We start from the raw sequence: 57284 nt of genomic DNA on the forward strand, positions 1-57284 counted from the left end.
TTTCGAACCTCGTGGCGTCCAACATGCCCGCGTGGCTGATGGCCGCGGCCACCCCGGTGTACGCCATGTCTTCAATCATTGGAATGGCCGCGAGCGGTCAGGGCTTGGCGAGTGGGGCGGCGTCCGCGGCGGCCGCGGCGGGTGCCGCGGCCGCTCAAGGGGCAGCGGCGGGGGCCAGCGCCGCCGCGGCCGGGGCGGGCGCGCTCGGCTCACTCGGGCCTGGTGCGTTGGGCAGCCTCGGCACCGCGGCCTCGCTGGGCCCGCTGTCGGTGCCGGCGAGTTGGACCAGCGTGATCCCGGCGGCGCACATGAGCACCGCCGCGGCGCTGCCCGCCGGCCTCGGTGCCCCGCCCGTCCCGCCCAGCATCTTGGGCTCGCTACCGCGCGCGGCCGCGTCGGGCAAATCGCTCGGGCCGCGGTACGGGGTGATCCCCACCGTCATGACCCGCCCGCCGGCCGCCGGATACGTATAGGCGCCCACATGAACGCAGAGCAGCAGCAGACAGGGCCGAGGGCTTTCCGGAAGGAGTCGTCAGTGAAATACACGCCCACGAAGGTCGCCGGCGTGACGATCATCGACTTCGAACCGCAACGCGACCACCGTGGCTACTCGACGCGGTCGTTCTGCTCACGCGAATTCGCTAATCATGGCCTGCCTTTCGATGCCATGCAGACGGATGTCGTGTTCAGCTACACCCGCGGCACCGTACGCGGTCTGCACCGCCGGGTGCCCCCACACGCCGAGGCCAAGCTGGTCCGGTGCACCCGCGGCGCCGTTGCCACCGCCACGGTGGACGTCCGCCCCGACTCGCGGACCTACGGCGACCACGTGATGGTGGAGTTGAGCGCCGACGACCACCGAGCGCTGTTCTTGCCACCGTATGTCGCACACGGCTTCCAGACCCTGATCGACGATACCGAGGTCAGCTACCAGGTCAGCGGCCAGCCCGCGCCGAACGGCGAGGAGGGGTTCCGCTGGGACGATCCCCAGTTCGGAATCGAATGGCCCCTGCCGGTCACCGTCATCTCCGAGCAAGACGCCAGCTGGCCCTTCCGCGCGTCCGGGCCGGCGCTAGCCGAGAACGCGGCCCGAGCAGGCGGCCTCCACGCGGCCGGACGGGTGGACGATCAACCCCGCGAGACCCAGCGCCATTTGCCCGCCGGCATTCGATCCGGCCTCTCGGCGAGAGCGTAGGTGTGTGATGGCCCTGGACGCGGTAAATCTCGTGCAGCCCGAGCAGCGACGCCAGAGGCGCAAGCCGACCGGCATGATGCCGTTGCCTCCCGACCCGACCGATGTTTCGCCACTACCCGTGCCTGCCGTGTCGTCCACCGTCGGCAATGCCGTGCGTCGCTGGCAGGATCACTATGCGCAAAGCCTGCGCATCAGCGACTCGGTGATCGTCGTCGCCTCGGTATTCCTTGCGCAGTACGTCCGGTTCGGGGAGATCGCGAACACGTCGGGCTACTCGGACCCGGTGATGACGCTGTTCTCCGTTCTCTTCGCGGGGCTGTGGCTGTCGTCCCTTGCGATATTCCAAACGAGATCGACGCGAGTCATCGGCGCCGGGATCGACGAGTACCGGCGCATCGCCAGCGCGTCATTCTGGACGTTCGGGATCATCGCGATGGTGACGTTGCTCGCCAAAGTCGACCTGGCGCGCGGCTATCTCGCGATCGCGCTTCCGGTCGGCACCTTGGGATTGCTGACCAGCCGCAGCCTATGGCGCCAGCATATCCGCCGCGAGCGGGCGCACGGCCATTGCCAGACAACGGTTTTGGCGATCGGGGATAGGCAGGCCGTCGCTCACCTCGTTACCGAACTTTCCCGCAATCCGAGTGACGGCTGCGTCGTGGCGGGTGTGTGCATTTCCGGATATGGGCCGCCGCGCGGCGAAACCCTGATCGTCGGGAGCCGTGAAGTCGAGATCCTCGGCGACGAAACCCACGCGGTGGCCGCGGTGCAACGCTGCGGCGCCGACACCGTGGCGGTGACGCGCACGGAGCATTTCGGCGTGCACGGCATCAGGGAGTTGCTGTGGCAGCTGGAGACGATGGACGTCGACCTCGTCGTATCGCCCGGGGTGGTGGACGTCGCGGAAGCGCGATTGACCCTGCGCCTCACCGCGGGATTGCCGTTGCTGCACGTCGAAAAGCCGCAATACGAAGGGAGCCAACGCTTCGAGAAGCAGGTCTTCGACGTCTGCTTCTCGCTGATGGCCCTCATCGCGACAGCGCCGCTTCTCATCGCGGCGGCCATCGCCATCAAGCTGACCAGCAGGGGCCCCGTCTTCTACCCGTCGGAACGGATCGGCATCGAGGGCAAGCCCTTCACGATGTTCAAGTTCCGAACGATGACCGACGGCGCCGACCGGCAGATCGCAGATCTGTTGGCGCTGAACGACAGCGACGGCGGCATGCTGTTCAAAATGCGCGAAGATCCCCGGGTCACGCCGGTCGGCAGAGTCCTGCGCAGGTTCAGCATCGACGAGCTGCCGCAATTCCTCAACGTGGTCAAGGGGGATATGAGCGTCGTCGGGCCGCGGCCCCCCCTGCGCCGAGAAGTCGAGAACTACGACGGCGACGTCAAGCGGCGACTGCTGGTCAAGCCGGGCGTCAGCGGGCTGTGGCAGGTGAGCGGCCGCTCGAACCTCTCGTGGGAAGAGTCGGTCCGGTTGGACCTGTCCTATGTCGACAACTGGTCGATGGCCGGTGACCTGATGATCATCGCCAAGACGGTGAAAGCCGTATTAACGAGCCACGGCGCCTACTAGGCTCGCCAGCCATGAGCGAGCCGACGGCACCGGGTGCGGTCGTGGGATCGGTGCCGCTCGCGCGGATGGCCCACGCGTTCTCGATCCAGCTGATCTGCCGCGTGCTGGGGATGCTGGCGTCGGTGGTTTCGGTGGCGATGACCGCGCGCTATCTGGGGCCCGGGCGCTACGGCCAGCTTTCCATCGCGCTTCTGTTCATCGCGATGTGGACGAGCCTGGCCGACCTCGGAATCGCCACCGTGATCGTGCGCCGCGTGACCTCCGGCCGCGGCGACCTCGAGCGCCTGGTGCGCATCAACAGCGGCCTGGCCCTGGTCTATTGCGTTCCGCTCGCGGCGCTGGCGGCGGTGTCCGGGTTGCTGGTCTATCGCGACCCAGAAGTACGGGTGATGCTCGTCGTACTATCCGGCGCGCTGCTGATGCAGACCATGGTGACCCGATTCGAGCCGGTATTCCTTGCCACCGTGCGGTTCTCGGCGGTGGCCATCTCCGACGTCGTCGGCCGGCTGGCCGCGCTGGCCATGGTCGCCTGCCTGGTGGCGACGCGGTCGGACGTCATCTGGTTCGCCGTCGCGCAGCTCATCCCGCCCGCCCTGCAGCTGCTGATCCAGGGCGCTGCCGCGATGCGGCATATCTCGGTGCGCCCGATCTTCGCGGTGCGGGAGTCCGCCGATCTGCTGCGGGAAAGCCTGCCGCTCATCGGGTTTCTGGTGGTCGGGTTGCTGTACTGCAGGGCCGACGGCGTGATCCTGTCGCTGCTGAGCACCCACTCCGAGGTCGGCGTATACGGGCTGGCGTTCACGATCGCCTTCAACACGATTGTGGTGTCGCTGATTTTCCTCAAATCGACGCTGTCGACGGGCACCGAGTTGTTCGCGCGTGACGTCGCCGCCTTCGCCGGCTTCCTGCGCCGCAGCGTCGAGCTGATGTACTTCGTGGCCGTCCCGGTCGCGGTCGTCGGCGCGCTGCTGGCCGGACCGTTGATCGGGCTCTTCGGCGATAAGGCGTTCATCGCACGCGGCACGCCGACGCTGGCCCTGTTGTTCGTCGCGGCGGCCCTGCGATTCGTCAGCGGCACCCTTGGCCAGGGCTTGGTCGCCAGCCATCACCAGAGGGTCTTGTTCTGGTTGACGATGGCGACCCTGGTGCTCAACGTCGGGCTCAATCTCGCCCTCGCCGGGCGGCTGGGCGCCGTCGGCCCCGGCATCGCGTTGGTGTGCACCGAGTTCTTCAACATGGTGATCAGCACCTGGTGGCTGCGCCGGCGCTGCGGTTACCGTACGCCGGTGATGTTCTTGCTGCGGTTGCTGATACCGACGGGAGCGAGTGTTGCGGTGACGCTGCTGCTCTCGGGCCAGCACGTCGTGCTCATCCTCGCCGCGGCCGCCGCCGCCTACCTGGCCACCAGCGCGGCCGTCGGCCCGCTCAGCTGGTCGGACCTGTCCTCCTTGCGGGCCTCGTCGCAGCGGGACCAGCTGGTGGCATGACGCGCGAAATGGACCGGGCATATCTGAAGCGCCCGGTCGGTGCCCCGGCCGCCCTACCATCCGAGCGCCCACTTGCCGTGCTGATCGTCAGCGACGTGAGCGACGCGCCGCTCGAGACGTGCCTGCGCAGCATCGCCGAACATCTTCCGCGACTGCCGGTCTACGTCTACCGGGAAGACGGCGACGGAACGCCCGGTCAAGCGGACCTGCCCGCACGGTACCCGGGCGTGCACTGGGTGCCGGGCCCGCCGAACCGTGGCTTCGCGGTGGCTTTCAACGCGCTTGCGGAGCACGCACCGGGCGACGCCGACCTGTTGTTGCTCAAGTCCCACGCCCGCCTGCTGGGACCGTTGACTCGCACCCGAGAGTTGCTTCGCCAACCGGGCGTGGCGGCGGTCTCGCCGATGGGGACCGCGCCGGGCCGCCGGCCGTGGGACATCGCGACCCGCAACCCAACATTGATCCGAGCGCTGACCGCTAGCACCGGCCGCTCCGGCTCGCTGCGCGGCACCCCGATCTCCCATCCCTATCGCCGCCAACCTCCCGAATCACGAGGCATCAAAGGGTATTTGGGCGGCGCCTGCCTGGCCGTCAACCGCGCGGCCTGGAACACCATCGGCGGCTTCGACGAAGAATTCTTCCGGCACGGCGCGGAGGCCGACTGGCAGACGCGTGCCCGCGCGGCGGGCTGGCGAATGCTGCTGGCCGACGAAGTCGGTGTCGACGAGGGCAATCCGGTGGCCAGCGACCGCGATCGCGACCTGGCGCGCGCCAGCGCCGCCTTACTGCTCGAACACCGGAACAGCGTTCACCACGCCGACGCGTATTTGGCCGGGACCACCCTGCTGGACCGGTTGCGGCGGCCGAAACGCGCGGCGGCCAGAACCGCGGACCTGCCGACGATAGTGATCAGCACCAACCGCCTGGTGTACGGGGGCGCCGAGCGGCAAAAGGCGTTGCTGGCAACGGAATTGGACCGGCGTGGCTACCCGGTCACCATCGTCTGCATGCAACGGTTCGGCCCGTTGATCTCCGAGATTCCGCCTACCGTGCGAGTGGTGCGCCAGCCTTGGTGGGCACCAACGGTCGACCTCCCCGCGGGCCCGGCGGTACTCATCACGGCCGACACCAACACCGAGGCGGGGTTCGCCACGTTGTGGCGCGCCGCCGATCGGGGCCGGCGCTGGCTGGTCGCCCCGCACGTTCCTCCCGAGGAAGACCGGCCCATCTACTCGCGGCCCCTGACCGCCGCGATGCGCCGCGCGGACGGCTTCATCGTGCTGGCGCAACGGCATTGGGACATGCTCGCCGCGCAGCATCGGCTTTGGGGACGGCGCTTCGTGGCGCCGAACGGCGTCACACCGCCCGCCGACCCGGCCCCCCGGATCCGCCGCGCGGACGAACCGCTGCACCTGGTGATGCTTTCGCGCATCCTCGAGCACAAAAACCCCCACGTGCTGATCGACGCGCTCGGCGACCTCGCCGACATGCCTTGGCAGCTATCGATTTTCGGTGACGGTCCGGATCGGGAGCGGCTGCAGGCGCGCACGCCCGCCGGCTTGCGCGATCGGGTGCACTGGCGCGGATGGTCGGCCGGTCCAGGCCCCGCGCTGGCCGACGCCGACCTGCTGTGCGTCCCCAGCCGCTCCGAGGCCTTTCCCCTGGTGATCCTCGAGGCGATGGCCCGGGCGGTGCCCGTCGCGGCGTCGGCGATTTGCGCCGTCCCGGAAATGCTGGATTTCGGGCGCGCGGGATTCCTCGTCGAGCCCGTGTCGGTGCCGGGATGGCGGGAAAACCTGGCGCGCATCCTGGCCGACCCCGCCGCGCTGCCGTCGGTGGGGCGACGCGGATTCGAGCGCATGCACCGGCACTACACGGTGGAGGCGATGACCGACGCCTACGTCGACGCCATCAACGGCGTGCTGTGAATTCAGTTCGGCTGCTTGGGTTTTGCACCCAGGATCTTCGCAACCGTGCGGGGTGAGGTCTTGTGCTGGCCGAATCCGCCGTAGAGAAAATACCGGGGCTCCACGTAGATCTGGTCGATGTCCGTCGGGACGTCCGCGAAATGGTCGGACAGGGCGGTGTCGATGAAGAACGCGTCGGAACCCGAGTGGGAATTGCAGCACACCAGGCGGTAGTCGAAGCGCGCGAACAGCGCCGCGAAGCTGCTCAGCGATGCCCCGAAGTAGTCGTCGGACTCCCAGACATGATCGGGGTCGTAGGCGATCTGGAACTTCACTGGAGGCGGAAACTTGCCGTTGTATTCGACGATGAACAGCTTGGGACGGATGCCGCCCGCCAAGAGCTTTTCGACGAGATAGATGTCGTTGCCGTCGAGGTCCAGCGAGATCACGTCGACCTGCGTGGCGTCGATTCTCTGCAGGCACGACCGGCTCAGGTCGAGGATGTTCTCCGCGGTGATCCACGCCTTTTCGTACGTAAAGCTCGGGCCGGGCTGGAATGCGACCGCCAGATCCTGGCCTCCGACCCAGAAGCCCTTCCAGCCCAGCGCCGCGAGGATAAGTGTGTTGTTCTCCGTCCCGTCGCCGACACCGAATTCGGCGAAGACCCCGTCGTCGAGCCGGCCGATCCGGCGCAGGACCTCCAGCGTTATCCCGTCCTCGTCGGTCGCGGAAAAGCACTTCTTCCCGGCCCGGTTCAGCGGATTGGGATGGCTTGCCTTCACCGACTGGGAATGGTCGAAAAGGATCAGATCCTTGAGCTGGTCCCGCGTTTCACTGCCGAGAATGCGCCGGATCCTTTGCCTCAGCGTCTTTCCCGGCGGGGGTGTCGCGCTTCTGGACATTTGGAGGTTAAAGCTACCACGCCGAGGGTAAATCACTTGCGCACAATCAATTCCGGACGGTTTTTGCTTGCTCATCGCGCCGAGCGTGCCGTAGGTTCACCAGTGTTCTTCTTCCGCTCTGATGTCGCGGAAGATGTGCAGGAGGCTGGATAACCGTGCTGTGCCGCATCTGCAATTCCAGCACCAATCCGGCGTTCACCCGTAAGATCCTGGGCAAATACGACTGCAAGTATTACTTCTGCGACAGCTGCGGCGGGCTGCAGACCGAAGAGCCTTATTGGCTGGACGAAGCGTATGCGAGCCCGGTGGCGGCAGCCGACACCACCATGCTGTGGCGCAACCAATATCTGGCGCGCGCGATGTCGGTGCTGCTGTTCTTTCTCTTCGATCGCAACGGGCGGTATCTCGACGCGGCCGGGGGCTACGGCGTTTTCACCCGCCTGATGCGCGACGTCGGCTTCGACTACTACTGGACGGACAAGTACTCCCCCAACCTGACCGCACAGGGCTTCGAGGCGGACGCCGGTCCGGGTGCGCCGTACACGGCGGTCACCGCCTTCGAAGTGATGGAGCATCTCACCGACCCGGTCGCGTTCGTGGCCGAGCTGCTGGAGACGACGGGCACCGACACCATCGTCTTCACGACGGAGCTTTTCGACGGCGGGCCCCCGCCGACGGAGGAATGGATGTACTACGCCTTCGCCACCGGGCAGCACATCACCTTCTATCAAAAGCGGACGCTGGAGCTGATCGGAGAGCGCTTCGGCATGCACTTCCACACCTCCAAGACCCGGTGGTGGTGGCTCGGGGGGATGGGCCTGCACATCTGGACGCGGGCGAAGATCAATCCGCTGGCCTGGCGCCTCCTGGCCTCCCCGCGGGTCACCAACCTCCTCCAAGGCGTGCCGCGACGCGCGCTGGAGACCCGGATGTGGACCGACGCTGACATGTTCCTGCAGGCCGACGGAGAAGCGTGAATTCGCCTCGGGTGCTGTGGCTTTCGCCGTGGACGCGGCCCGCGGTACGCGTGCAGTCCGAGGCGCTGATCCGGCGGGGGGCCGACGTGCTCCTGGTGACCTCCGACCGGCACCCGGAGTCGGACGCCGCGCGGGACTACGAGTTGGTGCTCGATCCGCGATTCAAGACCGCCGCGACGTGGCCCCCGACCGTCAAGGCGTGGCGCCGCGTCCGCCGGTTCCGGCCCGACGTCGTGATCGCCGAGATCGTCCGCGATCCACGCTGGATCGCGCTGGCCGGCCGCACCCCGCGGATCCAGGTGGTGCACGACGACAATCCGCACGACCCCGACGAGGAGCGGCCGTCCTACGAGCGGGCCGTATTCGACCGCTGGGGCGCCCGCTCGGCGGCCACCATCACCTACTGCAACTACGTCGCGGCCGCCGTCGCGCAGCGCCGCGATGTCGCCGGCACGCCGGTGCATGTCGTGCCGCTCGCCAGCGACATCGACCCGCCCCGGGTGCCGCCGTTCGTGGGGGCCGAAGGGCGCCATGACTTCGTCATGTTCGGCCGGCTCAACCCCTACAAGAATGTCGACGTGGTGCTCGAGGCGTGGCGGCGACATGTCGTCGGCGGCGGCTGGCGCGGCGACAACCTGGTGCTCATCGGCGACGGAACGCTGGACGCCGGGGCGCTGCCCAAACACACCCACTGGCGCAACGGCAGTTACCGCTACGCCGATGTGATCCCGACGCTGGCCGCCGCGAAAGGTTCGGTCTCGCACTACCGGCGCGCGTCACAAAGCGGCGTGCAGGTGCTCTCCATGCAGCTCGGCGTCATGCCGATCGTGTCCGACGTCGGCGGTCTGCCCGAATACCAGCCGCCGGGCTGCGCCCCGGTCGGGGTCGACGACGTCGCCGGGCTCGCCGCCGCGTTCGATCTGCTGGCCGACCCGTCCGTCGCGGCACAACTGGGAGCGGGGGCGGCACACCACTACGCGCGCCGATGCGCCGTCGAGCACGTCGCGGATCGTTTTCTGGAAGTTATCGCCGAGGTGTTGTCCGCTCGGCGTTGACCCGCTCAGGCTGTCCTGGAATCCGGTGGCCCGCAGGCGATTCGGGCGCTAGCAACGTGCTCGGCGAGCCGGACCCCGAGGGCGATGCCAAGCAGCGTCGGGTTGGCCTGGCTCGATGTCGGCAGGACGGACGTGCTCGCGATGTACAGCCCGCGCACCCCGTGCACCGCGAGATTCGGATCCACCACCCCGTCCTGCGCAGTCTCCGACATCCGAGTGGTTCCGACCTGGTGGAAGCCGGCATACCCCTTCATGAACGTATGCACCGACCGCTCGACGTCGTCGGTCAGCCACTCCACGCGGCCGACACCGTGACTGCGCAGCTGCTCGTCGATCAGGGCGATGGCCTTGCGCACACTCTCGTAGTCGGCGTCCGAGAAGTGCATATGGGTCCGGATCCTGCGCATGCCAAGCGAATCCCGCTCGTCGGTGAGCTCGACGCAGCTCTCCCAGTGCGGAAGATGCTCGCCGTGGTAGTGCAGCAGATACCGATTGTCGGCGCTCTTGACGAAGAAGCCGGGCGCCTTGCGGCCCCTGCGGAGGAACCGGGCGTAAGGGAATACGATCGCGAATCGAATCGAACCGAACAGGTCTCGCACGATGTTGCGCAGATGCGCGCGGATCCGCGGTGATCCGTCCGTCTTGGTGTGCGCCTCACGAATCGCCCGGGCGAGCAGGAACCGGCCGAGCGGGGAGATCAACGTGAGGTACACGCCGGACAGGATCCCACTTCCGTGAGCCGGGTCGCTGATCGGCGGATTCACCAGCCAGACAGCGGCATTCGGCATCCCGGTATCGCGGAGCAGCTGTGGGTCGAAGGTAAAACGCCGCCGCACGTACACGCCCTCGTTGTCTCGCTCGTAGGCATGGATCACCTTGTCGGTGGCGAAGTGCACGCGCGCCACGCGGGCCTCGACGTGGGACATGTACCAGCGTCCGAGGTGCCCGCCGGCGTTGCCCAGGCCGGCCGGATGGTGGCGATCCGACGCGAGCAGCAGGCGAGTCGCTTCGAGTCCGCCGGTCGCGATGATGTAGTCGGTTGCGACGACCCTGCCCGCCCGGCCGTCGAGCGTCTTGACGACGAGGTGGTCGACCGAATCCCCGGCTTCGGTCGTCACGATTTCGGTGCACGTCAGGCCGGTCCACAACGTAAGGCGGGAGGCGTCACGCAGCGCGGCCCGGTACTCGCGGCCGAAACGTGTTGGGGCCCAGCGTTCGAGATCCGTCGTGCGCACCGCGCCGTCGGGCAGCCCGGCGACCAGGTCGTCGTTCGCGATCTCGGGGATTTCGCGCGCATTGAATATGGCCTGACCGCATCCCACCCAATCGCAGGCCCGTTGCCGGTAGGGCTCAATCTCTTTGTCCGCGATCGGCCAGGGCGCCTGCGCGGTGATCGGCCGGTCCTCGAAATCGATGGGATCGAACTTGACGCAGCGGCCACCCCAGAGCGCACTGGTCCCGCCGACCTGTCGGCGGACCGTCAGCTCACTGCGCGAATGGAAGTAGTCGTCTTGGCGCGAGTCCAGGGTCGCCAGCTCCTGCGCCGCGCGGTCTGTACGCGCGAGACCGCTTTCGATGAGCGCCACTTGCACGCCCGATCCGGCAAGCTCGAGCGCTGTCACAATGCCGATCGGCCCGGCCCCCACGACGACCACATCGGTCTCGATCGCCGTGCCGGCGACGAATTGCTTTGGGCCGCGGATCATGCCGCGAACCCCGCTCGAAACTCCTCGACCAGGGTGTGGAACCGATTCGAGGTCTCCGCGTCCGGCGGCGACGAGACGGCGGCCGCGGCTTCGGCGACCCGGTGTGGCTTGGTGGTGCTGAAAAGTATTGCGGGGCAACCCGTTGCGGCGGCGGAGGACCCGAGGATCAGTTTTGGGAGCACGCCGGGGGCCAGCGGATCCATCTGGAGCGCATCGCGCCACCGCTGCGCCAGCAGTGCGTCCGCTCGCAACGCCGCCGAGAGTGCCGCGTACGGCCGGTTCAGCACGCCGAACGCGAGATCGGCCGGACGCGGCGGCGGATTGAGCAGATCGGCGCGAAGCTGGTTCACGCCCTCGGGCGCGAATGCGCCGGCGAAATCCACGTCGAGCCCCTCGTCTTGGGAGACGCCCCACGCGCGAATCTTGCCCTGCCGGCGGGCGCGCTCGAAGAACCGGCGAAGTTCATCGCCGACGATGGTGTCTCCCGGTCGCGGGCCGTGGACGAACAGGATGTCGACGTAGTCGACGCCCAGCGCCGCGAGGCTCTGATCGAGGCTGCGTTCGGCCATGTCCGCGTCGTATAGCCGGGCGGTCGCGGGCCTGTTCGCGCGTTGCTTGACGGCGCGCCGGAGTCCCGGGGCTTTTCGCAGCAGCGCGCGCGCCGGAGCCTGATAGCGGCCGAGACGGCGGGCCGCGCCGCCGACGTCGATGCCGAATTTGGTTGCGACGGTGACGCTGTCACGCTTGACCGTACGCAGGAACAGCCCCAGCTCCGCCTCCGCCATGCCAAGCCCGTACATCCGCGCGGTGTCGAAATGGGTGATCCCGCAGTCGACCGCGTTGCCGAGCACGGCCATGCGGTCCTTCCGGGACGGCGACTGCATCAGCCCGCCGCATCCGAAGCCGACCGCACTCAGTGTCAGCTGCGGTCCCCGAAGTTCAATCTGCTCCAACACCACAGCCCTCGTAGATCCGGCGGAGCTCCGCGTCGATCACTTCGGGGCTGCGGGTCGCCGCGATGTGCGCCTGCCCCCGCGACCCGTCGCGCTCGGCCAAGTCCGCGTCGCGGAGGTACCGGCCGATGGCCGCGGCCAGGGCGGGCACATCGCCCGCGGGCACGAGCATGCTTGGGTCCGAAGCGATTTCGGCCGTCCCGCCGACCGGGGTCGCCACGAAAGGACGCGCACCGGCGAGGGCCTCGGTCAGGATCATCGGCATTCCCTCGGCGAACGACGGCAGGGTGACCACTCGCACCGACCGGATCAAGTCACGCACCCCGTCCGGATGTACCGGGGCCTCAACGGACATCCGCTCGGTGGGCGGGGGAACGTAATCATCGACGCGGCCGACTATCCGGCAGCGACCCTCGATGCCCTCGGCGAGCAGCAGCCGCCACGCCTCGACGAGCCGATCGACGCCCTTGCGCCGGCCGATGGTGCCCGCGAAGAGCACCACGGGCGGCGTCGTGCTGGCGCCGGGCGAATCCCGATCGATCACAATCGGATTCGCCACCACAGAGGTTGGCACCGTCGGCGCCACCTCCATCGTCGCGGCGCGCGCTTCCTCCGACAACAGGATCACGTGGTCCGCGCGGTTCAGCGTGGCGCCGACGAAGCGAGGGTGCGAGAGGGCGAAATCGGGAAAATCGGAGCCGTGGATGGTGATGATCACCCGGAAACCCCGGGCCCTGGCCAACCGGATCAACGATCCTTCGCGCAACCACGCTCCGCCGTTGGAGATGTGGAAGTGCACGATGGCCGCGCGGGGGGCCCTGGCCAGTGCCAGCCCGGCACGGGCCGTGAGAACGAGGCTCTTCGAGTGGCGCCGTCCGTTCCATGTCGACAGGACGCGGATGTCGTCCGCGCCGATGTTGTTGTCGCGGATGACCCGAATGACCGACTGCGTCCCGCCGAAGCTGTACATGTCCGGCCCGACGTGAATGACGGCGATCATCGTCGCTCGGCTAGGTCCCACAGCAAATCGACCACACGGTCAACATAGATCAGCTTGTCAGCCGTGGCCGGCCGAAACGGTGGCAAACTCACCGCTTTTAACCGGCCCATGACCGAAATCCGGCTGGCCGTCGTCCTGGCCCCTTTCTCGCAGGCCGGCAAAGGCCATCGCCGCGCCCAGGGCAAGACCGAGGGCCAGGGCGTCCATCGGCATCTCGGGCAACGGCCACACCGCCGAGATCGCGAGCAGGCCGGCGGCGACCGCCGCGCTGATCTTCGCCGGCGGCGAGGCGCAGCGGAACGCCCGGACGACCGGCGTGAGCGCGAACCAGGCGAACACCGCCATGCCCACCGCTCCGGCTTTGGCGAGCCACCACTGGTAGAAGAGGTGGGAGTAGGTGGGGCCCAGCTTCCATGCGAAGGCATTGGGGTCGTTCCCGGACGGCAGTTGGTATGCGTAGCCCAGGCCGTGGCCGAATACCGGCGCCTGGGCGATAGCCTGGTTGAGCCGGGCGACTTCCCTCAGCCTGTCCAGCGTCGACTCGTCCACGGCGAGAGCACTTTTCGTAACCCCGCCGAGCACCCGCTGGTTGAACGCGGTGAACTGATCGCTGAGCCATGCGCCGGCCTCCGAATGCTGCAGCAGGAACAGGGATCCGGGCACTGTTACCGCGAAGATCGCCGCGCTGACCGCGGCGACGGTCGCCGTCCGGCGCAGTGCCGACCAGCCGAAGCTGGCGAGGAAGGCGACGGCGGCGGCCACCGCGACGGCGATCAGGGTGTTGCGGGCGAAGGACAGCAGCGAAATCACCAGCGCGGGAGGGCCGAGCGCGAAGAACATGGCGGGCCGGACCCGGCCGATGATCGCGGCGGCGATCAGTGCGCTCAGCACGGCGGTTGCCGGCGTCTGGGTGGACAGCACGATGCGCAGCGCCTGCCCGGCGCCCGTCGTCCCCTCCAGGCTTTCCGCCCGGCCGGCCAGCCGGATGGCGTGCAACGAACTCACGATCGCCATGCCCGCCGAAAACCACAGGATCACGATCATGACGCGGATCGTCCATTTGAGGTAGCCGCCGTAGACGATCAACAGCGCCAGGACGAACCCCACGACCATTTCCAGCAGGGTCGTCGATTCGCGCACCACCATTTCGGCGTCATGTCTCATCTCGAATCCGACGGCGGTGAAGATGATCACGGCCGTGGTGAATATCAGCGGCAGCCGAAAATCGGCGAACCGCAGCCGCACGATCGGGAGTAGGTAGCAGATCGCCAGCACCGCGGTCACCTGGTACGCATAGATCGCCACCGGGCCCATGACCTTGCCGACGTGCAACCCTTCGGGCAGCGCGGCGAACGCCCCGAAGAGCGTGACCCCCACCATTCCTTCGGGCTTCACCCAGTACACGACCAGGCAGAACAACGCGGCGATCAGCAGCACACCCTCGGTGGTTCGGCGCACCGAGAGCACGCCGAAGATAAAGCAGCCGAACACGAACAGCGCCAGCAGAACTCCGTCGATCACCAGGCGAGGCCGGCCCGGCAGGTAGGGGATCACGCCGGCCTGCTGACCTTTGCCCGGTAGCTGCGGGCGGCGGCCCTGCTGTGTACGGACGGCCGGGCATCGGTCAGCACGGTGCCGACGATCTGGGCGCCGGCCGCGCGCAAGGCGGTTAACGCGTCCTTGAGTTCATCGAAGGTGGTTCGCTTCGCCCGGACGACCAAGACCGTGGCCTGCACGGCGCCGGCCAGCAGGGCGGTGTCGGCCGTCGCCAGCACGGGTGGCCCGTCGACCACCGTCAGGTCGAAGCGTGACGACAGGTCTTTCAACACGTTGTCGATCACTTCCGGCGCGTAGGCGCTGCAGGGCGACGTCTCGCGGCGCTGCGACCGCGATCCGAGCAGGAACAGCCTCGAAATCGGGGTCGGCTTCACGACTTCCGCGGCGATTTCCGGGCTGGCCAGCGCGTGGCTCAGGCCCTCGCCCGATTCGACTTTCAGCAACCCGGCGATCACGGGCCGGCGGGTGTCGCCTTCGACGATGAGTATGTCCTGCCCGAGTTCGGCCAGTGCCCGCGACAGGTTGAGCACCGTGGTCGTGGTTCCCTCACCGCCGAACGGCGCGGCCACCAGCACGCGGCGGGCGTCGGGTCCCATTGCCCTGCGCAGCCGGGCAATGAAGCCGCGCACGGCGTCGTCGAATGCGATGTCGGTGCCGAACCGCGGTGCGCTGCCACGCTTTCCGGGCAGCTCGGTCAGGGTCGGCAGGCCCGAAAGTTCTTCGAGCTTTTCGCGGGTGCGCACGGTGCGATCGCTGGCCTCGCGGGTCAGTGCGACCGCGATGGCCAGTAGCAACCCGGCGGTGAACCCCATCACGGTGTTGCGCACCGGCGACGGCGTGATCGGACCGTCGGGCACCCGGGGCGCCTCCACCACCCTCGCCCTTGCCACCGGCGTTCCTTTGGCCATCGGCTGTTGCGGCCCAGGCAATTCCGTCGGCTGGCCCGGAGCCGGGGTGGGCTCGCCCGCCTCGGGTCGCGTGCCGACGGCTACCGGCCCGCTCGGACCCGGATTCACGCCGAGCGTCCCGACTATCGCGGCGAATTGATCGGCCATCGCGCCCGCCAGTGCCGCGGAACGCGTCGGATCGGTGTCTTTGACGCTGATCGTGAACAGCATCGATTTCGCGGTGTATTTCACCTGGGTTTGGTTCACCAATACATCGGGACTGATGGGGACCTGCAGCTGCGCCACCGCGCGCTCCGCCACCGTTCGTCCGCCGGCGATCTGGGCGTACGACGACAGCCGCTCTTGCGCCGTCAACGTGCCGTTGTACAGCTCGGTCAGATCGGTGGCGCCCGAAAACGAGATGAGGACCGTGGCCGACGACTGATAGTGCTTGGTCTGAAACGCCGTCAGGGCCGCGGCGCCGATCGTGCACGCGAGCAGTGCGCCCACGAACAGTTTCCAGTGCGCGAACATGACCCGGATAAAGGTGCGGAAATCCATCCACTAAACCTCTCTGAGCCGACGCCACACGAATAGCATCGATTCCGTTTACTGCTCACCCGCCGGGCAAAGCTTCGCACATTATGCAGCATCGTCATGCGGCATCGTCAGAATCGCTATTAGCGGTGTCCAGTCCCCTTTGCCCGCCATTCACCGTTCGGGCGTGACCGCATCGCGCGGTATATCGAGCGTCGCGATCGGATACCAGCCCGATTCGTCCCGGTCGTCGCGGGCCATCCGCATGGGCGGGTAGTTCACCACGTGCGATGCGAGCGGCTTGTGCTGCTGCCATTCCGCGGCCGCACGCAGCGTGTAGCGCCCCGGCGGCAGGCCGGACATGTCGATGTGAACGGCCTCGGTCGACGATGCCGGCACCGGTTCCTTGCCGGGGTTGTCGCCGGTCTGCCCCTGGCCCAGGGCCTTGAGGTTGACCGTTGCCGGCAGGGTCCGAACGACCGCCCCCGAGAAATCCACCAGCCGGTAGCCGGGCACCCAGTGCTCGGTCGCGGCGGCCGCGCCGTAATTGGTCCACACCGCCGAGATGGTCGCGACCTTGCCCTGTGTTGATTGCGAGCCGGGCCGGGCCTCGACCGAATACCGGTAGCCGGCGGCCACGTTGGCCTGGGCCCACAGCAGATACAGCGCCGGGTTCATCGAGGTGCTGGAGTCCCGGTCCGGGAAGTTGAAACTCGACGTCATCGACACGCGATACCGGACGACGTCGTGCAAGCCCTTCTCGTAGTAGGACCGCGGATCGGTGCCGGCGGGCAGCTGACACCACTCGGTGATCACCAGTGCCGAGGCCAGCCGGTCTTTGATTGCGCCGACGAGCGGATCCTTCGACTCCACGTAATGCGACTTGTCCGACTCGGCCCACACCGGCAAGGGCGCAAACACGCCCAGGCAATCCGAGCGGATGCCCACCGGCGCCGACAGTTTCTTGGTGACGTCGTCGGCGAGTAACTGACGCACGATTTCCGGGTTCAGCGCGGTCGTGACCAGTTGCGTGCGGGGAAACGCGGCGACGTTTGCCGCGACGAGCTGCTGGATGGCCGCTTTGGTGATGCTCTGGTCGCGGAACTGGCTGTAATAGCCCAGCCGCGCCTCAGTGTCTTCGGGGGACGCACCCGGCGCGCCCAACTTGTCCCGCAGATACGCGATGTGGTTCTCGCTGAAATCCCCGTAGCCGGAGAACTCGAAAACGCTGAGCCGCTCGTCGCCGTCGTAGCGCCGGCCCAGCGCGGCCAGCAGTTGGCCGAACGCCTCCAGGTAATTCGGGTCGTTCCAGTTGGGCACGACCTGCGTCACCCCGGGCGTCCACCAATAACGTTCGGGCCCCGTATAGCTGGTGGTCGCCGACCGCATCCAGTCGGGAACCGCGATATTGGTGTTGTTCGGATAGGTGGCATCGCAACAGGAGTTGTAGGCGTACACGCGCAGGGTCAGCCGGATGTTGCGGCCGGCCAGCTTCGCCAGCGCGTCGTCGATCGCGCTGAAATCGAACTTGAGATCGTCCGGCGCGTCGGGGGGCAACGTGCGCGGATCGGTGGGCTGCAACTGCCGCCACGACACCCGCTGGCTCGCGTCGTACGACGCCGGCCACGGCGGATACCGTTGCGCCGTATTGCTTTGCGGAAAAAGCGGCATCAGGAGATCCTCGTACTGTCCGCGCAGCGGGTTGGGGATCTCCTGCTCGGTCAACGGGATCGCCGGACTGGCGATCGGGGTCAGCGGCTCGGGGTTATTGCGACTACTACACCCACTCAGCGCCAGGGCCGCGCACACGGCAATGGCCGCCGTGCGCTTCCCCAGTATTCGGATCATCGTTGCGATGCTAGATCGCGCCCGGCGAATCATTGGCCATTGGTTGTCGTCGAGTCGCGCGGAATATCTAGTGTGGCAATCGGATACATGCCCGATCCGTCGCGGCCGTCGCGGGCCAACGCCATGGGGGCGTAGTTCACCACATGTGAGGCGCCCGGTTTGTGCTGTTGCCAGTCAACGGATGCGCGCAGCGTGTAGTGTCCCGGCGCCAAGCCGGTCAGGTCGACGTGCACCGACTCGGTCGTCGGGGCCGGGACCGCCTCCTCGCGCGATTGGCTCGAGTCGTCGTGAACCAGTGTCTTGAGGTTCACCGTCGCCGGCACGGTCCGGACCACCGTCCCCGAGAAATCCACCAGCTTGTAGCCGGGCGTCCACTGTTCGGTCGCGGCCGCGGAACCGTAATTGGTCCAGACGACGGAAATGCTCGCCACCTTGCCCTGGATCGACTGCGAGCCCGGACGCGCCTCGACCGAATACTGATAGCCGGCCGACGCATTGGCCTTGGCCCAGAGCAGATACAAGTTCGCGTCCATCGCCGACGTCGCGTCGCGGTCCGGGAATCTGGTGCTCGACGTCATCGACACGTGGTACCTGATGACGTCGTGCAGTCCCTTTTCGTAGTAGGCCCGCGGGTCGGCTCCGCTCGGTAGCTGACACCATTCGGTGATCACCAGCGCCGAGGTCAGCCGCTGCTTGATCGCGTTGACCACCGCGTCGTTGGAGCGCACATAGTGAGAGTCGTTGGAATCGGCCCAGGCCGGCAGCGGCTCCTGAACGCCGAGGCAATCCGAACGGATGCCCACCGGTGCGGACAGTTTCTTGGTGACGTCGTCGGCGAGCAGCTCGCGCACGATCTCCGGGTTCTGCGGGGTAACGACCAGTTGTGTGTGGGGGAACGCGTTGACGTTCGCCGCGACGAGCTGCCGAATGGACGCGATGGTGATGCTCTGATCACGAAACTGGCTGTAGTACCCCAGCATCGCCACGCTGTCGTCGGGCGACGGGCCTGGCGCGCCCAACGCGTCGCGCAAATAGGCGACGTCGTTGCCGCTGACATCCCCGTAGCCGGAAAACTCGAAAACGCTGAGCCTTTCGTCGCCGTCGTAGCGCCGGCCCAGCGCGGCCAGCAGCTGGGAGAAGGCGTCGAGGTAATCGGGGTTGTTCCAGTTCGGCACCACCTGCGTCACGCCCGCCGCGGAACCGTTCGGCGGCCCCGAATAGGTGGTGGCCGCCGGGCGCATCCAGTCGGGAATCGCGATGTTGGGATTGCCCGAGTCGTTGCAACACGAGTTGTACGCGTACACGCGCAGCGTCATCCGCATGTTTCGGCTGGCCAGCTTCGTCAGCGCATCGTCGATCGCGCTGAAATCGAACTTGCGATCGTCGGGCGCGTCGGGGGGCAGGGTGCGCGGATCGGTCGGCTGCAACTGCCGCCACGACACCCGCAGGCTCGCGTCATACGAAGCCGGCCACGCCGGATAGCGCTGCTGGGCCGGATTACCCTGCGGGAAAAGGGGATTCAGGAGATCCTCGTACTGCCCGCGCAGCGGGTTGGAGATCTGTTGGACGGTCGGCGGTATGGCGGGGCTGACCATCGCGGATAGCGGTCCGGGGTCGCTGTGCCTGCCGCATCCGTCCAGCACCACCGCGATCGTGCACACGACAGCGGCCAGCACGCGTTTCTTCGATGGACGAAACATCGGAATGTCAGATCACGCCCAACGACAGCGACTCGCGGTCGGCGAGGAACGGCATCGGCAACCAGCGCGCGGACAGCAACGCTTCCATCGCGTCACCCGGAACGGGCCGCGACAACAAGAATCCCTGGGCGCGGTGGCATCCGTGCTGCATCAATGTCAGTGCGGCGGCGGGTGTCTCGACTCCCTCGGCGACGACCTGCAGGCCGAAGGCCTCGGCCAGCCCGATGATCGCGCGAACGATGGCGAGGTCTCCGGCGTTGCTGCCCAACTCACGGACGAACGCGGTATCGATCTTCAGGATGTCGACCGGCAGCGACTTCAGGTGCGAGAGAACGGCATAGCCGGTCCCGAAGTCGTCGATGGCGATCTGGACCCCGACCTCCTTGAGTTCCGTCAGCGTCTTGCGAGTGGTCTCGATGTCGTGCACCACGGCCCGCTCGGTGATCTCCAGGCAGAGCGATCCGCCGTCGATGCCGAACTCCTCGATGGTGTCGGCGACACTGCGCACGAAGCCGCGGGTGATCAGTTGAACCGGTGACACATTGATGCGCAGCACGGCGCTCTGCCCGACACCGTTGGCGCGCCAGCGGCTGAATTCCGCGCAGGCGCTTCGCATTACCCACTGGCCCAGCTCCGCCGCGAGATTGGTCGTCTCCGCCACCCCGATGAACGAGTCCGGCAGCAGCAGCCCCCAGATCGGGTGCCGCCAGCGGACCAGCGCCTCCGCGGCCACGATGGCGCCCGTCCACAGGTCGACCTCGGGCAGATAATGCAGCAGCAGCGCTTCGCTGTCGATGTCCCCGCGCAGGTGCAGCTCAATGTCGTTGCGGAAGGCGCTTTTCAGTGACATGTCATCGGTGGACACCGCAACCTGGTTGCCGCCCGCGCGCTTGGCGGTCAGCACGGCCTCGTCGGCGCGGCGCAGCAGGTCGGCGCTGTTGTCGCGGCCCGGCATGCCCACCGCCAGCCCGATGCTGACGGTGCGGGTGATCATGTATCCCCCGACGGCCATGCGCTCGTGCAGCATCGCGCCGATGCGGCGCGCGAACGACTCCGCGGTTCCGGTCGACATCGGCTGGTCGGGGATGACGACGAACTCGTCGCCGCCCAGCCGCGCGATCAGGCTCTGACTTCCCGCGCATACCCGGATGCGTTGCGCGAAGACCTTGATGAACCAGTCGCCCGCGGCATGGCCGAGGTAGTCGTTGATCGGCTTCAACCGGTCGAGGTCGAAATACAAGACCGCGACGGGCCCCGGACTGCCCGCGGCCAGCCTCTCCGACAGATGCGCCACCAGCGCCCGACGGTTGTACAGACCGGTCAGGTCGTCGTGCTCGGCGAGGTAGCGCAGCTTTTCTTCGGCCGCGATGCGGGCTTGAAGCTGCGCAAACAGCGCGGCGACGGCCTCGAGCGTGTTTAGCTCCTCCGGCTTCCACTTCCGGCTGCCGTACTTAACGAAGCCGAGCACGCCGGTGACCGCGTCGCCCGAGACGAGCGGGGCCGCCGCCACCGAGGGCGAGGGGCGTCCCTTGGCTCCGCCGAGCCAGCGGTGCAGGGAATGGCCGCTCTGATCGTCCGGTATCACCACCGGTTTCCTGCTGCGCTCGCATTCCGCGAGCACCGGGTCGGCGCTGGTGAAGTGGACAACGGCCATCGGATCCGGATGCGCAACGTCAGTGCGCGGCGGCCATTCCGCCACCAGCACCGAGGCCCGGACGTCCTGGTCGTGGTGGCGCAGGAAACTGCTGTCCATGTCGAACTGCTCGACGAGCTGCGCGAGTATCCGTTCGCTGATTTGAGTCGCGGTGGAACTCGTGGCCTGCATCAGCTGGGTGGCTACGGAAGTGACGACGAGATCGAGACTGCGCGGCACGGGCTCCTCCGATGTCGGGCAAATGTCCCGTCTGGGCGGCTGGCCCAATCAGTATGGCGAAGCGTAACACGCGCTACCCCGCCTGAGCGGGGCTTGCGATGGGCCTGTACCTGGAGTTTTCGGGTCAATCCGGCGAGTGAAACAGCTCACAGTCCGCCCGGATCTGTCACACCCCAACAGGCCGCGGTGTCTCAAGGGCACACGTCCCGTGAGAATAGGAGACAGAAATGAGCGAGGTCACCGCCCCAAGAACCCATGTCGTCGTCGTCGGCGGCGGGTACGCCGGAACCGTGGCCGCCAACCGCCTGCGGCAGCGTCCGGACATCGATATCACCCTGGTCAACTCCCGTCCCGTCTTCGTCGAGCGGATTCGCTTGCACCAGTTGGTCGCCGACACCGGCGCCGCGACCGCCGAGTTCGGCGAGCTGCTGGGCGATGGAATCCGGCTGATCGTCGACACCGTCGACCGCATCGAGTTCGCGGACCGGCGGGTGCTGCTCGCCTCGGGTGCCGAGCTGAGTTACGACTACCTGATCTATGCCGTCGGCAGTACGGGCGCGATGCCCTCGACGGTCCCCGGCGCCGCCGAATTCGCCTACGCCATCGCCGACCTCGAGAGCGCGCGTCGGCTGCGTTATGCCCTCGCCGACCTGCCGCCGGACGCCCCGGTCACTGTTATTGGCGCCGGATTGACCGGCATCGAGACGGCCTCCGAGCTGGGCGCGCGGGGACGCCCGGTGACCTTGGTCTGCGGTGGGACGCTCGGACCGTCGCTGAGCGAGCGGGGTCGGCGTTCGGTCGGCAAGCGACTGCGCAAGCTCGGCGTCAACGTGCTGGAATCCGTCGCAGCGACCCAGGTCCGCTGGGACGCGGTGGTGCTGAGCGACGGCGCCGTGCTGCCCAGCGCCGCGACGGTGTGGACGGCCGGGTTCGCGGTGCCGGATCTGGCCGCGCGCAGCGGGCTGAGCACCGACGCGATCGGGCGGCTGCTCACCGACGAGACGCTGACCAGCGTCGACGACGATCGCATCGTCGCCGCCGGTGACGCCACCGCGCCGTCGGGCCAGCCGCTGCGGATGAGCTGCCAGGCCGCCGGGCCGTTAGGCGCCCAGGCCGCCGACACGGTGCTCAGCCGCATCGCCGGGCGGACACCCGCGGCGCTCAACCAGGCGTTCGTCGGGCAGTGCATCAGCCTCGGCCGCGCCCACGCCACCTTCCAGCTCGCACGCACCGACGACACCCCGGTGAACGCGGTGCTGGCCGGCCGGACCGCCGCGTCCCTCAAGGAGGCGATCTGCAAGGGCACGCTGTGGGCCATCCGCCGCGAGGCCGCCAAGCCCGGCTCGTACTACTGGCTCAAGGGCGGCAACCGCGCAGCGCGGCTGCAGGCCGACGAGCGGGTCCCGCTGCCATGATCGCCCCCGGTGAGCACGCCGAACGGTTCACGCTGCTGCGGCCGTTGTTGTTCACCATCGCCTACGAAATCCTGGGCTCGGCGACCGAGGCCGACGACGTGTTGCAGGACAGCTATCTGCGGTGGGCCGACGTCGACCTCGCGACCGTGCGCGACACGAAGTCGTACCTGGCCCAGCTGGTCACCCGTCAGGCGCTCAACGCGCTGCGGGCGGGCGCGCGTCGCCGCGAGGAGTACGTGGGGCCGTGGCTGCCCGAGCCGCTGCTCACCGATGACCAGGACCCGTCGGCCGATGTCGTTCTGGCGGAATCGGTTTCGATGGCGATGCTGGTGCTATTGGAAACCCTGAGCCCCGACGAACGGGCCGTGTTCGTGCTGCGCGAGGTGTTCGGTTTCGACTACGGCGACATTGCCGAGGCGGTCGGCAAGCCCGCGCCGACCGTGCGGCAGGTGGCGCACCGGGCCCGCGAGCACGTGCGGGCGCGGCGCAAGCGCTTCGGCACGGTCGACGCGCACCGCAACGCGGAGATCACCGCCCAATTCCTGGCCACGGCGGCCAACGGCGACGTGGACGCGCTGATCGCAATGCTCGCCCCGGATGCGACCTGGATGGCCGACAGCGGGGGCAAGGTGTCCGCCGCGCGGCGGCCGGTGGTCGGTGCCGAACGGGTGGCCAGGGCCATCGCCGGGCTGATGCGCAAGATGAGCAAATTGTGGGCCGCGGTGCGCATCGAAATGGTGACCTGCAACAGCGCCCCGGCGGTCTTGGTCTATCAGGACGAACACCTCGAGATGGTGATCACGCTGGAGATCGCCGGCGACAAGATCACCAACTTCTACGTGATGCGCAATCCCGACAAGCTGGCCGCGCTGGCGACGGCCCGCGACATCAGCCGCGGCTGACCCCCGGTGCGGGGTGCGGCTGTCCGTTGTTCTGTCAAGCTAGATCGGTGCGAATCGACGACCTCGGCGACCTTGGCGACGCGCCCCGCGTGCTGCGCGCCGTCGGCGACGCCACCGGGCGGCTCGGTCTGCCGCCGCCGGCCGCGCTGACCGGCGACTGGTTCGGCGCGCAGGCTGTTATCGCACCGAGCGTGTCGGCGCAACCGGTCGACGCCCGCGACGCGTTCGCGGTCGGGTTGGACGCGCGGACGCCGGATTCCGCGGCCGTGGGCGGCGGCTGGGTCGGCTACCTGTCCTATCCCGACGCCGGCGCCGATGGGCGTCCGAACCGGATCCCCGAGGCCGCCGGGGGGTGGACCGACTGCGTGCTGCGCCGCGACCGGGACGGGCGGTGGTGGTACGAAAGCCTTTCCGGGGCGCCGATGCCGGAGTGGCTGGCCGCGGCACTGGCCGCGACACCCGCGCCCGGACGCGAATGCCGGATCGACTGGGATGCGGCCGACCGGGCGGAGCACCGCGGCGGTGTGCTCGCCTGCCTGGAGGCGATCCGCGCCGGCGAGGTCTACCAGGCGTGCGTGTGCACGCAGTTCACCGGACGCGTCAGCGGGGCGCCGCTGGATTTCTTCGTCGACGGCGTCGCGCGTACCGCTCCGTCCCGGGCGGCCTACGTCGCCGGACCGTGGGGCGCGGTGGCGTCGCTGTCTCCGGAGCTGTTTCTGCGGCGCCGCGGCTGCGTCGTGACGTCCAGCCCGATCAAGGGCACCCTGCCGCTGGATGCCTGGCCGTCGGAGTTACGGGCTTCGGCCAAAGAGGTCGCCGAGAACATCATGATCGTGGACCTGGTCCGCAACGACCTTGGCCGGGTGGCGATCACCGGCACGGTGACCGTGCCCGAGCTGCTGGTGGTGCGTCGTGCGCCCGGCGTGTGGCACCTGGTGTCCACGGTGGCGGCGCGGGTACCGACGGAGCTGCCGACGACCGCGCTGCTGGACGCGGCCTTTCCGCCCGCCTCGGTCACGGGTACCCCCAAACACCGTGCCCGCCAATTGATTTCGCAATGGGAGCAACGCCGCCGCGGGATATATTGCGGCACAGTCGGTTTGGCATCGCCAATCGCCGGGTGTGAGCTCAACGTCGCGATCCGCACCGTCGAGTTCGACGCGGTGGGCGGCGCGGTTCTCGGCGTGGGCGGCGGGATCACCGCCGACTCGGACCCCGACGCCGAATGGGAAGAATGTCTGCACAAGGCGGCTGGAGTCGGGCTCACATCCCCGACTCACTCGCGGCGTGACCGCAAGACCGCGTCGTAGAGCTGGCGCGAACGCACTCCCGGATGCGCGGCGGCCACCTCGCCGCACGCGTCCTTGACGCGGGCACCCCCCGCGACGAGCTGCTCCACGTCCGCCACCAGCGACGGCAGGTCGGCGCGCGGGAGGGCGCCGGCGACGACGACGGTGATCTCGCCGAGCACGCCGTCGGCCACCCACGTCGCCAGCTCGGCGAGCGATCCGCGCACCACTTCCTCGTGCACCTTGGTCAGCTCCCGGCAGACCGCGGCCGCGCGTTCACCGCCGAGTTCCTCGACGGCGTCGCGCAGGCACGCCGCCAGCCGGCGCGGCGATTCGAAGAACACGACGGTGCGCCGCTCGTCGGCCAGTCCCTTGAGCCACGTTTTGCGCGCCGAGCTCTTGCGCGGGGCGAAGCCCTCGAAGCAGAACTTCTCCGACGGCAAACCGGACACGGCCACGGCGGTGGTCACGGCGGACGGCCCGGGCAGGCACGTCACCGGCACCCCGGCGTCGACGCAAGCGGCGACCAGCCGATAGCCGGGGTCGCTGATCACCGGCATCCCGGCGTCGCTGACCACCAGCACCGTCGCCCCGGCCTTGACCGCGTCGACCAGCGCGGGCACCCGCGCGGCCTCGACCTGGTCGAACAGGCTGACCACCCGGCCGGTGATGGCGACGCCCAGGTTTTTGGCCAGGGTGCGCACCCGGCGGGTGTCCTCGGCCGCCACCACGTCGGCGCTCGTGAGCGCGTCGATCAGCCGAGGCGAGGCATCCGACGGCTGGCCCAACGGGGTCGCACCGAGCAACAGGCGACCGTAGGTCATGACGGACAGCCTACGATCGACACCGATGTCCGCTCCGGCCCGCGAAACCTCCGTGACAGTGGAGGATGCCGTCGGGGAGCGCGTCGTGCCCGTCGTCAGCCCGGGCCCGCTAATCCCGGTCGCCGATTTCGGGCCCACCGACCACATCCGCGGCTGGGTGGTCACCGGCGTGATCACGCTGCTGGCAACGGTGACCCGATTCCTCAACCTGGGGTCACCGACCGATGCGGGCACGCCGATCTTCGACGAGAAGCACTACGCGCCTCAGGCCTGGCAGGTGCTGCACAACCACGGGGTGGAAGACAATCCCGGCTTCGGGCTGGTGGTGCATCCGCCGGTCGGCAAGCAACTGATCGCGTTGGGCGAGGCGATCTTCGGCTACAACGGGTTGGGCTGGCGGTTCACCGGGGCCCTGCTCGGCGTGGTGATGGTGACCCTGGTGCTGCGCATCGTGCGGCGGATCAGCCGATCGACTTTGGTGGGCGCCATCGCCGGCGTGCTGCTCATCTGCGACGGCGTTAGCTTCGTCGCCTCCCGGACCGCGCTGCTCGACGGCCTGCTCACCTTCTTCGTGGTCGCCGCGTTCGGCGCGCTGATCGTCGACCGCGATCAGGTGCGGCAACGAATGCACGTGGCCCTGCTGGAGGGCCGCGCCAGCGAAACGGTGTGGGGCCCGCGGCTGGGTGTGCGCTGGTGGCGCTTCCTCGCGGGGATTCTGCTCGGATTGGCTTGCGGGACAAAGTGGTCCGGGCTTTACTTCGTGCTGTTCTTCGGCGCGATGTCGTTGGCGTTCGACGTGGCTGCGCGCCGTCAATATCAGGTGCCCCGGCCGTGGCTGGGGGTTCTCCGGCGTGACCTGATCCCCACCGCGTATGCGCTGGCATTCATCCCTTTCGCGGTCTACGTGGCCAGCTATGCGCCGTGGTTCGCCTCGGAGACCGCGATCGACCGGCACGAGGTCGGCCAGACGATAGGTCCCCACTCCGTCGTTCCGCTGCCCGACGCCATCCGCTCCCTGTGGCACTACACCGCCAAGGCCTTCCAATTCCATGCGGGCCTGACGAATTCGGCCGGCAACTACCACCCGTGGGAATCCAAACCGTGGAGCTGGCCGATGTCGTTGCGGCCGGTGCTCTATGCCATCGACCAGCAGAATGTGGCTGGCTGCGGGGCGCAATCGTGTGTGAAGGCCGAGATGCTGGTCGGCACTCCCGCGATGTGGTGGCTGGCGGTGCCGGTGCTGATCTATGCCCTTTGGCGGTCGGTGATCCGGCGCGACTGGCGCTACGCCGTGGTGTTGGTGGGTTATTGCGCGGGGTGGCTGCCCTGGTTCGCCGACATCGACCGGCAGATGTACTTCTTCTACGCGGCGACGATGGCGCCGTTCCTGGTGATGGGGATCGCCCTGATATGTGGGGACATCCTCTACGCGCGTGGTCAAAGCTCCGAGCGGCGAACGCTGGGCCTGATCGCGGTGTGCTGCTACGTCGCGTTGGTGGTGACCAACTTCGCCTGGCTGTTCCCGGTGCTTACCGGTCTTCCCATTTCGCAGCAGACCTGGGACATGGAGATCTGGCTGCCCAGCTGGCGGTAGTTCGGGTTTCTGCGCCGAGATTGCCGTGAGGGCTGTGATCGCGGGCCCAATCACGACCATGACGGCAATCTCGGTGAGATGTCAGTCACCGCAAGCACCATGAGCGCGTGACGGGGGTATTTCGCGGGACCGAGGCAATAGCGTGCGGCGCGCTGACCCGCGGCCAACTGCGCTGGAACTACCGGCGAATCCACCGCAACGTATACCTGCCGAAAAACGGGGTCAGGTCGCTGCGGGACAACGCCCATGCGGCGTGGCTGTGGTCGGGACGGCGCGGCATCATCGCCGGCCGTGCCGCCGCCGCGCTCCACGGAGCCAAGTGGATCGACGATTTCACCCCGATAGAAATTGTCGGACCGCTCAACCATCCACCTCCGGGCACGATTGTTCGCCGCGAACGCATCAGCGATGAGGACGTCGTCGAATTCGACGGCCTGCCTGTAACTGGTCTTGCACGCACCGCGTTCGATCTGGCCAGGCATCTGCCGCCTGCCGTCGCGGTCGCCCACCTCGACGCGCTGTCGGCGGCGACCGCTGTTACCTCGGCCGACGTGGCCCCTTTAATAGCTCGGCATAAGGGGGCACGGGGCGTGCGCCAATGCCAGGTACCTCTCGTGTTAATGGACGGCGGAGCACAGTCTCCGAAGGAAAGCTGGTTGCGAATGGTCCTCATCGACGCCGGCCTGCCCCGCCCCGTCACGCAGATCCGCGTCACCGATGGACAGCTTGTCGCGTACCTCGATATGGGATGGGAGGGGCCGATGGTCGCAATCGAATACGACGGGGACCAACACCGAAGCGATCGAAGGCAATACGTGAGGGACATCCGGCGAGCCGACATGGTCAGTCGCCTCGGCTGGCATGTGATCAGGGTGATCAATGAGGACCGGCCAAACGTCATTGTGCAGCGGGCGCGCGACGCGCTTGCGCGCCGCTCTGCGCCGAGATTGCCGTGAGGGCTGTGATCCGGGGGCCAATCACGACCGTGGCGGCAATCTCGGCGTCACACCGGGTCGCGGGCGACGGGGCAGCACATGCAGCGGGGGCCGCCGCGGCCGGTGCCCAATTCCGAGCCCGCGATGGTCAGCACTTCGATGCCGGCGTCTTGCAGGCGGCTATTGGTCTGCATGTTGCGTTCGTAGGCGACGACGACCCCGGGCGTCAGAGCCAACGTGTTGTTGCCGTCGTCCCACTGTTCGCGTTCGGCGATGACGGGATCGAGACCGGTATCGATGACGCGCAGCTTGTCGATCTCCATCGCCTTGGCGGCGGCCTCCAGGAACGGCGTTTCGTCGCTGATCGTGACGCCGTCGGGCGTGCGCTGGATGGTGAAGGCCGAAAGCGTGTCGACGACGTTCGCGTACATCACCACGGTGTCGGTGTCGACCATCGTGCACACCGTGTCCAGGTGCATCTGCGCGCGCTTCTGAGCGATCGGCACGGCCAGCACCGTGTTGGCGAGGTCGTCGTCAAATAGGCTGCGCGCCAACGCTTCCGCGCCCGCCGGGGTGGTGCGCTCGCCCACCCCGACGGCGAGCACACCGGGCGCGAGCAACAGCACGTCGCCGCCCTCGACCGGGGCGGTGCGCGACTCGTAGGCGCGCCGCACACCGGTGAACCGCGGGTGGTGCGCGTAGATGAGGTCGGTCAACGACGCCTCGCGAACCCGGGCCCGCAGCGCCAGCGTCGGGATCACGACCCGCGGCCCGATCCAGATCGACGAGTCGCGGGTGAACACCAGGTTCGGCAGGGGCTCGATGACGAAGTCCGCGCCATGGTGCATGCGAAGCACCAACGACACGTCGGTGCGGGTGTCGGGCGGGAGTTCGTTGAACGTCATGCCGGCCATAAGGACATTCGCGAGCCGGACCGGGTCCAGGCCGCGCAGATAGGCCGAAAGCTCTTGCGCCAGAGGCGCACCGAGCCGACGCGCGTCGACCGCGGCGGCAACACCCTGCATCCGGGCCGCCCCGCTGTGGCTGAGCGCCTCGGTCAGCAGGTCCGACAGCAGCAGCACCTCCACGCCGCGCGACCGCAGCAGCTCGGCGAACTGGTCGTGCTCCTCCTGCGCGCGAGCGACCCACGGCAATCCGTCGAACAGCAGCTGGTCGCTGTTGCGTGGATTGAGTCGCCCCAACTCGGCGCCGGGGCGGTGCAGGATGGCGACGCGTAGCGTGCCCACTTCGGACTCGGTGCTCAGCTCAACACCCACGGTTAAGACGGTAGCCGGTCGCTCGGCCGCTCCCGTCCCGATCGAACGGATGTGCGATAGACTGGCCCGCGTGAGCGTCACGGTCCAGGGCTCGCTGTTCCAACACACCGAGCGCAGACAACTCGGTGACGGCGCGTTCATCGAGCTGCGCGCCGGCTGGCTGACGGACGCCGACGACCTGCTCACCGCGTTGCTGTCCACGGTCCCGTGGCGGGCCGAACGCCGCCACATGTACGACCGCGTGGTCGACGTCCCGCGGCTGGTGAGTTTTCACGACCTCACGGTCGAAGACCCACCGCACCCGCGCCTGGCGCGGCTGCGCCGTCGGCTCAACGACATCTACGCCGGCGAGCTCGGCGAGCCGTTCACCACGGTGGGGTTGTGCTGCTATCGCGACGGCTCCGACAGCGTTGCCTGGCACGGCGACACCATCGGCCGAAGCAGCTCGGAAGACACCATGGTGGCCATCGTCAGCCTCGGCGCCACACGCACTTTCGCGATGCGCCGCCGCGGCGGCGGCCCGTCGCTGCGACTGCCGCAGGCGCACGGCGACCTGCTGGTGATGGGCGGATCATGCCAACGCACCTGGGAACACTCGGTGCCGAAGACGGCGGCGCCAACCGGTCCGCGCGTCAGCATCCAGTTTCGGCCCCGCGACGTCCGATAGAGCCGAGTCAGCTGCGCACCGCGGCCACCGCCTTGACGAGCAGGTCGCGGGCACGCTGCGTGTCTACTTTCGCGACCGGCTGATCGGGCACCACAAGCGGATTGGCGATGACGATCACCTGGTAGGCGCCGAACTGGGCGGAGTAGTCGTACAACTCGCCGGTGTGGGCCGTGTTTCCGACGAGCGCCTGCAACACGCGGTGCACCCCGAAAGTGTGCGTCCCGTCGATGTGCGGCGCGTCGATCACCTCGAGGCCGCCGCGCACCTGGCCCCCGGAAAATGCCACCTTGCTGCAGTCCTTCGCCGGATCCTCGACCGGCACCGGCTTGGAGGTTTCCACCGCGATCACGACGTAGCGGTCACCGTTGCCCTCGGCGGACACCGCAGCCATATTGCCCTGCAAGTCCGGGGGCATGGCCGGGCCGAGCGCGGTTTTCGCGCAGTTGGGGGGATCGAAACTCAGGCCGTCGGGCAGCTTGCGGGCGGACAGGAACTTGGGATCGATTGCCCTTTCGCTGATATCGGCGACCTTGAACTCCGGCCCGAAGCTCGACTTCACCCCGGAGACCTTGGCGATGTCGGCCCTCGTCGAGGCGGCATCCGAACCCGATGAGCAGCCGGCGAGAACGCAGACGGATGCGATCGCCGACACCACCTTGAACATCGTGGCCAATCTACCCAACCCCGTCGCTCAGCTGCGTAACGTGGACACCGTTTTGACGAGAAGATCGGCGGCGAATTGGGGTGGCAGGGCCGGCAGCGCCGAGCCCGGGTCGGTGATCAGCGTGGTGAACGCGTAGTAGCCGCCCAGGTACGCGGTGAATGTGTATGCGCGCGAATCGATTTCGGTGCCCGCCTCGACGGATGACTTGATATCGGTCACCATGCCGACCGTCTCGGCGCCGTCGATGCGCGGGGCGTCGGTGAGGTGAACACCGACCGTGGTGTGTCCGGAAGTCATGGTCCACTGCCCGCACGCCGCGACCAGGTTGTGGTCGAGGTCCACCGGGCCGGGCAATGCAACGACAATCGTGTCGACGATGCCGCCCGCGCCCGAGGCGGACAACCCTTGCGCGGATCCGCCGTGCCCGTTGCCCGGGTCGGCGAGTGCCGCGCACCGCGCCGGCTTGGCCGCGGCATCGCTTCCAAGGCTCCAGATCACCCGCGGTGAGGCCGCACCGGGGATGGCGGTGCTGACCTCGTAGTTGGGCGGCAGCTCGCGCACCACCCGCTTGATGTTGGCGGGGTTGACGGCGACGCCGTGCGCCGACGACGAGGGCGGCGCCGGGGGTTTGGGCGCGCGGGAATGCGCACATGCGCCCACCAGCAGGGTGAGCACCACGCCAATCCACAACGGCCGCATGCGCTTTAGCCGACCGCCTCGATCACCTGGCGGGCAACGCGCTCGATCTGGTCGGCGATCTCACGCTTGAGGTGCAGGTCGCGCCGGCGCGGCACATCGATGACGGTGGTGATGACGCCGACGTCCTCGCGCTGCCAGACCGCGCCGTAGCGGTCCATGATGGTGCGCATCGGCAGGTTGTCGGAAAGCATTCGCGCGGAGAACCTTTCGACGCCGTCGACGCGGGCGGCGATGGACAGCGCACCGATCAGGAAGCTACCGATCCCCCGGCCCTGGTAGGCGTCGGCGACGGTGAACGCGATCTCGGCGATCGTGGGGTCGGTCTCGTCGCGAACGAACCGCGCGTCGGCCACCGGATCGCTGCCGTCGGTCATCACCCAGACGAAGTGGTCGACGTAGTCGACCTCGGCCAGGTAGTGCATCAACGCCGGACTAGGCAGCCGGGCCGTCATGAACCGGCGATACAGCGTCTCGCTGGAGAATTGGATGTGACCGTGCACCGTGCGCTCGTCGTCGCCGGGCAGGACCGGGCGCAACAGCAGGTCGCTGCCGTCGCGGACGCGCACCGGGATCGGGGTGATGAACGCGGCAAGGCGCTGGCGGACGGTGCGCAGCAGCCGCGGCATCACCCCGGGGATGTGCAGCATCCGGGTGAACGCGTCGTTGTCACCGATCCAGCCGGTCAGCGGTTCGGCCGTGGTGACCGTCGCGATGCGCGGGATGTCGCGCAGCAGGGCGATCTCCCCGATGATCGTGCCCGCGGATGCCTCCCCGACGGCCACCGTGCCGTCGTAACCGACGTGCTTGATTTCGGCGGTTCCCGACGAGATCAGCAGGAACGAAACCGCCTGCTCCCCTTGCCGCATCAGCACCTGGCCCGCCGCGGCGCGCAGCGGCTGAAGGGTCGCGGCCAGCGGCGCTAAGTCCTCGGCGGGGCATCCCTCGAAGACGTCCATCGTCGCGAGTTCTTCGACTCGCGCACCGGTCAATCCGGCCACTGCAACATCCCGCCGATCAACGAATTGCGGCCCGCTACAGGTTAGGGCGTTTGCCGCTGACGCAGCAACAATGTGCCCGGTTCCGCAAAATTTCGGCTGGCTTGCGGCGAGAATCTGAAGACATGCGGCCAGCCAGGATCCAGGTGGGCGATCTCTGGTTCGATGCGCTGACCGAGGACGAGGTCGTCGACGTCGTGCGCAAGGCCTGGGCCGCGGACCAAGGCGGCTCGATCGTCCCGGTGAATGTCGACGTGGCCCGGGCGGCCAGCCGAGACGGCGCGCTCGGCGACCTCATCGCGCGGGCGTCCCTGGTCGTCGCCGACGGGATGCCTCTGGTGTGGGCGGCGCGGATACAGGGCGAGAAGCTGCCCGAGCGGGTCGCGGGCTCCTCGCTAATATCCGCGCTCTGCGCGGCGGCGGCCGCCGACGGGAAATCGGTCTACCTGTTCGGCGGCGCCGACGGGGTGCCGCAGAAGGCCGCCGAGGCGCTCGCCGCCCGGTTCGCCGGCTTACGCATCGCGGGCACGCAGTCACCGGAGTTCGGCTTCGACCGGACCGAGGGCGGAGCGCGGGAGGCGATCTCCGCCGTCGCGGCCGCCGCACCCGATCTGGTGTTTGTCGGCTTGGGCTTTCCCAGGCAGGAGCGCCTCATCGAACAACTGCGGCAGGAACTGCCCACTGCGTGGTGCCTGGCCTGCGGCGGCGGCATCCCGATGGCCGCGGGAGTGGTCCGTCGGGCCTCTCCGGTGATGCAGCGCCTGGGCTTCGAGTGGTTGCACCGGTTACTGCAGGAGCCGCGGCGGCTGGCGGGCAGGTATCTGCGCGACGATCTGCCGTTCGCGCTCGCGCTGGTGACTCGGTCTGCGGCCCAACGGTTTAGGCGAGGATGAGCCGTACGGCCGCGGCGAGGTCGTCGACCACGACGTCGGCGTTCGCCACTTCCCCACGGCCGGGGCGCAGCAGGACGGTCGCCGCGCCGGCGGCCCGGCCCGCCAGCACGTCGGCGTCGCTGTCGCCGATCATCACCGACTCGGCCAGGTCGAAATCGTGTTCCCGTGCCGCGCGGAACAGCATGCCGCCCAGCGGTTTTCGGCAATCACAGCTATCCGCCGCGTGCGGGCAATGGTAGGCGGCGTCGAGCCGGGCGCCTTCGGCCGCTAGGAGTTCTTGCAGACGATTCTGGATGGCGTCGAAACATGCCGGGTCAGCGGACGGTTCGGACAGCCAACGCTGGTTGGTCACCAGGACGGTACGTATACCGGCCGCGTTGAGTGCGGCCAGTGCCTTGGCCGCGCCGGGCAGCAGCACCAATTCCGCCGGCGATCGAATGTATTCGCCCTCGGCGGCCTTGACGTTGATCGTCCCGTCCCGGTCCAGGAAGACGGTGCGCACGTGCCGCAGGTCCATCGTCAGGACGGCCTCACGCGGGTCGCGAAAACAGTGCCGCCTCAACCATTTCGCAAATCGTGTGACCCAAGTGCAGGCATGCCTCCTGGATCCGGCCGGTGTCGTCACTCGGTACCCGGATACAGATGTCGGCCAGGCCGGCCACCTTCCCACCCCGCGCCCCGGTGAGGACCACGGTCGTCATCCCGGCCTGGCCGGCCGCCTCGAGCGCGCGCACGACGTTCGGTGAGTTGCCCGACGTGCTGAGCCCGACGACCACATCTCCCGGGCGGCCGGCGGCGAGCACCTGACGGGTGAACACCTCGTCGTAGGAGTAGTCGTTACCGATCGCCGTCATCGCCGCCGTGGCGTCGGGGAGGCTGAGGGCCGCAAGGCCCGGGCGGTCAAAAGCGAAGCGGCCCATGAGTTCTGCGGCAAGATGGCCGGCGTCTTGCGCCGACCCGCCGTTGCCGAAGAAGATCACCTTGCCGCCGGAGCGCAGGGAATCGATCATCGCCCGCGCCACCTCGACGGTCTGCGCCGCGAACTCCCCGTCCAGCATCTGCCGCTTGACCGCGATCGTGTCGGCCAATCTCTCCTGAACTGTCGCCGCGCTGGGCGGGACGACATCCGACATGCTCATGCCAGCCATGTGGTCAATCCCTTGCTCTCGAAGGCGAATTCGGTGATGGTGGCCCCGGCGGACTCGAGCGTTTCGATGAGGCGATGCTTTTTGGCGAAGTCGCAGAACAGCAGGATGTAGCCGCCACCGCCCGCGCCGGTGATCTTGCCGCCCAGTGCACCGTTTTTCAGGGCGAGGTCGTAGAGCTCGTCGATGCGCTCGTTGGTGATGTAGGGCGACATGCGTTTCTTCTGGGTCCAGGCTTCCCCGAGCAGCGCGCCGAAATCGGTGAGCTTGCCCGTCAGCAATGCGGCCTTCATGGTGACGGCGAGTTCTTTCTGGGCGCGTAGTCCCGCGAGCGTGTCGTCGGCACCCGTTGTGGCGCGGCGTGTTTGGTCGTCGATCACTCGCGCGGAGTCGCGCGTGATGCCGGTGAAGCACAGCAGCAGGCTCAGCTCGAGCTCGTAGGCGATCTCGTCGCGGATGCGCAACGGATTGACGATCACCCGATCGGTGAACTCGATGAAGTTGAATCCGCCGAACGTCGCAGCGTACATGTCCTGCATGCCGCCGGTGATGCCCAGGTCTTCGCGTTCGATGGCGCAGGCCAGTTGGGCGGTTTCGTATTCGCCCATCGGAACGCCGTAGTGCTCGGCGAGCATGCCGGTGAGCGCCACCATCATCGTCGACGAGGAGCCCAGCCCCGAGCCGGGCGGAGCGCTTGAGCGCAGCACCATGTCGTAGCCGTCCGTGCCGTCGCGGCCGAACCGCCGCACCGCGGCCTTGATCAGATCGAGGCTGCCGTCGTAGAGGATCTCGCTGTCGAGGCTCATCTCGGTGGTGGTCTTGAAGTCCACCGACTCGACGGTGACGACACGATCGGTGCGCGGGGTCAGGGATCCCTGCGCGTAGCGGTCGATGGTCGCCGATAGGACGCAGCCGCCTTCGGTCGCCGGGAACGGTGGCACATCGGTGCCGCCTCCGGCGAACGAGATCCGCAACGGCGCCCGGGCGCGGATTCGAGGACCTGCCATGGACATCCTCTTTCGACGCGGTTCGCCCAGCGGTTGCTGCGAGTCACTGTCCACGAGGTACGCGTTCATCACAACCACCTCACGAACAGTTCATGCCGGCGTGCCAAAACACCGGTTTGCCACGAAGGAACCGGCACAGAGTATCAACGAACCCGCAGGTGCGTTGCGCTTTTGCCGGACTCGGGCCCTCAGGCGTACTGGTTTGCCGGGGGGTTCACCGGCGTGATCGTGACGGCCCGCAACGTCGGGATCGGCGGCGTGTGCGGCTGCCGAACCGCGGGGGTCACCTCGCCCTCGACCCGCACCCAGGTGTTGTCGGGGAACTTTGTGGCGGCGCCGCCGTCGTGGTCGCGCAGATGGATCCGCGCGAGTTGGGCGTCGGCGGCGCAGCAGATGATGACGATGCGGGCAAGGTCGACGCCGCCCGGTTCGTTGAGGACAAAACCGGTCACCGTGATCAGCCGGTTGGTCAACGAACCCGAGCTGTCGTTGGCCGCGCGCATCACCACGTCGGGCAGCGAGACGTCGGGGGCTCGTCCGGCCGGTAGCGGCGGAAACGCATGGCGCAGAACGTCATTGGATACGTTCGTCACCCGGGTGGCGGCCGGCGGCCGCAACGGCGGTGGCGTGACGAAGATCAGGACGACGATTGGCACGACGAGCAGCCACACTACGCCGGTGCGGTGGGAATGCCCGTCTGCGTCATGTGTGGGGCCGCCACGTCTGATGTCGCCGATGATCGCCACGAGCGCGAACCCAATCGTGAGGACGGCGGTGATGGCCAGCCAGGGCAGCAGCGACGGCTTCACGTAGCGGGTGAACGCGCCGGTGAGTGTGATCATCCCGATGCTCAGGCCCACCAGCAGCAGGATGGTGTTCTCGGTTTCGCGTCTCATGCCGATGCGCCGAGGAGGATTACGCCGATTATGGTGGCCGCCGCGACGGCGACCACCAGCGTGGCGGGGGCGAACCGGGCGGCGAACGCCCGCCCGAACATGCCGGACTGCATCGCGAGCAGCTTGACGTCGACGGCCGGGCCCACCACCAGGAACACCAGCCGCGGGACCAGGGGAACCATGGTCAGGCTCGAGGCCACGAACGCGTCGGCCTCCGAGCACACCGCCAGCGCCACCGCCAACGCGGCCATCACGATGACGCCGAGGATCAAGTGCGCGCCCACGTGCTCGAAGATCCGCGGCGGGACCGCAACGTGTAATGCCGCGGCGGCGGCCGCTCCGATGACCAGGTAGGCCGCCGCCTGCAGAAAGTCATGCCGGGCGACTTCGCTGAATTGGTGCCACCTGGATCCCGAGGTGTGCGTCGAGTTCGGCGGTAGCCGGCGGGTGATCCAGTCGGTGCGGCCCCACCGCGTCCACACCAACCCCATCACGAGGGCGGTCAACAACGACGCGCCCACCCGCGCGATCACCATTTTCGGCTGACCGGGAAACGCGACGGCCGTCGCGCCCACCACGACCGGATTGATGGCCGGGGCGGCGAGCATGAACGTCAGCGCCGCCGCTCCCGCCGCGCCGCCGTCGCCGAACAGGCGTCGGGCCACCGGGACCGACCCGCATTCGCATCCGGGCAGCGCGGCCCCGGCCAAACCGGCGGCGACAACCGCCGAGGCGGGACGGCGGGGCAGCCAGCGCACCAGCCGCTCGGGCGGCACGAACACCGCGATCAATCCGCTGACCAGAACTCCCAAGCCCAGAAAGGGCAGCGCCTGGACGAAGACTCCGCAGAAGACGGTGCCCGCGGTGGCCAACGTGTCGCTGCGCGCGACGTTGGCGCGCAGCCACGTCCCGGCGATAGCGAACGCCACGAGGCCGAGGACCAGAACTTCCATGGACCCGACGCGCAGAACGCGCGCGGCGCTCATCGGGTCCACCCGGGCACGAACATCACGATGTAAGTCATGGAATGAAAATGATTATCACTTGCCACCGGGGCTTCGCCGCACCCGGGCGTAGTACGAGGAGATCGGACGAGCCACGGCGATTCGGACCGTAGCGAATTGATCCCGAAAAATGAGTACTGCCAACGTTATTCGCGTGGTGCAGACGGGCTTGCCCACCTCTGTCGCGGCATTTGGTATATCGGTCGTGGTGGCTGACCATTGGTGGGCCACCTGCCCCCACCCTCGGTCCACGTGCCGCAGGTGAAGCAGGACGTCGTCCACCTATTGCGAAATCGCTTCAACACCGACGACCAATTCAAGGACCTTTGATTTACGCTCGCACTATTTTGCCGAGAAGAGAATTTCAATTTAAGCGGAGATAGACCGCATTCTTCGGACTCTCTCGCATCTCAACTCTGGCAATGCGGACACGGTCCGCGGTCTCGCGCTTGAGAATGACGGACACCGTGTCGGCGACCCACTTGGCTGAGCCCTCCAAACTTGTGTCCGGCATGACCTTGACATTAGCCGCACCATCCTGCTCTAACTCCATCAATTTATTGCAGAGTGGATCATCGCGCGCCACGAGTAGGGTGTGATCGAACTGTTGTTCAAGAACTTGTTGAATCGATTTCATCGCAGAGAAATCGATAACAACTCCCGAAGCATCAAGGGCATTGGCAGTGAACTCAATTTCAACGCTCCTCGCGTATCCATGCAGTACCCGCAGACGATCTGTGCCACGCCAATTCCTGTGAACGCACGAAAGGTCGTCCCACCGCTTCCTCGCCGTATATACACTAGGGTGGTCCCAAGAACCAACCGTTGCGTCGGTCACGAGACGATATTAGCTGCTAAAGAGAGTTACGCAACCACCGCGAATTTGATTATGGCGATCTTGCCAGCAGGCCAGTTTCATGGCTGGTTTCCTGCACACACAGAGGTCGACCGCACTACACCAATCCTGGCCGCCTGAGTGCTACGGCCCTAGGTGTCCCCCGCGTCTACAGGTCCCTTCGCTACCGTCGATTCACTTGACGCCGCGCTCGGCAGGTCGGATGAGAGGACCGACAAAAGACTTTCTGATTAGTGTTGGAAAGGGTAGCGGGTTGGAAGTCGGCCTCGGGCGAGACACTTCAGCAGCGAAGCCCTCGCACCGTGAGCCGAAAGCTTGCCGGCTTCCCCCAGGCAACGACATCACCGCAGACCTAGCCTTTACTCGCCAAGTGGTCAGGGTGCCGCTGGTCACCGGCGTCAAAGCATTCCCGAACCACGCTGGCACCCCAACAACGTGGCTTCGGTACGGTGCGGACAGGGCTCGCGACGGAGGTGAAGCGGTCGCGGACGCGGCGAGGATTGTGAATTTCCTTCAAACTTCATCTCAAGGGCGTGATACTAGGCACGTGCCCCAAAGTAACTGCCGTGCCAGTTGGGTGTCCACAGCTATTCGTTTGCGTATTAGGGAGCTTCTCTGGCGCATTAGGAAGCTGCTCCACATGAGCAACTACTGGGACGAGCCGTTACCCATCGCAATACTCCCTCCTCCCAACGACCCCCTAACGGGGGCACAGATCGATGAACTTTGGATAATGTTCAGCGGAATAGCGAAGCACTGGCGACTTCTCGAGGACCCGAGTGATATTGAACGTCGGCGGAGTTGGGATGTCGAACTGCTGCGCAGTCGTTGGCTCGACATGCTCGAGGCAAGAAGCTCCGGGACGCCTGACTACCGCGGCGAATACCTCAACGCCGAGTGCGTGTTCAAGGCGCTGGCCAAGAAGCTCGGCGGCCAAGATAAAGCGATAGCAAAAATCTACGGGGACACGAAGGTCACGGAGGTGAGTCAGGCCACGACTCGATTGGCTCATGCCAAGTTCTATGTGGCCAACGACTTCATCACTTGTTTTGTCGTCACCGGAGGGTTCCGACGTTTCGTGAAGGATGCCCGAAACTACACGGGCTTCATGGGTGGCTCGCGGTTCCGCGAGTGGCCTCCTGTCAGGACAGGAGCTGGAAATTGAGCCGCGACTACGATTACGTGATCGTAGGCAGCGGCATTGCAGCGACGCTCGTTTGTGATCGCCTGCTGGAGGCCGATCCGCTGGTATCGATTCTCGTCCTCGAAGCCGGCGAGCGCATTCCGTCACGCGACCGCCGAAGCTGGTGGGACCTAGTCCTTGGCCGCAGGACCCCCTACTCCGGAACGTATGACGTCGACACCGACGACGACGGCTCGGACCAAGAGAGTTTCTCTACCGGCAACACACCCTGGATCTTCCGGGAATCGCGAGTTCGCGCATACGGCGGCTCCACCATGCACTGGGGTGGTTGGTCATTACGGTTCAAGGAAGAAGATTTCAGATGTCGCACGAACACAGGACGAGGGGCTGACTGGCCGTTCGACTACGACACACTCGAGCCCTGGTACGGGCTCGCGGAGCAAGTGCTCGCAGTCGGTGGAGACGACAGTGACAAAGAAGGGCCGAGGCGCGGCTGCAACTACCCCCTTCCGCCCTACGTATGGACTGCTCACGAATCGAAGTTAGCCAGCGCTTTCGGGGAAATCGGCCTCACGCCCGCGCACATGCCAATTGCACGCTTCAAGCGCTGCATGACGACGGGTACCTGCAAGTATTGCCCTATAAGTGCGCGGTACTCGGCGCAAGACCACATGGATACCTTGCTGTTCGAGTCCGCGCACCGCAATTTCGTGCTCAAGACTAATTCGCCAGTCAGGCGCATCGTTGCCGAGCGCAATCGCGTACAAGGAGTTGAGTACCTCAACTTGTCGACCGGCGAGCGGAGCACTGCCTACGCAAACAACGTGATCGTTTGCGCCGGCACATATGAATCGACCAAACTACTCCTCGCGTCAGTATCGCCCGAATGGCCGACGGGACTCGGCAATCGCTATGACCAGGTCGGACGTCATATAGTCACACACCTGCTTTTCAGCGTCGAGGGCAAGCGCAAAGATAATTCCGATCGGCTCTTCCAGGAGTACGACTTCCCGACGCTCATGTCGCGCAGTTGGGACACGGAGGGACGGCAGGCGGAGGGCAAGATGTTCGTCTTTAACAACCGTTCCTTACCTAAATTCGAATTCGAGAAACATATGATCAACTGCAGGACACGCGACGACATCGACAAGATTCTCACAGGAGAGAGTCGAGCGGGGCTGAGCGCGTTTATCGAAGAATTCGGCGACCCTCAGAATCGACTGACGCTGGCGCCTGGTATCGGGAAGTTCGGCCTGCCCAAGACACGGATCAATTTCTCACGACGTGAACCACCGGAATTTTTCAACAGGGTTAGGCGCGCGCAAGACGAGCTCTTTCGATGTCTTAAAAAGCTCGACTACCAACGGGAAGAAACCCGCCTGGAATACCCCCGAGGTGATCACGCTTCCGGCACGTGTCGGATGGGGCACAGTCCCGACTCGAGCGTGACCAACGCGGATCTTGCAGTGCACGACATCGACAATCTCTTCGTATGTTCGAACGCCGTGCTGCCGAATGCTGCCGCGGTCAATCCGACGTTGACTCTGGCAGCCCTTGCCCTGAGGCTAGGCTCGCATCTCGGCCAAAGCGGGCTCCAATGAACAACGAAATCGATTTCGACATCGGCGACCTCACTGAACGGCTCAAAGCACATGTGAGTCACCCCGACCGCGACACTACTGGGCTCGAAGGAATCCAGTTTTCTAGAATTGAGCCAACGTTTCCGTTGCAAATCCAGTACGCCCAATTTGGCGGGGCTCCGGGCTCGGTGCCAATACCCGAGGATCCATACCCGCCTTTACTCAAAAAATCGCTGCGCAGTGCTGTGCAGATCGAATTTGTGACGATCCCGCTGTACCTCACGGCGCTATGGTCAATCATCGACCAAGCCCACCCAGTCGCGAAGTCGATGCGGGCGGTGGTCCACGAAGAGATGCTTCATCTGGCTTTGCTTTGCAATCTACTCTCCGCGCTTGGGGAAAGACCGGTACTGACCGGTGCGGTAGTTCCGCAATTTCCCCGACGATTACCGGGCGACGTACATCCCGAGCTCGAATTACAGCTTTTGGGGTATGGACCTGACGCGCTCAAGACGTTCATGGAGATCGAACGTCCGGAGGTGCCCACTCGCATCAAAGATGAGCCCCTGGAAACATTTCCCGTTGAGGGTGACAAAACGATTGGGGCCTTCTATTCAACTCTTATCGCGTCCATCAAAGACAAGCCGCTAAAACTCAATCCGAAATGGCAAATCGCGGGACCATTCGCGTGGCTCGTAATGACGGATCTCAATGACGTCGAAGAAGCACTGACTCTCATCATGGAGCAAGGCGAAGGTGCTACCGGCGGCGTCCCTTATAGGCGAGGCCCGCAGTATCTCTCTCATTACTACCGTTTTAAATCACTCGCGATGCTTACCGAACTCGTCTGGGATGAAGAGAATAAAGAACTATGCAAAGCACGTCCGATTCCGGCGCCGCCGGTTTTTACGCTCGCACCAGCGTCACCAAACGGATATGGACTCGCAGCGCCCCAGGAGGTGCGCAAAGCGAGCGAGAAGTTTGAAGCGACGTATTCGCAGATGTTGCGATTCCTGGAGGGGAGCTGGCTCGAGGGTGGCGACAAGTCTTTCATGAGGGCTCTCGAGCTGATGTTTGACCTGGGCTCACTCGCGCAAACGATAATGCACATCGGCACTCCCGACGGACGAGGCTATTGCCCGAGTTTCCGCTACTGTCCCTGACCAGTGCGGGCCAAGCAAATTGGCATAAGTTGCTGGGGCACTACAGCACCGGAAGAGCGTCTGCGCGGCTCTACTCTGTTCGCTCGTAGATGGAGCGGAGCGGATATAATTTGCCGTCGGCGTGATAGCCGAATGGAGGGTTGACAACAAGCTGGCACGCCTCCGCTCGATAATCCTGGGCCGTCTTAGATCTAAAGTAAAGAGACCGGCTATCTGGATCTCATCCATACGCACAATTCCCAGATGGCCTAGTTGCAAAAGGTGAGTCACTCGTCTTCATCCAGCATCCCAGTGAGCATTCTCCAGCGGCTTCGAACCCCTGACCTACTCGCTGCGAACGAGTCGATCTGGGCGTTTGCACTGTCAAGCTCTGTTGGCTGTCGGAGAAACCGACAGATGACTGGTTGTTTGTGTTGGTTTCCTAAAGTCTCGGGAAGCGCTACTGCGTAGTGGCTGCGTATTGGCTTGTCGGCTGCCGATCCGCAGTGCGCCGAGTTCGTCACCTCGGCCCATATCGGTATGCGCATCGTCCGCCGGGCCCGAGGATGCGGCACAGCACTCAATTACGTGGTTCGGCCGGCAGGCCCACTGAAGCCCGAGACACGCCGCGTCACGACATGCGGCGAGAGACACCCGAACGGTCGGTAACGTCCTACCGTGTAAAGGTTGATATTCGCTCCGATGCCTATGGCGAGCTCATGCAGCGCGAGCGAGGGTACCCTTCCGAGATGTCCCTGCGGTTCCCTGGGTCCGAAAGGAAACCCCGTGCGAATTGAGTCCGTCCGAGAGCTCAAGGCCGAACTTGTTGGGCCTACCCCACGACCGGGCGGTCTGCTTCCTCAGCAAGCGCCGATAGTCAGTGTGGCCGCGGAGCGGACGGCCGACGTAGGACGCGTCCAGCCGGGCATTGCACTCGGTGTCGCGCGAGGCAAGGCAGCAAATGACTATCGCTTAGCAGTACGTATCCAGCATCGAGACTTTCTTTCCGGGAGCCGAGTCAACGCGATCCTAGAAGCGGCAAAAGGAGAGGCCGACGTCCAATATGTTGGTCTGCTGTCCAAGCAGCCAAGTGGAGTCGAAACGCGATACAGACGTCGCGTCCGTCCAATACAGCCAGGCTTTTCAGTAGGTCACTACGCCATCACAGCGGGCACACTCGGCGCGATCGTTCGAATGCGCGCAGATTCTCGACCGAGGATTCTGTCAAACAACCATGTCTTGGCAGACGAGAACCGGGGGGATGTTGGTGATCCAATACTGCAGCCAGGATCTCTCGACGGAGGGACACCTGAGAAGGATCGGGTGGCGGCTCTGGAGGACTTCGTTCACTTGCATCCGAGCCGGGCAAATGTCGCCGATGCCGCCGTCGCGCTGATCGACGACGGCGTCAAGTTCAAGTCGACTTTTCCGACACTCGGAAGTATCAGTGGACTTGCCGACGTTGAGACTGTGGAGGATGTTGTAAAGGTGGGGCGAACGACCGGATTGACGCATGGACGCATCACTGCCATCGAAGTTGACGACGTGGTGGTGAGCTTCTCGACTGGACTGATGCGCTTCGACGGTCAGATCGAGATTTCTGGTACCGACGGTTGCCCGTTCAGCGAGGGTGGAGACTCAGGCTCGCTAGTCATCGACTCAGCCTCTCGTTCAGGTGTTGGACTCCTCTTTGCCGGTAGTGAGTACGGCGGACCAGACGGGGTTGGTGTGACTTACGCGAATCCGCTGGGAGTTGTGTTTGGACAGTTGTCAATCGAGAGCCTGTGGTGATTGCCGTGGCCGCAGAAATTACTCAGGCACGCGCCGTCAAAGACAAACTTGGCGAGCGGCTGGCCTCGGTCAGCGAAGTAAACGGCATCGGGCTGATGCGTCACGACGGAGGCTGGGCAGTGAAAGTGAATCTACTGCTGCCCGTCTCAGGCCTAGCTATCCCTCACCGCATTGATGGCGTAGACGTATTTACCGATGTGGTCGGGCGAATCAAAGCTCATTAGCCGGCTCTAATACACGGCATCTCTCGTTAGTTGACGTACGGTTGGAGGCTGTGAAGGTGGGGCAGGGCGATCTACTCCGTGAGTACGGCGGACTCAGCCCGGCAACTACCCTCGACGCTGATTCACCGCTCATGCCAGCAGGCCGTCGCCGCGCATCAACCGCCCGTTCCACGCACCGCTTGCGTGCCTTGCCGCACGATCAACCTGTCTCTGACCTCATAACCGTCACAGACCCCGTAATCGGCTTCGGTGACCTCTTGTTGCCCGAATCAACGCGCCGCTTATTCGGCGAGGTTCATCTGGAGATGCGGAGGGAGGATTTCCTCGTCCATCACGGCGTTAGCCCACGACGGCGGTTCCTCCTGGTGGGCCCGCCCGGCACCGGTAAGTCAGCAACCGCCGAGGCATTAGCCGATGAACTTGGTCGCCGGTTGGCCACGGTGAACCTAAGCAGCCTTGTCTCATCGCTTTTAGGTGACACAGCTCGTAACCTTGCTGCAATTTTCGCGATCGCGTCGCAGGAGAATTTCGTCGTGCTATTCGATGAGTTCGATGCCATCGGAACAGAACGTTCGGAAGGCACCGATCACGGTGAGCTTCGCCGCGTCGTAACGACGTTCTTGCAGCAGATCGATGCATTCGTCGGCCCCAGTGTGCTTGTCGCTGCAACGAATCATCCCGCACTGCTTGACCTCGCCGCTTGGCGCCGCTTCGACGAAGTGATCCCGTACAACCCTCCGAACGTCCATGACATTCGCGCACTACTTCGCCTCAAATTGCGATCAATACCTCGTGAGCGAGGCTTAGATGTCGAGGCTGTTGCCGCCGCATGCCGCGGGCTCACTCATGCAGATGTGAGCGCAATCGTGACCAACGCTTACCGGCGTCACCTGCTATTCCAACCGGATAGCCCATTGACCACAAACGAATTGTTGGTCGCCGCCAACCTTGCTAATAAGCGAGCCGCCGCCGCCAATGCCAGTACCTGATCACATCCAGATGGCGCGCGTGCCTCGCCCTGCACAAGCGCGCCGCAAAATTAAGCGCTACGTACCACGGAGTCCGCACTATACCGCCGCAGCCCATGCGCACAAATTGGAAGACGATGCGCGGCAATCGATCGACGCCCTGCGGGCTCGCCAGACGGAGCGCCCCGATTTCGACCCCAAATTGATGTTGCGGTTCAAACTGAACCGGAGAATCGCTGATGAGGCGTGGCGTCCGGCTGGACTCACGCTGTTGGACTCAAGCGACCGGCACGCCGCAGTCGCCTTCGCTGCCCGAACAGATCTCCAGCGCTTTCTTGACCGTCTAAACCAGTATGCGGCAGGCCCTCGCGAACGCCCACCAGACAAGCCCGCTGGTCCAGAACAAGACGAAGAGCTGCCGGCTCTGTACGAGGACTTCTTCGACGCAATTGACGAGTTTCGAACACTCGAACCCGCCGATCGAGTCAGCGACCGTCTTACGGAAGTTCTAGACGAAGCGCCTGACGCGATTCATGAATACGACGTAGAACTGTGGTTCCACTCCGATCCCGCGGTCCGCGAAGACTGGCTTGATGAAGCAAGGTCGAGAGTTCGCGCCCTGGGCGGCACGTGGGTCGATGACTACGTCGGAGTCCGCGCTGCGGTGGTACTCGCTCGCGTACGCGGAAACCGAGATGTTGCGTTGGGCGTTGCTGAACTTGACCAGGTAAGCCTTGTAGATGCGATCCCCGCCCCCAGGCTGAGACCCGACGAACTCGCCACCCTTCAAGACGTCGGCTCGTTGCCCGACGACCTTCCCAGCCCGCCCGAAGACGCGCCCGTTGTCGGGATGATCGACACTGGTGTGAGGGCGGGCCACCCCCTGATTCGTCCGGCAATAGTTGACGTGGCTGCGCTGGATCCAGCCTTCGGCAATCAGGGGGAGGACGCCCACGGACACGGAACGGCTGTTGCCGGACTACTGCTTTTCGGCGACGTGCTCACCGCTGTTAGGCATGGCGAGGTTCAAGCCCCGTTCTGGCTCGCTAGTGTCCGTGTACTTGATGACGAAGGCCGTCCGCCGTCTAATCGCAGTTGGATTGCATCGATCGCCGAGGCGATCGTTTACCTAGCTGAAGAGTTGGAATGCCGGGTCATCAACCTGTCCTTCGGAGATAGCGACTCGCCATATAGGGGCGGCAAATCAACGCCTCTCGCAGCGGAACTCGATACCTTGGCCCGGCGCTATCGGTTACTGCTCGTCGTGTCGGCTGGCAATATTGAACCGCACCAACTCATTCCCGCAGCCACAATCCTCGCCACTTGGCCGCTGTACCTGACCGACGCCGGCCACCAGATCATCGATCCAGCACAGAGCGCACTTGCGTTGACGGTGGGCGCAATCGTGGATGTAGACGGTCTGACGCCGATGTCGGAAGGGACGACTCTTGGCCGAGTAGCCGTTGGCCGAGCGCCTGGACCAGCTCCGTACACGCGGAGCGGACCCGGCGTGCGAGATGCGATAAAGCCAGAAGTCGTAGCTCAGGGTGGGAACTGGGTGTTCGACCAAGCGACAGGTGTCCTCATGTCGGATCCTGCCGTTGAAATTGTCTCGACTTCAGCTCGCTTTCCGAGCGCTCTATTCGGGACGTCCGTCGGTACTAGCCTGGCCGCGCCCGCAGTCGCACACCTTGCCGGGCGTTTGCAGGCGACCTATCCCAGCCTGTCCGCGAACGCGATACGAGCGCTTATCGGTCAAAGTGCCGTACACGACGAGGCTTTACTTGGCCATCTCGAGCTGTTCGACGAGCAAGAGAAAGTCGCGAACTCACTGTGTGGATACGGAGAGCCGAGCTGGGAGCGAGCGGGCATATCCACCTCCAATCGTGTTGTCCTGTACGCGGAAGACACTGTCCGCCCAGATTCATTCCATGTGTATCGACTGCCAATGACTCAATGCTTTACTGACATTCCAGGACCGCGGGCGCTCACTGTTGCCTTGGCCTTTGACCCACCTGTGCGGCACCGCCGGTTTGATTACCTGGCGTACGAAATGGACTTTATCGTGGTGCGCGGCGTCCGTGTCGTCGACTTGTTTGAAATCGCCGCGGCCGGCATAGAAGACCCCGAAGGCGGCAAACTCGGCGACTACGAAATCAAACTTCGCCCTACGCGGACCGCACGGAGCAAGGGCACCTTGCAAGTAGGCTCGATTAAGTGGTCAAGCCGGCCTCAAGAGAAGTTCCATGACGACTGGTTCGTAGTCGTACGCAGTTTGAATAAGTGGATCGACCCAGATTCTCCGCCACAGCCCTACGCCATTACTGCGACACTCCCAGTTGAGCGAGGCGAGAACCTATACGCCGAGCTGCAGACTGAGGTTCGCATCGAACTCGAAGCCCGCGCTCGCGTCCAGTTCTAGTGCTTCAGCTTTCGTCGGTCGCTACGCGACCGCGCCACCCGAAGCAACGTGAACTGCGGTTCCGTCATAGTCCGCCCTGGGTAACCCTGCGGGCAGGCGCCGTTGCTGACGGAAACAAACGGACTACCGGTATGCGCGGCGGCGTCTTGCGCAACTCGAAGTGGCCGCGTGCGGGCGTTCGACCCGGCGGTGCAGAAGTGCCAGAAAGCCGACGGCGTGTTCCCGTCGATCACGCCGATTGCTTGCGATATACGGCGGCCAGTCTGGCGATCAGCACCGTCGCCAACGTGAAGGCCGTCCAGCGATGCTCGGACACGCCAAGGCGTCAATGCCGCTCAGGTTTACGTGGACCTCTTCGACGAGCACTTAGACGAGGTTGCCGACCGCTCGATGCTGCGATCAAATCCGCTGCGTGCCCGGGAGTCTCGCGAGTTGTCACGCATCCAGGAGATGGCAGGTGTTAGCACACCGGCGATGGATGCCCGACACCTATTGACGCTCGACATGGATATCATCCGCCTTGGCGACTATCTCGGCAGCGCGGTTTACTGTGGTGATAACTTTGATCCGTTTCCGCTCGTTCCCGAGATCTTTCGCGGACTTCGTCAGCTCTGCTTGTTCGTCTTGATCAGCTTTGAGTGCGTTTAACGTCTGCCGGAGCACTTCCACCCTGATGTCGGCCTCCGCGCGTTGCACCCGTAAATCCTGAACCCGCCCGTAGAGGTTCGCGATCGCGAAGGCGGCCGATGTGGTTGCAGCGGTGATACTGCTGAAAACGATGTAGAAGGGCGAGTTGTAGCTGAGGCGCTCGACACGAAACCCGTCGGTCATGCCAGCACCCGCGTCCAGTGCGGAAGCGATCGAGCTGATGCCAGAACCTCCACGAAGGACCCGCGTGGACGCGCCGACGGTCAGTAGCGCTGATGACCGTCCAGGCGCTGGCCACTCGGTCTTCAAGAATGTCGGGGATTTCTGCGTCCCACTGCGTACCGGAGCGAACCGCCAAGGTAGTCGGCGAACACAACGACCACGCTCACATGGCCACATCACGTTGTGGAGCTAAGGGGATTCGAACCCCTGACCTACTCGATGCGAACGAGTCGCGCTACCAACTGCGCCATAGCCCCTGATCGCTAGCAGGCTACCAGTTCCGGGGCAGCGCCAGCACCGCCAGGGACTACTCGCCGACGGCTCGCGGCAAGTCCCTGGGCCACCCGTAGTTCCGCATGGGCATCGCGTAGTCGAGGTGCTCGAAGATCGGGTCCTCGTCGTCGATCTCCAAGACCACCGCACCCGGGCGCCGCAACCGCGAGGGCACCACGTCGTACTCACGCTCGTATGCGTTCTCCACGCCCAGCCGCGCGCGGGCCATCCGCTGCATCCGGCGCCGACGCACCTTCTCCTCGATGCGGGTTTGCCGGCGCAGATAGCCGAGGTAAAGCACCGTCACCCCGGTGGCGCTGCCGCACACCCACCACGCGGTCGGCGACACCTTGAACGCGGCCGTCGCCGAGCCGACCAACACGACCGCCATCACCATCAGCACGCGCTTGCGGAAAGCGTATTTGCGGGCGCTGACCGCTGCGGCGGTCTTGGAGTCGTATCGACGCTGCCGGCGTAAGCCCGGGGATGCGACGGCCGCCCGCGCTTCCGCGTCGTCTTCGGGATCCTCTTCCGGCTCCAATCCAGAAGAGTCGTCGACGTATTCGTAGCGGTCGTCCTGCTCGTCGTCGTCGGCCTCTTCATCCTCGGCGTCGGCCTCGTCGACGGCATCGGCCTCGTCGGCAGCGCTGGCGCCGGCCGGAAGGGCACCCGAATCTTCGATGACGTCGACATCCAGGTAGTCGGGCTCGGCCTCCTCGGCGACCTCGACCTTCAGGACGACCGGGCGTGCATCCGGGAACTCTTCAGTCTCCGCGTCCTCGTCGTCGGCGAAGTCGTCGTCAGCGACGTTTTCCTCCGGCTTCCAATCGGGGTCGCTGCGATGACCCGAAGCCGGACCCGTGCGTTTGAGCAGACGGGATCCGGCACCGTTGAGCACCCGCGTCGCCAACGCGACGTCGCTGGTGCGGCGCACAGCGTCGCGTTTGCTGATGAGCATCGGCACCAAAACGAACAGCCACAGCACCACGAGCGAGATCCACAGCAACGATTGCGGGATGCTTGGCATGATGACCTGCTCCTTCTGGCCTGGATCCCCCGCGAGGCTCATCGGCGGCCTGCGCGGCCGGGTCCCAGCGACCAGCACAATTACACACCTGTAATTTGCCCCCTACAAGCACCAAACGTCACTCGTGTCGCGCTAGCCACAACCCCAAAGCAGCCGCGAACGCCGGATTACGCCCAACTCGCGTGCCCCGAGCGGACCAGGGTGGAGGCCACCGACCCGTACACCTCTTCGATGGTGATCGCCATCAACAAGTGGTCGCGCCACGCGCGGTCCACCTCCAGATAGCGGCGCAGCAAACCCTCTTCCCGGAACCCGACCTTGGCCAGCACGGCCCGGCTCGCGGCGTTCTCCGGACGCACGGTGGCCTCCACCCGATGCAACATGACCGGCCCGAAGCAGTGGTCGAGACCCAGCGCCAACGCCGCGGTGGCCACCCCGCCTCCGGTCGCCGATCGCGGCACCCAGTAGCCGATCCACGCCGAGCGCAGCGCGCCGTGCGTGACGTTGCCGATGGTCAGCTGTCCGCAGAACCGCCCGTCGAGCTCGATCACGTACGGCAGCATGCGCCCCTTGCGGGCCTCCGAGCGCAGGCCGGAACACAGCGCGGGCCACGCCGATACCGCGTGCCGGGTCGCCCAATCGCCGTCCGCGCTGGGCTCCCACGGCTCCAGGTGCGCGCGGTCGGCCAACCGGATGCGGCTCCACTGCACGCCGTCGCGCATCCGCACCGCACGCAAGCGGACCACGCCCGCGGCTACCCGCAGCGGCCCAACGTCCAAGGGCCAACCGGGATGCCGGGCATTGGTGCGCAACAGGTTCACGGGCGGGCGCAGACGTTGCACTCAGCCACGCTGAGCCAGGAAGGCGACGTCGACGATCTCACCGGTACGAATCTGCTCGGCGCCACTGGGAACCACAACCAGGCAATTGGCTTCGGCGAGCGTCGCCAACAAATGCGACGTTCCCGGGGCCCCGCCCAGCGCCTGCACGAGGTACTCACCGGTGTCCTGATCCCGCATCAGCTGACCGCGAAGGTAGCCCTTGCGCCCGGCCACCGACGTGATCGGCGACAGCGTGCGCGCCTGCACGATCCGGCGCATCGGCTGCCGCTTGCCCAGCGACAGCCGGATCAACGGGCGGACCATCACCTCGAAGACCACCAGCGCGCTGACCGGATTGGCCGGCAGCAGAAACGTCGGCACACCCTCGCGCCCCAGCTGCCCGAAGCCCTGGACGGATCCGGGATGCATGCCGACGCGGACCACCTCCATCTCGCCGAGCTCGGCCAGCACCGAGCGCACCGCCTCGGCGGCCGCGCCGCCGACCCCGCCGGCGATCACGACGACCTCGGCGCGATTGATCTGACCCTCGACGACCTCCCCCAGCTCTTTGGGGTCGTTGCTGACGATCCCGACGCGGTTGACCTCCGCCCCGGCATCGCGGCCCGCGGCCGCCAGCGCGTAGGAGTTGACGTCGTAGACCTGCCCGTTGCCCGGGGTCCGCGTGATGTCGACCAGCTCGCCGCCCACGGCCATCACCGACAACCGCGGGCGCGGGTGCACCAGCACCCGGTCCCGGCCGACCGCCGCCAGCAGCCCCACCTGGGCCGCGCCGATGATCGTTCCGGCGCGCACGGCAACGTCGCCGGGCTGCACGTCGTCCCCGGCGCGGCGCACATAGGCGCCCGACGGTGCGCCCCGCAGAATCCGCACCCGCGAGGTTCCGCCGTCGGTCCACCGCAGCGGCAGGACCGCGTCGGCCAGCGTGGGCAGCGGGGCGCCGGTGTGCACCCGGACGGCCTGGCGCGGCTGCAGCCGGCTGGGGGTACGGGCGCCGGCTTCGATGGTTCCCATCACCGGCAGGACCAGTCCGTCGCGGGCATCCTCGTCGGCGAGCGGCTCGCCGGCATCGTCGACACCCTCGGTTCCCAGCTCGCCCACGCCCAGCACGTCGACGCTGCGCACCGCGTAGCCGTCGATGGCGGCCTGGTCGAACCCGGGCAGCGGCCGTTCGGTGACGACCTCTTCGGCGCACATCAATCCCTGCGCCTCGGCGATGGCGACCCGTATCGGACGCGGGGCCACCGCGGCGGCCGTTATCCGGGCCAGCTGCTCCTCCACAGAACGCACAAGCGCGCCTCTCTGCCCTCAAGCCTGACGGGACCGTGCGTCGCCGGGCCCGCTACTGCTCGGTCAGGCCCAATCGCGCCACCAACCACCGCCGCAATTCCGGGCCGTAGTCGTCACGATCCAATGCAAAGTCAACCGCAGCCTTGAGGTAGCCGCCGGGATTTCCCAAGTCGTGTCGAGATCCGCGATGCACGACGACATGGACCGGATGGCCCTCTTTGATCAACAGCGCGATCGCGTCGGTCAGCTGGACTTCACCGCCGGCCCCGCGGTCGATCCGGCGCAGCGCATCGAAGACGGCGCGGTCGAGCACGTAACGGCCGGCCGCGGCATACATAGACGGCGCGTCCTCGGGCTTGGGCTTCTCGACCATCCCGTTGACCTTCAACACGTCCGGGTTGTCGCCGGGGCCCGGCTCGACGTCGAAAACCCCGTAGGCACTGATCTCTTCGGGCGTCACCTCGATGGCGCACAACACCGTGCCGCCGTAGTCGGCGCGCACCTTCGACATTGTCTCCAGCACGCCGGTCGGCAGCACCAGGTCGTCGGGCAGCAACACCATGACGGCGTCCTCGTCGGCCGCCAGCGTGGGCTCCACGCAGCTGATGGCGTGTCCCAAACCGAGCGGCTCGGCCTGCACGACGGACTCGACCTTGATCAGCTGCGGCGCCCGACGCACCTTGTCCAGCATGGCTTTCTTGCCGCGCGCCTCGAGCGTGCCCTCGAGCACCAGGTCCTCGACGAAATGCGCAACGACGCCGTCCTTGCCCTCGGAGGTGATGATCACCAGGCGCTCGGCGCCGGCGCCGGCAGCCTCGGCCGCGACCAGCTCGATGCCGGGCGTGTCGACGACGGGCAGCAGCTCCTTGGGCACCGTTTTCGTCGCCGGCAGGAAGCGCGTGCCCAGGCCGGCCGCGGGGACGATCGCCGTGAACGGCACCGGGACTTCTGGGCGTGACATCGTTCAAACGATAGCCCCCACGGAGTCTGCGGCCTTGTTGTGGCGGCGCGACAGGCCGGGCTGTCATCGTTGAGCCATGGCGACCCCGGGCAAGGCCGCGTTGCGGCAACGGCTGCTGGCGGCCAGGGAGCGGGTTGCCGAGGACGTTCGGGCCGCCGAGGCCCGGCTGCTCACCGAGCGGCTGGAGCCCGTGGTCAGCAATTGCAGCACCGTCTGCGCGTACGCACCCGTCGGCACCGAACCCGGCTCGATCGACATGCTGGACATGCTGGTGCGCCGGGGAGCGCGGGTGCTGCTGCCGATCGCGCGCACCACCGCCGACGGCACCCCGATGCGGCTGCGGTGGGGCGAATACCGGCCGGGCGCACTGGTTTCCGGCCGCTGGGGCCTACTCGAGCCGCCCGAGCCCTGGCTGCCGGAGTCGGCCCTGGCCGAGGCCACCCTGGTGATCGTCCCGGCGCTGGCGGTCGACCGTCGCGGCGCGCGGCTGGGCCGCGGCCGCGGCTTCTACGACCGCTCGCTGGACGGCCGGAACCCGCAAGCACAGCTGATCGCGATGGTGCGCGACACCGAGTTCCTCGACGAGTTGCCCGCCGAGCCGCACGACGTGCCGATGACCCATGCACTCACGCCGGGGGGTGGTCTCGTCGCGCTGCCTCCCACCAGGGAATGAGACACTTCACAGGGTGGTTCTAGCACTTGAGCATGTAGAGTGCTAACCAGGCTTACATTCACGGAGGTTACAAGTGCCGACCTACAGCTATGAATGCACCGAGTGCGGCAACCGCTTCGACATCGTGCAGGCCTTCACCGACGACGCGCTGACGACATGCGAGAAGTGCTCCGGACGGCTGCGCAAGCTGTTCAACTCCGTCGGCATCGTGTTCAAGGGCAGCGGCTTCTATCGCACCGACAGCCGTGAGGCCGGCCAGAAGGCGAAGACGTCGACCAATGGCTCGTCCACCAGCGACTCCGGGTCGAGTACGGCCTCGGGCGACAAGAACGGGTCGAGTTCGGCGTCGAGCGAGAAGAACGGCTCGAGCGAGAAGTCCAGCACGAGCTCCACGCCGTCCACCGCGGCCGCCTCGACCTAACGGTTATCCACAGCCGGGTTTCGCCGACGCCATCGTCCGCGCGGCGCTGCGCCTAGCGTTGCCGCGTGGGCCACTCATCACTGAATCCGACGCTATGGCACCGGTTGTCGGCGTCGTTGCGACCGGACTGGACGCGGACGGTGCTCGCGCGCCGCGTCGCCGCGGGCGGACTCGTGGTGCTGGCCGGCGGCGCGGCGCTGCGTTCGAATCCTGACGGTGACCGCGTCGACGTCGTCGTGGCCTCCCGGGACCTCACGCCCGGCGCAGCGTTGACCCCCGATGACCTCCGGATCGAAAAACGTTTGGCCGCAACGGTTCCCGACGGATCTCAAGCAAACCTCGCCGCCGTGGTCGGCGCCATGCTGGCCAGTCCGACGCGGCGGGGCGAGGTACTCACTGACGTTCGGGTGCTGGGCAGCCGGCTAGCCGAATCGACGGCCGGTCCCGGCGCCCGCATCGTGCCGCTGCACCTGGCCGACAGCGCCCTGATCGACCTGCTGCGGGTCGGCGACGTCGTCGACGTGCTGACCGCCCCGGCCACCGACACACCGGCGGGGACTCCGGCAGTCACCAAAGTGGTAGCAACCGACGCCGTGGTCGTGCTCGTTTCTGCGAAGCAGAAGGTCCAGGCTGCGGACAGCGACCGCGTCGTGTTGGTTGCGTTGCCGGCTCGCGTAGCGAACACGGTGGCAGGCTCGGCGCTGGGTCAAGCGGTAACCCTCACCCTGCACTGAGCGGTGTCGAGATCAGGCGGCTGAGTCCTGGGGGCTGGCACAGTACTTGCACTTGTGCGCGGCCTCGGGGATGTCGGACATGCACTCCTGGCATGCCTTGGTCGAGGGTTCCTCCCCGAACACGGTGACCCCACGGCGGGCCTGGATGTGCCTGTAGGGCACGACGATCATGAAGTAGACGGCCGTCATGAAGACGATGAAGTAGATGATCGCCGAGATGAACGATCCGATGTCGAGGAAGGTCGCCTTGTTGCCTTCCTCGCCGAGCTGCCAACCCAATCCGAACTTGGTACCTGGCTGCACCGCCGCGACCAGCGGATTGATCACGCTGTCGGTGAAGGCCTTGACCAGGTTCGAGAAGGCCAGGGCCACAACCAGACCGATGGCCACGGTGATCACGTCACCGCGCATCACGAAACTCTTGAACCCCTTGAACACGTGCACACCTCCCGTACTGCCCGTTGCGAGGCAACATGACGCCGCCCGAGAAGACGGTACGTTCATTTGTGCGCGATCACACATTTCCCGGACGATTGGTCATCAAAGGTTGACCGCGCCGTGACGCCGGCAAACGTAAAACCTCGGTCGAATGTTCTCAACCGTGGTGTGGGGGCACGTTCTCGCGCAACCACTGCTCGTGCTCGTCGATATCCGAGTCGGGCTCGTCCGTTGACCTCTGAGCCGATTCGGCGCCGAAGACCGAGCCCTCCTCCTGCCGGTCGTGACCGGAGGGTCTGCTCGCAGCGGAACCTCGAGACAACCGGTTAGATCTCCAGGCTCGACAGCTGCCCGATGATCTGCGCGGCAAGCGGATTCAGCGTCGCCATCCCGTCGCGCACCGCGTAACGGGAGCCGGCGAGATTGACCACCAGCGTGCTTCCGGACACGCCGGCGAGCCCGCGTGACAACCCGGCGTCGATGATTCCCGCGGCGAGCCCCGAGGCGCGGATGGCCTCGGCGATGCCCAGGATCTCGCGGTCCAGGATGTCGCGGGTGGCCTCCGGCGCGACGTCGCGCGGCGTGACACCCGTGCCGCCGACCGAAACCACCAGGTCCACCCCGCCGATCACCGCCGTGTTCAGCGCGTTGCGGATCTCGACCTCGTCGGCCGCGACCGCCACAACACCGTCGACGACGAATCCCGCCTCGGTCAGCAGCTCGGTGACCAGCGGCCCACTGTGATCCTCGTCCCCGTGGGCGGTGCGATCGTCGACCACCACGACAAGAGCCCGGCCGACTACCAACTCCGCACCCGTTTCCATGGGTGACACCGTATATCCGAGCTCCGACAGCGGTTCATCGACTCTCATCACTGATCCGCCTTGCCAAGCGTGACCGGCACGGTGCGGCTGCCACCGCCGGGATCCTGGAAGGTCAGCGACACTTTGTCGCCCGGCGCCTTGGACCGCACGGCGGCGACCAACGCGTCGGCATTGTTGATCGGGCGGTCGTCGACCTTGGTCACGGTCACGCCCTTGGGCACTCCGGCGGTCGCGGCGGCGCCGCCCTGCACGACGTCGACGACCTTGGCGCCCGGGGTGGCCTTGTCACTGGTCACCTGGACACCGAGCGAGGCATGGGTGGCCTTGCCGGTGCTGATCAACTCGTCGGCGATGCGCTTGGCCTGGTCGACCGGAATCGCGAAGCCCAGGCCGATCGATCCGCTCTGGGCGTCGGGAGAATCGGCGCCCAGGGTGGCGATCGCCGAGTTAACGCCGACCAGCTGACCCTGCATGTTGACCAACGCGCCGCCGGAGTTACCCGGGTTGATCGCGGCGTCGGTCTGAATCGCGTCCAGCACCGTGTTCTGGTTGCCCGACTCGCCGGTCGTGGATACCGGTCGGTTCATCGCGCTGATGATTCCGGTGGTCACCGTGCCCGATAGGCCCAGCGGTGACCCGATCGCCACCACCGGCTGGCCCACCCGCAGATCCGATGAGGAGCCCATCGAAATCGGCGTGAGCCCCGACGTGCCCTGCACCCGGATCACCGCGATGTCGCTGGTGGGATCGGCGCCGAGCACCGTGAACGGCGCGGTGCGGCCGTCGGAGAAGGTCACCGTCGTCTTGGGCGGCGGACCACCGGCGGGTCCGCCCGGCCCGCCCGGGGCGTTCGGGCCGTTCGGCGGCTTGGCCGCGGCGGCGACGACGTGGTTGTTCGTCAGGATCAACCCATCCGCCGACAGGACGATGCCGGAGCCCTCTTCGGAGGCGCGGCCCATGTCCGTCTCCAACATGACGACGCTGGGCACCACCTTGGCGGCGACCTGTTCGACGCTGCCGGGCGGCATGTTCGCGGCCGGGATGCTGGGCGCGGCCCCCGGGATCAGTCCGGTGCCGCCGCCGCTCGCGGAGTGCGTGCCCAGCTCGACGACCGTGGCGGCGGCACCGCCGATGCCGGCCGACACCACCGCGATCGCGACCGCCCCGACCGTCAATAGGCCCGCGCGCGAACGCTTTTGGGGTGGGGGCGGCATCGGGGGCAGCATCCCGATCGGGCCGGTACCGGTCCCCCCGGGAATCGGGCCCCCACCCGTCCCCCCGGGTATCCGGCCCGGCCCGGTGCCGCCGGGTATGGGGCCCGGCCCGGTGCCGCCGAACGGCTCGTAGGGCTGACGGAACTGCGTGGTCTGCGTCGGCTGCGAGGGCTGCGACGGCTGATACCGCCAATCCAACTGCTGGTTGTACGGCGGCTGCTGCC

51 protein-coding genes, 1 tRNA gene and 1 pseudogene (2 of these 53 cut by a window edge) are annotated in these 57284 nt (G+C 66.3%); 24 read left to right on the forward strand and 29 right to left on the reverse strand.

Translation table 11 applies throughout. The features are described from left to right. The 5 genes and pseudogenes from A5736_RS10575 to A5736_RS10595 form a co-directional block, all read left to right on the forward strand. Positions 1-473, forward strand: the final stretch of a protein-coding gene (locus A5736_RS10575; RefSeq protein ID WP_076246062.1) for a PPE family protein. It extends 736 nt beyond the left edge of the window; 473 of the gene's 1209 nt are visible here — the last part of the coding sequence; its start codon lies off the left edge, out of view; the stop codon is at positions 471-473. Positions 474-535: 62 nt separating this feature from the next. Then, positions 536-1090 (forward strand): annotated as a pseudogene (locus A5736_RS10580) (dTDP-4-dehydrorhamnose 3,5-epimerase family protein); the annotation flags it as partial. A 112-nt stretch (positions 1091-1202) separates the two neighbouring features. After that, positions 1203-2774 carry a sugar transferase gene (locus A5736_RS10585; RefSeq protein WP_076122848.1) on the forward strand — a complete coding sequence of 524 codons (1572 nt, stop codon included), beginning with the start codon at positions 1203-1205 and terminating at the stop codon, positions 2772-2774. Positions 2775-2785: 11 nt separating this feature from the next. Further along, positions 2786-4261 (forward strand): oligosaccharide flippase family protein, encoded by a 1476-nt coding sequence (locus A5736_RS10590; RefSeq protein ID WP_076246063.1) that lies wholly within the window; start codon positions 2786-2788, stop codon positions 4259-4261. Next, positions 4258-6189 carry a glycosyltransferase gene (locus A5736_RS10595; protein WP_076246065.1) on the forward strand — a complete coding sequence of 644 codons (1932 nt, stop codon included), beginning with the start codon at positions 4258-4260 and terminating at the stop codon, positions 6187-6189. Before A5736_RS10590 ends, A5736_RS10595 begins: the two co-directional genes overlap by 4 nt. Positions 6190-6191: 2 nt before the next feature. Here the strand turns inward: A5736_RS10595 and A5736_RS10600 are convergent, their stop codons facing one another. Then, positions 6192-7070, reverse strand: coding sequence for a hypothetical protein (locus A5736_RS10600; protein ID WP_076246067.1), 879 nt, complete (start codon positions 7068-7070; stop codon positions 6192-6194). 155 nt (positions 7071-7225) lie between these two features. Here A5736_RS10600 and A5736_RS10605 point away from each other — a divergent pair, with 155 nt between their 5' ends. Both A5736_RS10605 and A5736_RS10610 read left to right on the forward strand, forming a co-directional pair. Beyond that, a complete protein-coding gene (locus A5736_RS10605; protein WP_083667312.1) occupies positions 7226-8047 on the forward strand; it encodes a class I SAM-dependent methyltransferase in 822 nt (273 codons plus the stop codon). 11 nt (positions 8048-8058) lie between these two features. Next, positions 8059-9102: a glycosyltransferase family 4 protein gene (locus A5736_RS10610; protein ID WP_076122843.1), complete on the forward strand. Its 1044-nt coding sequence runs from the start codon at positions 8059-8061 to the stop codon at positions 9100-9102. Between the two features lie 5 nt (positions 9103-9107). Here the strand turns inward: A5736_RS10610 and A5736_RS10615 are convergent, their stop codons facing one another. From A5736_RS10615 to A5736_RS10650, 8 genes are all read right to left on the reverse strand, one after another. Further along, positions 9108-10808 (reverse strand): FAD-dependent oxidoreductase, encoded by a 1701-nt coding sequence (locus A5736_RS10615; RefSeq protein WP_076246069.1) that lies wholly within the window; start codon positions 10806-10808, stop codon positions 9108-9110. Then, entirely contained in the window at positions 10805-11731 is a 927-nt protein-coding gene (locus A5736_RS10620) for an aldo/keto reductase (protein ID WP_076246143.1), read from the reverse strand. The genes A5736_RS10615 and A5736_RS10620 overlap by 4 nt, the downstream gene beginning before the upstream one ends. 16 nt (positions 11732-11747) lie before the next feature. Further along, entirely contained in the window at positions 11748-12761 is a 1014-nt protein-coding gene (locus A5736_RS10625) for a glycosyltransferase family 4 protein (RefSeq protein WP_076246070.1), read from the reverse strand. Positions 12762-12818: 57 nt separating this feature from the next. After that, entirely contained in the window at positions 12819-14315 is a 1497-nt protein-coding gene (locus A5736_RS10630) for an O-antigen ligase family protein (RefSeq protein WP_076246072.1), read from the reverse strand. Next, positions 14312-15766 carry a polysaccharide biosynthesis tyrosine autokinase gene (locus tag A5736_RS10635; protein ID WP_076246074.1) on the reverse strand — a complete coding sequence of 485 codons (1455 nt, stop codon included), beginning with the start codon at positions 15764-15766 and terminating at the stop codon, positions 14312-14314. Before A5736_RS10635 ends, A5736_RS10630 begins: the two co-directional genes overlap by 4 nt. 150 nt (positions 15767-15916) lie before the next feature. After that, positions 15917-17590, reverse strand: coding sequence for a hypothetical protein (locus tag A5736_RS10640; RefSeq protein ID WP_254848340.1), 1674 nt, complete (start codon positions 17588-17590; stop codon positions 15917-15919). Between the two features lie 29 nt (positions 17591-17619). Further along, positions 17620-19290: a hypothetical protein gene (locus tag A5736_RS10645; RefSeq protein ID WP_076246075.1), complete on the reverse strand. Its 1671-nt coding sequence runs from the start codon at positions 19288-19290 to the stop codon at positions 17620-17622. 7 nt (positions 19291-19297) lie between these two features. Further along, positions 19298-21163, reverse strand: a complete 1866-nt coding sequence (locus A5736_RS10650) for a bifunctional diguanylate cyclase/phosphodiesterase (RefSeq protein WP_076122837.1) — start codon at positions 21161-21163, stop codon at positions 19298-19300. Positions 21164-21390: 227 nt separating this feature from the next. Here A5736_RS10650 and A5736_RS10655 point away from each other — a divergent pair, with 227 nt between their 5' ends. From A5736_RS10655 to A5736_RS10665, 3 genes are read left to right on the forward strand one after another with little or no spacing between them, the layout of a single operon-like run. Continuing rightward, the gene (locus A5736_RS10655) at positions 21391-22578 is read left to right on the forward strand and encodes an NAD(P)/FAD-dependent oxidoreductase (RefSeq protein ID WP_076246077.1); all 1188 of its coding nucleotides are present in this window, start codon (positions 21391-21393) and stop codon (positions 22576-22578) included. Further along, complete coding sequence (locus tag A5736_RS10660) at positions 22575-23480, forward strand: RNA polymerase sigma-70 factor (RefSeq protein WP_076246079.1); 906 nt, start codon at positions 22575-22577, stop codon at positions 23478-23480. Before A5736_RS10655 ends, A5736_RS10660 begins: the two co-directional genes overlap by 4 nt. Before the next feature lie 47 nt (positions 23481-23527). Beyond that, entirely contained in the window at positions 23528-24790 is a 1263-nt protein-coding gene (locus A5736_RS10665; RefSeq protein WP_076246081.1) for an aminodeoxychorismate synthase component I, read from the forward strand. Here the strand turns inward: A5736_RS10665 and rsmI are convergent. Then, the gene (rsmI, locus tag A5736_RS10670) at positions 24757-25593 is read right to left on the reverse strand and encodes a 16S rRNA (cytidine(1402)-2'-O)-methyltransferase (RefSeq protein WP_076246083.1); all 837 of its coding nucleotides are present in this window, start codon (positions 25591-25593) and stop codon (positions 24757-24759) included. The two genes, A5736_RS10665 and rsmI, sit on opposite strands and share 34 nt — an antisense overlap. A 25-nt stretch (positions 25594-25618) precedes the next feature. On the opposite strand from rsmI, the gene A5736_RS10675 reads away from it, so the two are divergent. Together A5736_RS10675 and A5736_RS10680 are read left to right on the forward strand one after the other, a co-directional pair. Then, the gene (locus A5736_RS10675; protein WP_076246085.1) at positions 25619-27187 is read left to right on the forward strand and encodes a dolichyl-phosphate-mannose--protein mannosyltransferase; all 1569 of its coding nucleotides are present in this window, start codon (positions 25619-25621) and stop codon (positions 27185-27187) included. Between the two features lie 107 nt (positions 27188-27294). After that, positions 27295-28143: a DUF559 domain-containing protein gene (locus A5736_RS10680; protein WP_076246087.1), complete on the forward strand. Its 849-nt coding sequence runs from the start codon at positions 27295-27297 to the stop codon at positions 28141-28143. Positions 28144-28190: 47 nt separating this feature from the next. On the opposite strand, the gene arcA is transcribed toward A5736_RS10680, so the two are convergent. After that, positions 28191-29399 carry an arginine deiminase gene (arcA, locus tag A5736_RS10685; protein ID WP_076246088.1) on the reverse strand — a complete coding sequence of 403 codons (1209 nt, stop codon included), beginning with the start codon at positions 29397-29399 and terminating at the stop codon, positions 28191-28193. A 70-nt stretch (positions 29400-29469) separates the two neighbouring features. Between arcA and A5736_RS10690 the strand changes: the two genes are divergently transcribed. After that, positions 29470-30066: an alpha-ketoglutarate-dependent dioxygenase AlkB gene (locus tag A5736_RS10690; protein WP_217695746.1), complete on the forward strand. Its 597-nt coding sequence runs from the start codon at positions 29470-29472 to the stop codon at positions 30064-30066. 7 nt (positions 30067-30073) lie between these two features. Here A5736_RS10690 and A5736_RS10695 read toward each other — a convergent pair whose 3' ends face one another. From A5736_RS10695 to A5736_RS10705, 3 genes are read right to left on the reverse strand one after another with little or no spacing between them, the layout of a single operon-like run. Next, on the reverse strand, positions 30074-30730 hold the full coding sequence (locus A5736_RS10695; RefSeq protein WP_076246091.1) for a DUF5642 family protein: 657 nt from the start codon (positions 30728-30730) through the stop codon (positions 30074-30076). A gap of 27 nt (positions 30731-30757) precedes the next feature. Then, positions 30758-31429 carry a DUF5642 family protein gene (locus A5736_RS10700; protein WP_076246093.1) on the reverse strand — a complete coding sequence of 224 codons (672 nt, stop codon included), beginning with the start codon at positions 31427-31429 and terminating at the stop codon, positions 30758-30760. A gap of 5 nt (positions 31430-31434) precedes the next feature. Next, positions 31435-32385 carry a GNAT family N-acetyltransferase gene (locus A5736_RS10705; RefSeq protein ID WP_139333251.1) on the reverse strand — a complete coding sequence of 317 codons (951 nt, stop codon included), beginning with the start codon at positions 32383-32385 and terminating at the stop codon, positions 31435-31437. 164 nt (positions 32386-32549) lie between these two features. Here A5736_RS10705 and A5736_RS10710 point away from each other — a divergent pair, with 164 nt between their 5' ends. After that, positions 32550-33317 (forward strand): WecB/TagA/CpsF family glycosyltransferase, encoded by a 768-nt coding sequence (locus tag A5736_RS10710; RefSeq protein WP_076246095.1) that lies wholly within the window; start codon positions 32550-32552, stop codon positions 33315-33317. Here the strand turns inward: A5736_RS10710 and A5736_RS10715 are convergent. The 6 genes from A5736_RS10715 to A5736_RS10740 form a co-directional block, all read right to left on the reverse strand. Beyond that, positions 33304-33834, reverse strand: a complete 531-nt coding sequence (locus tag A5736_RS10715; RefSeq protein WP_254848341.1) for an HAD-IIIA family hydrolase — start codon at positions 33832-33834, stop codon at positions 33304-33306. The genes A5736_RS10710 and A5736_RS10715 overlap by 14 nt on opposite strands. Positions 33835-33847: 13 nt before the next feature. After that, a complete protein-coding gene (locus A5736_RS10720) occupies positions 33848-34465 on the reverse strand; it encodes an SIS domain-containing protein (RefSeq protein WP_139333244.1) in 618 nt (205 codons plus the stop codon). Then, on the reverse strand, positions 34453-35469 hold the full coding sequence (locus tag A5736_RS10725) for a GHMP kinase (RefSeq protein WP_076246146.1): 1017 nt from the start codon (positions 35467-35469) through the stop codon (positions 34453-34455). The genes A5736_RS10720 and A5736_RS10725 overlap by 13 nt, the downstream gene beginning before the upstream one ends. Positions 35470-35657: 188 nt before the next feature. Continuing rightward, on the reverse strand, positions 35658-36365 hold the full coding sequence (locus A5736_RS10730) for a TIGR03943 family protein (protein WP_076246101.1): 708 nt from the start codon (positions 36363-36365) through the stop codon (positions 35658-35660). Continuing rightward, entirely contained in the window at positions 36362-37351 is a 990-nt protein-coding gene (locus tag A5736_RS10735) for a permease (RefSeq protein ID WP_076246103.1), read from the reverse strand. Before A5736_RS10735 ends, A5736_RS10730 begins: the two co-directional genes overlap by 4 nt. A 382-nt stretch (positions 37352-37733) precedes the next feature. Then, positions 37734-38207, reverse strand: a complete 474-nt coding sequence (locus A5736_RS10740) for a 6-carboxytetrahydropterin synthase (protein WP_083667314.1) — start codon at positions 38205-38207, stop codon at positions 37734-37736. 658 nt (positions 38208-38865) lie between these two features. Here A5736_RS10740 and A5736_RS25940 point away from each other — a divergent pair. The 7 genes from A5736_RS25940 to A5736_RS10775 all read left to right on the forward strand — a co-directional run bounded on the left by A5736_RS25940 (position 38866) and on the right by A5736_RS10775 (position 47496). Next, positions 38866-39390, forward strand: a complete 525-nt coding sequence (locus tag A5736_RS25940) for a hypothetical protein (RefSeq protein ID WP_139333245.1) — start codon at positions 38866-38868, stop codon at positions 39388-39390. Then, positions 39387-40970 (forward strand): GMC oxidoreductase, encoded by a 1584-nt coding sequence (locus A5736_RS10750; RefSeq protein ID WP_139333246.1) that lies wholly within the window; start codon positions 39387-39389, stop codon positions 40968-40970. The genes A5736_RS25940 and A5736_RS10750 overlap by 4 nt, the downstream gene beginning before the upstream one ends. After that, positions 40967-42112: a ferritin-like domain-containing protein gene (locus tag A5736_RS10755; RefSeq protein WP_076246107.1), complete on the forward strand. Its 1146-nt coding sequence runs from the start codon at positions 40967-40969 to the stop codon at positions 42110-42112. Before A5736_RS10750 ends, A5736_RS10755 begins: the two co-directional genes overlap by 4 nt. Positions 42113-43414: 1302 nt before the next feature. Next, positions 43415-43882 (forward strand): hypothetical protein, encoded by a 468-nt coding sequence (locus A5736_RS10760; protein ID WP_076246109.1) that lies wholly within the window; start codon positions 43415-43417, stop codon positions 43880-43882. Beyond that, entirely contained in the window at positions 43876-44106 is a 231-nt protein-coding gene (locus A5736_RS25945; protein WP_139333247.1) for a hypothetical protein, read from the forward strand. The genes A5736_RS10760 and A5736_RS25945 overlap by 7 nt, the downstream gene beginning before the upstream one ends. Positions 44107-44156: 50 nt before the next feature. After that, the gene (locus A5736_RS10765) at positions 44157-45095 is read left to right on the forward strand and encodes an AAA family ATPase (RefSeq protein WP_083667318.1); all 939 of its coding nucleotides are present in this window, start codon (positions 44157-44159) and stop codon (positions 45093-45095) included. After that, positions 45082-47496 (forward strand): S8 family peptidase, encoded by a 2415-nt coding sequence (locus A5736_RS10775; RefSeq protein ID WP_083667320.1) that lies wholly within the window; start codon positions 45082-45084, stop codon positions 47494-47496. The genes A5736_RS10765 and A5736_RS10775 overlap by 14 nt, the downstream gene beginning before the upstream one ends. Before the next feature lie 489 nt (positions 47497-47985). On the opposite strand, the gene A5736_RS26310 is transcribed toward A5736_RS10775, so the two are convergent. The 6 genes from A5736_RS26310 to A5736_RS10805 form a co-directional block, all read right to left on the reverse strand. Then, entirely contained in the window at positions 47986-48327 is a 342-nt protein-coding gene (locus tag A5736_RS26310; protein ID WP_076246116.1) for a hypothetical protein, read from the reverse strand. Positions 48328-48550: 223 nt separating this feature from the next. After that, positions 48551-48623: transfer RNA gene (locus A5736_RS10785), tRNA-Ala, on the reverse strand. A 50-nt stretch (positions 48624-48673) separates the two neighbouring features. Beyond that, positions 48674-49666 (reverse strand): gephyrin-like molybdotransferase receptor GlpR, encoded by a 993-nt coding sequence (gene glpR / locus A5736_RS10790; protein WP_139333248.1) that lies wholly within the window; start codon positions 49664-49666, stop codon positions 48674-48676. 167 nt (positions 49667-49833) lie between these two features. Next, entirely contained in the window at positions 49834-50487 is a 654-nt protein-coding gene (locus tag A5736_RS10795; protein ID WP_076246148.1) for a GNAT family N-acetyltransferase, read from the reverse strand. A 21-nt stretch (positions 50488-50508) separates the two neighbouring features. Then, entirely contained in the window at positions 50509-51795 is a 1287-nt protein-coding gene (gene glp, locus A5736_RS10800) for a gephyrin-like molybdotransferase Glp (RefSeq protein WP_076246119.1), read from the reverse strand. 52 nt (positions 51796-51847) lie between these two features. Next, entirely contained in the window at positions 51848-52756 is a 909-nt protein-coding gene (locus A5736_RS10805) for a UTP--glucose-1-phosphate uridylyltransferase (protein WP_076246120.1), read from the reverse strand. A gap of 76 nt (positions 52757-52832) precedes the next feature. Between A5736_RS10805 and A5736_RS10810 the strand changes: the two genes are divergently transcribed. From A5736_RS10810 to A5736_RS10820, 3 genes are all read left to right on the forward strand, one after another. After that, entirely contained in the window at positions 52833-53429 is a 597-nt protein-coding gene (locus A5736_RS10810) for a 5-formyltetrahydrofolate cyclo-ligase (protein ID WP_076246122.1), read from the forward strand. A gap of 73 nt (positions 53430-53502) precedes the next feature. Beyond that, entirely contained in the window at positions 53503-53850 is a 348-nt protein-coding gene (locus tag A5736_RS10815; RefSeq protein WP_076128835.1) for an FmdB family zinc ribbon protein, read from the forward strand. Between the two features lie 65 nt (positions 53851-53915). Continuing rightward, positions 53916-54584 (forward strand): SAF domain-containing protein, encoded by a 669-nt coding sequence (locus A5736_RS10820; RefSeq protein ID WP_076246124.1) that lies wholly within the window; start codon positions 53916-53918, stop codon positions 54582-54584. 12 nt (positions 54585-54596) lie between these two features. On the opposite strand, the gene A5736_RS10825 is transcribed toward A5736_RS10820, so the two are convergent. The 3 genes from A5736_RS10825 to A5736_RS10835 all read right to left on the reverse strand — a co-directional run. Beyond that, positions 54597-55022 (reverse strand): MscL family protein, encoded by a 426-nt coding sequence (locus tag A5736_RS10825; RefSeq protein ID WP_076246149.1) that lies wholly within the window; start codon positions 55020-55022, stop codon positions 54597-54599. Positions 55023-55348: 326 nt separating this feature from the next. Continuing rightward, a complete protein-coding gene (locus A5736_RS10830) occupies positions 55349-55894 on the reverse strand; it encodes a molybdenum cofactor biosynthesis protein B (RefSeq protein ID WP_076128839.1) in 546 nt (181 codons plus the stop codon). Beyond that, a protein-coding gene (locus A5736_RS10835; RefSeq protein ID WP_076246125.1) for a S1C family serine protease crosses the window boundary here: on the reverse strand, positions 55894-57284 show its 3' portion. Its footprint extends 88 nt past the window's final position; only the last 1391 of its 1479 coding nucleotides appear in the window; its start codon lies beyond the right edge, outside the window; it ends in the stop codon at positions 55894-55896. Before A5736_RS10835 ends, A5736_RS10830 begins: the two co-directional genes overlap by 1 nt.

The organism is Mycobacterium sp. SP-6446 (assembly GCF_001954045.1).
Classification (GTDB): Bacteria; Actinomycetota; Actinomycetes; order Mycobacteriales; family Mycobacteriaceae; genus Mycobacterium.

What these genes read in the sequence shown, in the direction of transcription:
- A5736_RS10705 (WP_139333251.1), bottom strand. Translation starts at nt 32,385, where the DNA reads ATGGACGTCTTCGAGGGATGCCCCGCCGAGGACTTAGCGCCGCTGGCC.
- A5736_RS10660 (WP_076246079.1), top strand. Translation starts at nt 22,575, where the DNA reads ATGATCGCCCCCGGTGAGCACGCCGAACGGTTCACGCTGCTGCGGCCG.
- A5736_RS10600 (WP_076246067.1), bottom strand. Translation starts at nt 7,070, where the DNA reads ATGTCCAGAAGCGCGACACCCCCGCCGGGAAAGACGCTGAGGCAAAGG.
- A5736_RS10775 (WP_083667320.1), top strand. Translation starts at nt 45,082, where the DNA reads ATGCCAGTACCTGATCACATCCAGATGGCGCGCGTGCCTCGCCCTGCA.
- A5736_RS10595 (WP_076246065.1), top strand. Translation starts at nt 4,258, where the DNA reads ATGACGCGCGAAATGGACCGGGCATATCTGAAGCGCCCGGTCGGTGCC.
- A5736_RS10830 (WP_076128839.1), bottom strand. Translation starts at nt 55,894, where the DNA reads ATGAGAGTCGATGAACCGCTGTCGGAGCTCGGATATACGGTGTCACCC.
- A5736_RS10755 (WP_076246107.1), top strand. Translation starts at nt 40,967, where the DNA reads ATGAACAACGAAATCGATTTCGACATCGGCGACCTCACTGAACGGCTC.
- A5736_RS10715 (WP_254848341.1), bottom strand. Translation starts at nt 33,834, where the DNA reads ATGGACCTGCGGCACGTGCGCACCGTCTTCCTGGACCGGGACGGGACG.
- A5736_RS10730 (WP_076246101.1), bottom strand. Translation starts at nt 36,365, where the DNA reads ATGAGACGCGAAACCGAGAACACCATCCTGCTGCTGGTGGGCCTGAGC.
- A5736_RS10625 (WP_076246070.1), bottom strand. Translation starts at nt 12,761, where the DNA reads ATGATCGCCGTCATTCACGTCGGGCCGGACATGTACAGCTTCGGCGGG.
- A5736_RS10720 (WP_139333244.1), bottom strand. Translation starts at nt 34,465, where the DNA reads ATGGCTGGCATGAGCATGTCGGATGTCGTCCCGCCCAGCGCGGCGACA.
- A5736_RS10645 (WP_076246075.1), bottom strand. Translation starts at nt 19,290, where the DNA reads ATGTTTCGTCCATCGAAGAAACGCGTGCTGGCCGCTGTCGTGTGCACG.
- A5736_RS10590 (WP_076246063.1), top strand. Translation starts at nt 2,786, where the DNA reads ATGAGCGAGCCGACGGCACCGGGTGCGGTCGTGGGATCGGTGCCGCTC.
- A5736_RS10695 (WP_076246091.1), bottom strand. Translation starts at nt 30,730, where the DNA reads ATGTTCAAGGTGGTGTCGGCGATCGCATCCGTCTGCGTTCTCGCCGGC.
- A5736_RS25940 (WP_139333245.1), top strand. Translation starts at nt 38,866, where the DNA reads ATGAGCAACTACTGGGACGAGCCGTTACCCATCGCAATACTCCCTCCT.
- A5736_RS10585 (WP_076122848.1), top strand. Translation starts at nt 1,203, where the DNA reads ATGGCCCTGGACGCGGTAAATCTCGTGCAGCCCGAGCAGCGACGCCAG.
- A5736_RS10725 (WP_076246146.1), bottom strand. Translation starts at nt 35,469, where the DNA reads ATGGCAGGTCCTCGAATCCGCGCCCGGGCGCCGTTGCGGATCTCGTTC.
- A5736_RS10700 (WP_076246093.1), bottom strand. Translation starts at nt 31,429, where the DNA reads ATGCGGCCGTTGTGGATTGGCGTGGTGCTCACCCTGCTGGTGGGCGCA.
- rsmI (WP_076246083.1), bottom strand. Translation starts at nt 25,593, where the DNA reads ATGACCTACGGTCGCCTGTTGCTCGGTGCGACCCCGTTGGGCCAGCCG.
- A5736_RS10805 (WP_076246120.1), bottom strand. Translation starts at nt 52,756, where the DNA reads ATGTCACGCCCAGAAGTCCCGGTGCCGTTCACGGCGATCGTCCCCGCG.
- A5736_RS10735 (WP_076246103.1), bottom strand. Translation starts at nt 37,351, where the DNA reads ATGAGCGCCGCGCGCGTTCTGCGCGTCGGGTCCATGGAAGTTCTGGTC.
- A5736_RS10710 (WP_076246095.1), top strand. Translation starts at nt 32,550, where the DNA reads ATGCGGCCAGCCAGGATCCAGGTGGGCGATCTCTGGTTCGATGCGCTG.
- A5736_RS10655 (WP_076246077.1), top strand. Translation starts at nt 21,391, where the DNA reads ATGAGCGAGGTCACCGCCCCAAGAACCCATGTCGTCGTCGTCGGCGGC.
- A5736_RS26310 (WP_076246116.1), bottom strand. Translation starts at nt 48,327, where the DNA reads ATGACCGACGGGTTTCGTGTCGAGCGCCTCAGCTACAACTCGCCCTTC.
- A5736_RS10810 (WP_076246122.1), top strand. Translation starts at nt 52,833, where the DNA reads ATGGCGACCCCGGGCAAGGCCGCGTTGCGGCAACGGCTGCTGGCGGCC.
- glpR (WP_139333248.1), bottom strand. Translation starts at nt 49,666, where the DNA reads ATGCCAAGCATCCCGCAATCGTTGCTGTGGATCTCGCTCGTGGTGCTG.
- A5736_RS10635 (WP_076246074.1), bottom strand. Translation starts at nt 15,766, where the DNA reads ATGGATTTCCGCACCTTTATCCGGGTCATGTTCGCGCACTGGAAACTG.
- A5736_RS10615 (WP_076246069.1), bottom strand. Translation starts at nt 10,808, where the DNA reads ATGATCCGCGGCCCAAAGCAATTCGTCGCCGGCACGGCGATCGAGACC.
- A5736_RS10675 (WP_076246085.1), top strand. Translation starts at nt 25,619, where the DNA reads ATGTCCGCTCCGGCCCGCGAAACCTCCGTGACAGTGGAGGATGCCGTC.
- A5736_RS10640 (WP_254848340.1), bottom strand. Translation starts at nt 17,590, where the DNA reads ATGATCCGAATACTGGGGAAGCGCACGGCGGCCATTGCCGTGTGCGCG.